The 57,671-nt window shown below is 51.1% G+C and carries 58 protein-coding genes (1 of these 58 running past the window's edge); 51 read left to right on the top strand and 7 right to left on the bottom strand.

Annotation, left to right across the window (positions count from 1 at the left end; all coding sequences use genetic code 11):
• Positions 1 to 169: helix-turn-helix domain-containing protein (locus AC2JF6_RS00005; RefSeq protein WP_500729086.1), on the bottom strand; the 169-nt coding region annotated here is incomplete at its 3' end.
• 199 nt (positions 170 to 368) lie between these two features.
• Between AC2JF6_RS00005 and mraZ the strand changes: the two genes are divergently transcribed.
• The 30 genes from mraZ (at position 369) to AC2JF6_RS00155 (ending at position 27,856) form a co-directional block, all read left to right on the top strand.
• Complete coding sequence (gene mraZ, locus AC2JF6_RS00010) at positions 369 to 800, top strand: division/cell wall cluster transcriptional repressor MraZ (protein ID WP_500728691.1); 432 nt, start codon at positions 369 to 371, stop codon at positions 798 to 800.
• Positions 801 to 804: 4 nt separating this feature from the next.
• Entirely contained in the window at positions 805 to 1,752 is a 948-nt protein-coding gene (gene rsmH / locus AC2JF6_RS00015) for a 16S rRNA (cytosine(1402)-N(4))-methyltransferase RsmH (protein WP_500728692.1), read from the top strand.
• A gap of 13 nt (positions 1,753 to 1,765) precedes the next feature.
• Positions 1,766 to 2,128 carry a cell division protein FtsL gene (ftsL, locus tag AC2JF6_RS00020; RefSeq protein WP_500728693.1) on the top strand — a complete coding sequence of 121 codons (363 nt, stop codon included), beginning with the start codon at positions 1,766 to 1,768 and terminating at the stop codon, positions 2,126 to 2,128.
• Positions 2,128 to 4,302 carry a penicillin-binding protein gene (locus tag AC2JF6_RS00025; protein ID WP_500728694.1) on the top strand — a complete coding sequence of 725 codons (2,175 nt, stop codon included), beginning with the start codon at positions 2,128 to 2,130 and terminating at the stop codon, positions 4,300 to 4,302. Before ftsL ends, AC2JF6_RS00025 begins: the two co-directional genes overlap by 1 nt.
• 7 nt (positions 4,303 to 4,309) lie before the next feature.
• A complete protein-coding gene (gene mraY, locus AC2JF6_RS00030) occupies positions 4,310 to 5,272 on the top strand; it encodes a phospho-N-acetylmuramoyl-pentapeptide-transferase (RefSeq protein ID WP_500728695.1) in 963 nt (320 codons plus the stop codon).
• A 9-nt stretch (positions 5,273 to 5,281) separates the two neighbouring features.
• Positions 5,282 to 6,661 carry a UDP-N-acetylmuramoyl-L-alanine--D-glutamate ligase gene (murD, locus tag AC2JF6_RS00035; RefSeq protein WP_500728696.1) on the top strand — a complete coding sequence of 460 codons (1,380 nt, stop codon included), beginning with the start codon at positions 5,282 to 5,284 and terminating at the stop codon, positions 6,659 to 6,661.
• A 1-nt stretch (position 6,662) separates the two neighbouring features.
• The gene (gene murG / locus AC2JF6_RS00040) at positions 6,663 to 7,769 is read left to right on the top strand and encodes an undecaprenyldiphospho-muramoylpentapeptide beta-N-acetylglucosaminyltransferase (RefSeq protein ID WP_500728697.1); all 1,107 of its coding nucleotides are present in this window, start codon (positions 6,663 to 6,665) and stop codon (positions 7,767 to 7,769) included.
• Between the two features lie 21 nt (positions 7,770 to 7,790).
• Positions 7,791 to 8,642 carry a cell division protein FtsQ/DivIB gene (locus AC2JF6_RS00045; protein ID WP_500728698.1) on the top strand — a complete coding sequence of 284 codons (852 nt, stop codon included), beginning with the start codon at positions 7,791 to 7,793 and terminating at the stop codon, positions 8,640 to 8,642.
• A 63-nt stretch (positions 8,643 to 8,705) separates the two neighbouring features.
• Positions 8,706 to 10,064 carry a cell division protein FtsA gene (gene ftsA, locus AC2JF6_RS00050; RefSeq protein ID WP_500728699.1) on the top strand — a complete coding sequence of 453 codons (1,359 nt, stop codon included), beginning with the start codon at positions 8,706 to 8,708 and terminating at the stop codon, positions 10,062 to 10,064.
• A gap of 14 nt (positions 10,065 to 10,078) precedes the next feature.
• On the top strand, positions 10,079 to 11,419 hold the full coding sequence (gene ftsZ, locus AC2JF6_RS00055) for a cell division protein FtsZ (protein WP_500728700.1): 1,341 nt from the start codon (positions 10,079 to 10,081) through the stop codon (positions 11,417 to 11,419).
• 66 nt (positions 11,420 to 11,485) lie between these two features.
• On the top strand, positions 11,486 to 11,875 hold the full coding sequence (locus AC2JF6_RS00060) for a cell division protein SepF (RefSeq protein ID WP_500729087.1): 390 nt from the start codon (positions 11,486 to 11,488) through the stop codon (positions 11,873 to 11,875).
• The gene (locus AC2JF6_RS00065; protein ID WP_500728701.1) at positions 11,875 to 12,180 is read left to right on the top strand and encodes a YggT family protein; all 306 of its coding nucleotides are present in this window, start codon (positions 11,875 to 11,877) and stop codon (positions 12,178 to 12,180) included. The genes AC2JF6_RS00060 and AC2JF6_RS00065 overlap by 1 nt, the downstream gene beginning before the upstream one ends.
• Positions 12,180 to 12,989, top strand: coding sequence for a YlmH family RNA-binding protein (locus AC2JF6_RS00070; protein ID WP_500728702.1), 810 nt, complete (start codon positions 12,180 to 12,182; stop codon positions 12,987 to 12,989). Before AC2JF6_RS00065 ends, AC2JF6_RS00070 begins: the two co-directional genes overlap by 1 nt.
• 5 nt (positions 12,990 to 12,994) lie before the next feature.
• Positions 12,995 to 13,684, top strand: coding sequence for a DivIVA domain-containing protein (locus AC2JF6_RS00075; protein WP_500728703.1), 690 nt, complete (start codon positions 12,995 to 12,997; stop codon positions 13,682 to 13,684).
• A 220-nt stretch (positions 13,685 to 13,904) separates the two neighbouring features.
• Positions 13,905 to 16,694 carry an isoleucine--tRNA ligase gene (gene ileS / locus AC2JF6_RS00080; RefSeq protein ID WP_500728704.1) on the top strand — a complete coding sequence of 930 codons (2,790 nt, stop codon included), beginning with the start codon at positions 13,905 to 13,907 and terminating at the stop codon, positions 16,692 to 16,694.
• Entirely contained in the window at positions 16,694 to 16,915 is a 222-nt protein-coding gene (locus tag AC2JF6_RS00085; protein ID WP_500728705.1) for a cold-shock protein, read from the top strand. Before ileS ends, AC2JF6_RS00085 begins: the two co-directional genes overlap by 1 nt.
• A complete protein-coding gene (locus AC2JF6_RS00090; RefSeq protein ID WP_500728706.1) occupies positions 16,916 to 17,479 on the top strand; it encodes an NUDIX hydrolase in 564 nt (187 codons plus the stop codon).
• Positions 17,480 to 17,485: 6 nt separating this feature from the next.
• On the top strand, positions 17,486 to 17,800 hold the full coding sequence (locus AC2JF6_RS00095) for a hypothetical protein (RefSeq protein ID WP_500728707.1): 315 nt from the start codon (positions 17,486 to 17,488) through the stop codon (positions 17,798 to 17,800).
• 18 nt (positions 17,801 to 17,818) lie between these two features.
• Entirely contained in the window at positions 17,819 to 18,514 is a 696-nt protein-coding gene (locus AC2JF6_RS00100; RefSeq protein WP_500728708.1) for a 5'-methylthioadenosine/adenosylhomocysteine nucleosidase, read from the top strand.
• Positions 18,515 to 18,517: 3 nt separating this feature from the next.
• A complete protein-coding gene (locus AC2JF6_RS00105; RefSeq protein WP_500728709.1) occupies positions 18,518 to 19,675 on the top strand; it encodes a cysteine desulfurase family protein in 1,158 nt (385 codons plus the stop codon).
• 48 nt (positions 19,676 to 19,723) lie between these two features.
• Entirely contained in the window at positions 19,724 to 20,065 is a 342-nt protein-coding gene (locus AC2JF6_RS00110) for a DUF1831 domain-containing protein (RefSeq protein WP_500728710.1), read from the top strand.
• Positions 20,066 to 20,070: 5 nt separating this feature from the next.
• Positions 20,071 to 21,192 carry a tRNA 2-thiouridine(34) synthase MnmA gene (gene mnmA / locus AC2JF6_RS00115; protein ID WP_500728711.1) on the top strand — a complete coding sequence of 374 codons (1,122 nt, stop codon included), beginning with the start codon at positions 20,071 to 20,073 and terminating at the stop codon, positions 21,190 to 21,192.
• 149 nt (positions 21,193 to 21,341) lie between these two features.
• Entirely contained in the window at positions 21,342 to 22,001 is a 660-nt protein-coding gene (locus tag AC2JF6_RS00120) for a histidine phosphatase family protein (RefSeq protein ID WP_500728712.1), read from the top strand.
• Positions 21,998 to 22,651, top strand: a complete 654-nt coding sequence (locus AC2JF6_RS00125; protein WP_500728713.1) for a tetratricopeptide repeat protein — start codon at positions 21,998 to 22,000, stop codon at positions 22,649 to 22,651. Before AC2JF6_RS00120 ends, AC2JF6_RS00125 begins: the two co-directional genes overlap by 4 nt.
• Complete coding sequence (gene recD2, locus AC2JF6_RS00130; RefSeq protein WP_500729088.1) at positions 22,644 to 25,061, top strand: SF1B family DNA helicase RecD2; 2,418 nt, start codon at positions 22,644 to 22,646, stop codon at positions 25,059 to 25,061. The genes AC2JF6_RS00125 and recD2 overlap by 8 nt, the downstream gene beginning before the upstream one ends.
• Before the next feature lie 10 nt (positions 25,062 to 25,071).
• A complete protein-coding gene (locus AC2JF6_RS00135) occupies positions 25,072 to 25,458 on the top strand; it encodes a DUF1828 domain-containing protein (protein WP_500728714.1) in 387 nt (128 codons plus the stop codon).
• 115 nt (positions 25,459 to 25,573) lie between these two features.
• Positions 25,574 to 26,287 carry an ATP-binding cassette domain-containing protein gene (locus AC2JF6_RS00140; protein ID WP_500728715.1) on the top strand — a complete coding sequence of 238 codons (714 nt, stop codon included), beginning with the start codon at positions 25,574 to 25,576 and terminating at the stop codon, positions 26,285 to 26,287.
• A 10-nt stretch (positions 26,288 to 26,297) separates the two neighbouring features.
• Complete coding sequence (locus AC2JF6_RS00145; RefSeq protein WP_500728716.1) at positions 26,298 to 27,089, top strand: ABC transporter permease; 792 nt, start codon at positions 26,298 to 26,300, stop codon at positions 27,087 to 27,089.
• A 132-nt stretch (positions 27,090 to 27,221) separates the two neighbouring features.
• Complete coding sequence (locus tag AC2JF6_RS00150) at positions 27,222 to 27,695, top strand: GNAT family N-acetyltransferase (RefSeq protein ID WP_500729089.1); 474 nt, start codon at positions 27,222 to 27,224, stop codon at positions 27,693 to 27,695.
• A 32-nt stretch (positions 27,696 to 27,727) separates the two neighbouring features.
• Positions 27,728 to 27,856, top strand: coding sequence for a hypothetical protein (locus AC2JF6_RS00155; protein ID WP_500728717.1), 129 nt, complete (start codon positions 27,728 to 27,730; stop codon positions 27,854 to 27,856).
• 83 nt (positions 27,857 to 27,939) lie between these two features.
• On the opposite strand, the gene AC2JF6_RS00160 is transcribed toward AC2JF6_RS00155, so the two are convergent.
• From AC2JF6_RS00160 to def, 4 genes are all read right to left on the bottom strand, one after another.
• Positions 27,940 to 28,887, bottom strand: coding sequence for a diacylglycerol/lipid kinase family protein (locus tag AC2JF6_RS00160; protein WP_500728718.1), 948 nt, complete (start codon positions 28,885 to 28,887; stop codon positions 27,940 to 27,942).
• A gap of 43 nt (positions 28,888 to 28,930) precedes the next feature.
• A complete protein-coding gene (gene rnjA / locus AC2JF6_RS00165; RefSeq protein ID WP_500728719.1) occupies positions 28,931 to 30,610 on the bottom strand; it encodes a ribonuclease J1 in 1,680 nt (559 codons plus the stop codon).
• Positions 30,611 to 30,841 (bottom strand): DNA-dependent RNA polymerase subunit epsilon, encoded by a 231-nt coding sequence (locus tag AC2JF6_RS00170; RefSeq protein ID WP_500728720.1) that lies wholly within the window; start codon positions 30,839 to 30,841, stop codon positions 30,611 to 30,613.
• A gap of 164 nt (positions 30,842 to 31,005) precedes the next feature.
• A complete protein-coding gene (gene def / locus AC2JF6_RS00175; protein WP_500728721.1) occupies positions 31,006 to 31,560 on the bottom strand; it encodes a peptide deformylase in 555 nt (184 codons plus the stop codon).
• A 255-nt stretch (positions 31,561 to 31,815) separates the two neighbouring features.
• Here def and typA point away from each other — a divergent pair, with 255 nt between their 5' ends.
• From typA to holA, 10 genes are all read left to right on the top strand, one after another.
• Positions 31,816 to 33,657 carry a translational GTPase TypA gene (typA, locus tag AC2JF6_RS00180; RefSeq protein ID WP_500728722.1) on the top strand — a complete coding sequence of 614 codons (1,842 nt, stop codon included), beginning with the start codon at positions 31,816 to 31,818 and terminating at the stop codon, positions 33,655 to 33,657.
• A 91-nt stretch (positions 33,658 to 33,748) separates the two neighbouring features.
• Complete coding sequence (locus AC2JF6_RS00185) at positions 33,749 to 34,924, top strand: FtsW/RodA/SpoVE family cell cycle protein (RefSeq protein ID WP_500728723.1); 1,176 nt, start codon at positions 33,749 to 33,751, stop codon at positions 34,922 to 34,924.
• The gene (locus tag AC2JF6_RS00190; RefSeq protein ID WP_500728724.1) at positions 34,925 to 35,266 is read left to right on the top strand and encodes a YlbG family protein; all 342 of its coding nucleotides are present in this window, start codon (positions 34,925 to 34,927) and stop codon (positions 35,264 to 35,266) included. It begins immediately after the preceding gene.
• Entirely contained in the window at positions 35,263 to 35,814 is a 552-nt protein-coding gene (gene rsmD / locus AC2JF6_RS00195) for a 16S rRNA (guanine(966)-N(2))-methyltransferase RsmD (protein ID WP_500728725.1), read from the top strand. Before AC2JF6_RS00190 ends, rsmD begins: the two co-directional genes overlap by 4 nt.
• Complete coding sequence (coaD, locus tag AC2JF6_RS00200) at positions 35,814 to 36,305, top strand: pantetheine-phosphate adenylyltransferase (RefSeq protein WP_500728726.1); 492 nt, start codon at positions 35,814 to 35,816, stop codon at positions 36,303 to 36,305. Before rsmD ends, coaD begins: the two co-directional genes overlap by 1 nt.
• The gene (locus AC2JF6_RS00205; protein ID WP_500728727.1) at positions 36,298 to 37,347 is read left to right on the top strand and encodes a SepM family pheromone-processing serine protease; all 1,050 of its coding nucleotides are present in this window, start codon (positions 36,298 to 36,300) and stop codon (positions 37,345 to 37,347) included. The genes coaD and AC2JF6_RS00205 overlap by 8 nt, the downstream gene beginning before the upstream one ends.
• 73 nt (positions 37,348 to 37,420) lie before the next feature.
• Positions 37,421 to 38,122: a helix-hairpin-helix domain-containing protein gene (locus tag AC2JF6_RS00210; protein ID WP_500728728.1), complete on the top strand. Its 702-nt coding sequence runs from the start codon at positions 37,421 to 37,423 to the stop codon at positions 38,120 to 38,122.
• Positions 38,091 to 40,379 carry a DNA internalization-related competence protein ComEC/Rec2 gene (locus AC2JF6_RS00215; protein ID WP_500728729.1) on the top strand — a complete coding sequence of 763 codons (2,289 nt, stop codon included), beginning with the start codon at positions 38,091 to 38,093 and terminating at the stop codon, positions 40,377 to 40,379. Before AC2JF6_RS00210 ends, AC2JF6_RS00215 begins: the two co-directional genes overlap by 32 nt.
• A gap of 155 nt (positions 40,380 to 40,534) precedes the next feature.
• Positions 40,535 to 42,517 carry a S53 family peptidase gene (locus AC2JF6_RS00220; RefSeq protein WP_500728730.1) on the top strand — a complete coding sequence of 661 codons (1,983 nt, stop codon included), beginning with the start codon at positions 40,535 to 40,537 and terminating at the stop codon, positions 42,515 to 42,517.
• Between the two features lie 208 nt (positions 42,518 to 42,725).
• A complete protein-coding gene (holA, locus tag AC2JF6_RS00225) occupies positions 42,726 to 43,712 on the top strand; it encodes a DNA polymerase III subunit delta (protein ID WP_500728731.1) in 987 nt (328 codons plus the stop codon).
• 45 nt (positions 43,713 to 43,757) lie between these two features.
• Here holA and rpsT read toward each other — a convergent pair whose 3' ends face one another.
• A complete protein-coding gene (rpsT, locus tag AC2JF6_RS00230; protein ID WP_500728732.1) occupies positions 43,758 to 44,009 on the bottom strand; it encodes a 30S ribosomal protein S20 in 252 nt (83 codons plus the stop codon).
• A gap of 201 nt (positions 44,010 to 44,210) precedes the next feature.
• Between rpsT and rpsO the strand changes: the two genes are divergently transcribed.
• The 7 genes from rpsO (at position 44,211) to yihA (ending at position 52,073) form a co-directional block, all read left to right on the top strand.
• On the top strand, positions 44,211 to 44,480 hold the full coding sequence (rpsO, locus tag AC2JF6_RS00235) for a 30S ribosomal protein S15 (RefSeq protein ID WP_500727019.1): 270 nt from the start codon (positions 44,211 to 44,213) through the stop codon (positions 44,478 to 44,480).
• A gap of 163 nt (positions 44,481 to 44,643) precedes the next feature.
• Positions 44,644 to 46,419, top strand: a complete 1,776-nt coding sequence (locus AC2JF6_RS00240; RefSeq protein ID WP_500728733.1) for a ribonuclease J — start codon at positions 44,644 to 44,646, stop codon at positions 46,417 to 46,419.
• On the top strand, positions 46,416 to 47,249 hold the full coding sequence (locus tag AC2JF6_RS00245; RefSeq protein WP_500728734.1) for a tetratricopeptide repeat protein: 834 nt from the start codon (positions 46,416 to 46,418) through the stop codon (positions 47,247 to 47,249). The genes AC2JF6_RS00240 and AC2JF6_RS00245 overlap by 4 nt, the downstream gene beginning before the upstream one ends.
• A 184-nt stretch (positions 47,250 to 47,433) precedes the next feature.
• Positions 47,434 to 48,624, top strand: coding sequence for an elongation factor Tu (gene tuf / locus AC2JF6_RS00250; RefSeq protein ID WP_500728735.1), 1,191 nt, complete (start codon positions 47,434 to 47,436; stop codon positions 48,622 to 48,624).
• Between the two features lie 143 nt (positions 48,625 to 48,767).
• The gene (tig, locus tag AC2JF6_RS00255; protein ID WP_500728736.1) at positions 48,768 to 50,099 is read left to right on the top strand and encodes a trigger factor; all 1,332 of its coding nucleotides are present in this window, start codon (positions 48,768 to 48,770) and stop codon (positions 50,097 to 50,099) included.
• 122 nt (positions 50,100 to 50,221) lie between these two features.
• Positions 50,222 to 51,499 (top strand): ATP-dependent Clp protease ATP-binding subunit ClpX, encoded by a 1,278-nt coding sequence (clpX, locus tag AC2JF6_RS00260; protein WP_500728737.1) that lies wholly within the window; start codon positions 50,222 to 50,224, stop codon positions 51,497 to 51,499.
• The gene (yihA, locus tag AC2JF6_RS00265; protein ID WP_500728738.1) at positions 51,489 to 52,073 is read left to right on the top strand and encodes a ribosome biogenesis GTP-binding protein YihA/YsxC; all 585 of its coding nucleotides are present in this window, start codon (positions 51,489 to 51,491) and stop codon (positions 52,071 to 52,073) included. Before clpX ends, yihA begins: the two co-directional genes overlap by 11 nt.
• Before the next feature lie 31 nt (positions 52,074 to 52,104).
• On the opposite strand, the gene AC2JF6_RS00270 is transcribed toward yihA, so the two are convergent.
• Positions 52,105 to 52,233, bottom strand: a complete 129-nt coding sequence (locus AC2JF6_RS00270) for an SPJ_0845 family protein (RefSeq protein WP_500728739.1) — start codon at positions 52,231 to 52,233, stop codon at positions 52,105 to 52,107.
• 199 nt (positions 52,234 to 52,432) lie between these two features.
• On the opposite strand from AC2JF6_RS00270, the gene uvrC reads away from it, so the two are divergent.
• The 4 genes from uvrC to rnz form a co-directional block, all read left to right on the top strand.
• Complete coding sequence (uvrC, locus tag AC2JF6_RS00275) at positions 52,433 to 54,235, top strand: excinuclease ABC subunit UvrC (RefSeq protein WP_500728740.1); 1,803 nt, start codon at positions 52,433 to 52,435, stop codon at positions 54,233 to 54,235.
• Between the two features lie 75 nt (positions 54,236 to 54,310).
• Complete coding sequence (obgE, locus tag AC2JF6_RS00280; RefSeq protein ID WP_500728741.1) at positions 54,311 to 55,615, top strand: GTPase ObgE; 1,305 nt, start codon at positions 54,311 to 54,313, stop codon at positions 55,613 to 55,615.
• Between the two features lie 16 nt (positions 55,616 to 55,631).
• A complete protein-coding gene (locus AC2JF6_RS00285) occupies positions 55,632 to 57,551 on the top strand; it encodes an acyltransferase family protein (protein WP_500728742.1) in 1,920 nt (639 codons plus the stop codon).
• Positions 57,552 to 57,563: 12 nt separating this feature from the next.
• On the top strand, positions 57,564 to 57,671 hold the 5' portion of the coding sequence (gene rnz, locus AC2JF6_RS00290; protein WP_500728743.1) for a ribonuclease Z. 834 nt of this gene lie beyond the right edge of the window; 108 of the gene's 942 nt are visible here — the first part of the coding sequence; it begins with the start codon at positions 57,564 to 57,566; its stop codon lies off the right edge, out of view.

The following is a 57,671-nucleotide window of genomic DNA, read 5'->3' on the forward strand; positions in this document are numbered from 1 at the left end:
GGCCGCGTTCAAGCTCGTACTTGACCGTGGTGGGCGAACAGTTGAGGGCACGGGCGATTTGGCGCAAGGACTGGCCCTGCTGGCGCAAAACTTGGATAATTACGCGGTCTTGCACAGCAAGATGTTGGCCCTTTAGGTGATTAGATATGGTAAAATTAAGCGAGTTCATTGGAAACTTCTTTCTAGAATTGATTGGGTTAATTACATTCTATCAGAGAAGTCCAATGGACTTTTTTCATTTTCTAATCAGGGCAAGTGTTCAACTTCATTTTACAATTTACCGCTTAAATAATTTCCTAATTTATTCCGAAATTAGTGGTAGAAAGTGGTGAATTGTGGTAAATTAATTGTGGAAGGGGGGCTAGGCCATGTTCATGGGTGAATATCATCACAATCTTGACAGCAAGGGGCGACTGATTATTCCAGCACGCTTGCGCAGTCAGATTGGTGACAAGATGATTTTTACCCGCGGAATGGAGGGCTGTATTTTCGGCTATACTATAGAAGCATGGGAGAAAATTGAAGCCAAGTTAGCGCAACTTCCGTTGACTAAGAGGAATGCACGTAGTTTTACGCGTTTGTTCTACTCTGGTGCGATGGAATGTGAATTCGATAAGCAGGGGCGTGTTAATCTGACCACAACACTAAAGAAGCACGCGGCCCTGGTTAAAGAATGCGTCATAGTTGGCGTTTCCGATCGGATTGAAATTTGGTCGAAGGAAAGTTGGGAAGATTTTAGCAGTCAAGCCAATGAAAACTATGACGACATCGCGGAAGATTTAGATGATATAGAACTGTAAAATTATGAAATTCAAACACACCAGTGTACTCTTACACGAAACAATTAAAAATTTAGAGCCCCAAAATGGTGGCCTGTACGTTGACGCGACTTTCGGTGGTGGCGGGCACGCACGGTATTTGCTAAGTCTGATTGACCGTGGAACACTAGTTGGTTTTGATCAGGACAAGTATGCAATAAAATCGGCGGAGTTAAACTTTGCCGCTTTACTAAAGGAGGACAGTGACCCCCGGTTGCAGCTGGTACACGACAACTTTAGTCATTTAAAGGTTGACCTGGTTAAGCTGGGTCACGCGGATGGCATTGACGGTATCTACTACGACCTGGGTGTCTCGTCCCCACAATTTGATCAGGCGCAACGCGGTTTTTCATACCGCTTCGACGCCAGACTCGACATGAGGATGGACCAAAGGCAAAGTCTTGATGCATACCAGCTGGTCAATTCGGCGAGTCAAAGAGAGCTAGCGGATATCCTGTATAAATTTGGTGGTGAAAAATTTTCACGTCAAATTGCCCGCAAAATCGTTGTAAGAAGGCAAAACAAGCCAATTGAAACAACTTTTGAATTGGTGGAAGTTGTCAAGGAGGCGATTCCTGCGTTTGCGCGACGCACGGGAGGACACCCTGCAAAGAAGACCTTCCAGGCGCTCAGAGTGGCTGTTAACCACGAACTTGACGTTTTACGTGAATCACTTGAGGAGGCAATTGCACTGCTTAGGCCTGGTGGCAGAATCAGCGTGATTACCTTTCAATCTGATGAAGATAAAATTGTTAAGGATATTTTTAAAAAATATTCTGAGGTTGAAGTTCCCCGCGGTATGCCGATGGTTCCAGACAGCATGAAGCCAACGCTTCGCCTGGTCAATCGCAAGCCAATCGTGGCCTCAAGTGAAGAACTTAAGAACAATAACCGCTCACACAGTGCAAAATTGCGCGTTGCGGAAAAATTGTGAAGAGGAAAAGATAATGGCTGATAGTTTAGCAAGAAAAATAGCATTTAATCCTGGAGAACAACCAGAGCACCAAGAGCGCCAACGTCAAGTTCTTGATCCTCGTCATATTGCCTGGTCCGGCTTTGAAAAAGCAATGCTGGCGGTGGGGGTGATGATCACGATTGGCTTAATGACGCTCCTAGTTTCTTCTAGTATTTCAGCTACTTCAGCTCAGCACGAACTTACCAGCGTGCAGCGCTCAGTTGTAAAGACGCATAATCAAGTTAGTGACTTGCATCAAGAACTAGGCGAATTGACTTCAAGTGCGCGAATGAATAAAATCGCACGCAGCAAGGGGTTAAAGTTAATCGAAAAAAACATCAGGACCATTCACTAATGAGAAAATACCAAAAATACATTAGTAATTTAAATTCACAAAAATCCAAAGCTCACAGGTACCGTTTCACAGTGGGGAGATTCCTCCAGGTAGCTGTAGCTTTGGTTTTTCTTGTATTTACGGGCAGAATTCTGTATATTGGCATTTCGAAGACGGTAAACGGGCAGGACTTGCAAAAAAGGACGGAGCAGCTCTACATGCGCAACCAGGTGCTGAAGGCAGCACGGGGCACCATTTACGACCGCAATGGTCTGGCGGTGGCACAGGACACGCACCAGTACACCGTCTATGCGATCCTGGACAAGTCTTCCATTAATTATAAGAGCAAGCCCGAATACGTGGTTGATAAGGAAAAGACTGCGCAGCAGCTGGCCCGGGTCCTGCCGCTTTCAGCCAAACAAATCCTGGCCTACCTGAGTCCTAAGCACCCTGCCTTCCAAGTTCAGTTTGGGGCTGCTGGCAACGGCCTTTCCAAGTGGCAAAAGGACAAGATTGTCAAAATGAAGCTGCCGGGCATCAAGTTTTTTGAAACTCAGGCCCGCCTGTACCCAGACGGCAATTTTGCGTCCCACGTGATTGGTCTTGCCTTGCCTAAATACAATAAAAAAACACGGACGCAGGATTTGGAGGGTACGATGGGGCTTGAAGCATGGTATGACGATGTGCTTGCTGGCAAGGATGGCTACCAGGTTTCTTCTGTTGATGCCTCCAATTACCAGACGCCTAATAGTGTTCAGACTTACAAGGCACCAACAGACGGCAACAACCTTTATTTAACCATCGATTCCCAATTGCAGGAGTACCTTGAGTCTCGTATGACATACGTCCAAAGAACCTACAACCCCGTTTCAATGACCGCAATTGTGGAGGATATGAAAACAGGCAAGGTGATGGCAGCTTCGCAGCGGCCTACCTTTAACCCGCAAACCAAGAAGGGCTTGGAAAATTCTTACCGTGATATTTTGGTTCAGGACACCTTCGAGCCGGGTTCGGTCTTCAAGGTTCTGACCCTCGCTGCTGCGGTCAACAGTGGCAACTACCACCCCAACCAATATTATAATTCTGGATCCGTGGCAGTCAGAGGTTCCGTTATCCACGACTGGCAGCCGCAGGGCTGGGGCAGTATTCCATTTTCACAGGCCTTTCCGCGCTCGTCCAATACCGGATTCGTTCACATTGAGCAGCAGATGGGGGCTAAGACGTGGCGCAGGTACCTCAGGCGCTTCCGCATCGGTCAAAAAACAGGTGTATCCCTGCCGGGTGAGCAAGCGGGCCTTTTGGCCTTCCAGTCGTCGGTCGACCAGGCGGTTACGAGCTTCGGTCAGGGCGTTAACGTTAACGTGATGCAGATGATGCAGGCCTTCAGCAGCCTGGCCAATAACGGGCAAATGGTAAAGCCCCAGTTTGTTGATAAAGTCACAAGCCCGACCGGCAAGACGATTAGCGGCTACCAGATTAAGAACGTGGGGCGGCCCGTCTATTCAAAGGCAACGGCCCAAGTCGTTTTAGCGAATATGAGGCAAGTCCTCAATAAGCGTATTGGAACAGGGTCGGCTTACCAGATTAGCCAAAAGAACATTGCCATAAAAACAGGAACGGCCCAAATAGCCAACCTGAAACACGGTGGCTACCTTAAGGGCAATAACAATTACATTTTTTCGGTGGTTGGTGTAACGCCGGCAAAACACCCGCGCTACTGCATTTACATCACGGTCAAACAGCCGCGACAAATGAATAAACCGGCTGAGGTGATTCTGTCTTCCATTTTTAAGCCAATCATGTCACGCATCATTCTAATGTCTAAGAATGACCGGGCTGATGCGACAACGGTCAAAACGCCTAAACTCAAGGGACTGACCTACGATGAGGCCAAGAAGGAGGCCCGCCGGGTCGGATTGAAGCTCATAAAGATTGGCAGCGGTGCTAAGGTAACGGCGCAATCACGCGCTGAGGGCCAAAGGCAGCGCTCGGGCAGGCACATGTTTGTTTTGACGTCTGGAAAGGTCAAGTGCCCCCAAATGAAGGGCTGGACGCTGGCCGACCTGCATCATTTTGCCGACCTGACCGGGATTAAGCTAAAGGTAACCGGCAGCGGCACCGTGCAAAGGCAAGACGTTTCGCCGGGCGCAACGCTCAAGTCGGGAACAAAAGTAAAAGTAAAATTAAAGGAGTAGCATTTTCATGCTTATTGTCAGCATTATTGCATTAGTTAGTTCGCTCGCATTGACGGGAATATTTCTGCCCTGGATGATTATTTTTATGCGGATGCACCATGAAGGTCAGGAAATCCGCGAAGAAGGCCCCAAGTGGCACCAGAAGAAGTCGGGCACGCCGACGATGGGGGGAACGATTTTTGTCCTTTCCGCCACTGTTTCTACTATCTGGGTGGCAGTTTGGCAACACGCAATGAGCAGGTTGGTCTGGATACTGCTCATCAGCTTATTGGGCTACGGCCTTATCGGCTTTTTGGATGATGGAATCAAGCTCTTTTTTAAGCGCAATTTGGGCCTGAAGGCCTGGCAGAAACTAGCGCTGCAGATTCTGATAGCGGTAGTCATCGTCGGTATTGCGGGTGCAAGCAGCTTCAAGTTTAGCCTATTTGTTCCCTTTTTTGGCCTGGTTAACAGCACAGTCTTGTTTACGGCTTTCGTTATTATCTGGTTGGTCGGCTTTTCCAATGCCGTCAACTTGTCGGACGGGCTGGACGGACTTGCGACCGGTTTAACCATTATTGCGTACGGCACATACGCATACCTTGCGTTCAAGCAAAAGAACTTGGCGATTTTGCTCTTTTGCATGAGCGTAATCGGCGGCCTGATTTCCTTTTTCATTTTTAACCATAAACCCGCTAAAATCTTCATGGGTGATGCCGGATCGCTTGCTCTTGGCGGCGGCCTGGCGGCCGTCAGCATCTTTTTGAACAGACCGTGGTCGCTCCTGCTAGTCGGAATCGTCTTCGTATGCGAGACCGCAAGCGTTATTCTGCAGGTAATCTCCTTTCAGACAACGGGCAAGCGGATTTTTAAGATGACGCCGATTCACCACCACTTCGAAATGTTGGGTTATTCCGAGTGGAAGGTTGATTTCATCTTCTGGTTTGTTGGCCTGGTTGGCAGTATTCTGTATTTAATGATTTGGGGATAAAAATTAACGATGAAGCAGATTGATACGTATCAGAATAAGAATATCTTGGTGTTGGGCCTAGGCAAGAGCGGTTTTGCGGTAAGCAAGCTGCTTCTTCAACTCGGTGCGAAGGTGACCCTGAACGACAAGAACGACTTGGATAAGGATAACCGGGCCGCCGCGTTGGCCGCAAAGGGCGTGCACGTGATTGGGGGCAGCCACCCGCTCGACCTGTTCACAAGGGTGCACTTCGACTATCTGGTCAAGAATCCGGGCATCCCATATGAGAACCCAATGGTGCAACGGGCCCAGGAACTTCAAATACCGGTTATCACGGAACCCGAAATTGCATTGAGCGCAAGCAGTGCACCCTACGTCTGTGTGACCGGTTCGAACGGGAAAACGACAACGGTGATGCTGACCCAGCGGATCTTAGAGCGTCATTTGGCGCCTAGCGGCCACCACGCTTATGCGGTTGGCAATATTGGCGTTCCGATTTCGGAAGTGGTGCCAAAGGCAACCAAGGACGACATTCTGGTCGTCGAAATGTCCAGCTTTCAGCTGCTCGGCGTGACCGACATCGATCCGGTCGTTGCAGCTATTGTCGACATTTACGATAATGTCCACCTGGACTACCACAAGACCTTTGCCAATTACGTAAACGCCAAGCTGAACGTCACACGGACGCAGTCTCCGCGGTCCTACTTTTTGGCCAACTTTGACCAAAAAGAGATTTTGGCAAGGGAAGAGGAAGCAACAAAGGCCCAAATTCTCACTTTCTCCGAGAAAGACCGCGCCGCAGACTACTTTATTGCGGACGGATTCTTGCAAAGACAGGGGGAAAAGATTATTGCGACCAGCGAAATGAAGCTTCCCGGGCTGCATAACCAGCAAAATGCCCTGGTTGCAAGCGCAATTGCTTTCCTGATGGGGGCAAATAGCGATGACGTGCGTGCGGTTTTGACCACCTTTGCTGGTGCCAAGCACCGCCTGCAGTACGTCATGACGCTCGCCGGACGCAGGGTCTACAATGATTCCAAATCGACCAACATTGAGGCGGCTTCGGTTGCCATCCCGTCTTTTACGGAACCGGAGGTCCTGATTGCCGGCGGTTTGGACCGGGGCTTTAGCTTTGATGCGCTTGTGCCCTTATTAAAAAAGCACGTCAAGGCGGTCGTTCTTTACGGTGAAACACGCTACCTGCTGGCGGATGCTGCGCGCAAGGCTGGCATCGCACAGATTGTGATTGAAAAAACTTTGCAGGAAGCCGTGCCCAAGGCGTACGAGCTGACTGCACCCGGCGACATACTGCTGTTTTCGCCCGCCTGTGCATCATGGGACCAATTTAGGACCTTTGAGGACCGCGGCGATTACTTTATAAATTTTGTTAAGGAATTGAAAACGAAATAAAATGAGAGTTATTTTTACCGGTGGCGGAACTGGCGGCCACATATATCCGATTATGGCAATCATCGAGCAGCTCAAAAGACGTAAGCTTGCAACTGCCGACGAAATTCTGTTTGTGGGAACGGAAAAGGGCCTGGAGGCCAAGATTGTTCCCGCGGCTGGTGTTGACTTTAAGACCATCGAGGTCCAGGGCTTCACCCGCAAGCACCCTTTGAACAACTTCACCACCATCAGCATGTTCATCAAGGCGGTTAAAAGCGCAAAAAAAATCATTAGCACCTTCAAGCCCGACGTCGTGGTTGGTACCGGTGGCTACGTCAGCGGTGCAATCGTCTACGCGGCGGCCAAGGCGGGGATTCCCACGATGATCCACGAATCAAATTCGGTGGTGGGCGTTGCCAACAAGTTTTTGGGCCACTACGTTGACAAGATTTGCTACACGTTTGATGACGCCGCAAAGCAGTTTACGGAAAAGAAAAAATTGGTTAAGACGGGCAATCCGCGCTCGCAGCAGGTTTTGAATCTCTCCTCTGCTTCGCTTGACATGCAGAGCAAGTGGAATTTGAACCCCAAGGTTCCGACCGTGCTCGTCTTTGGCGGCTCCCGCGGCGCGTTGGCCATCAACCGGATAATGCTCAAGTCTTTGACAAAGCTCAAAAAGAAGCCGTATCAGATCATTTGGGTGACGGGAACGTACTATTACAAGGAAATTGCCCAGAAACTGACCGGCGTTGATTACGGCGAAAATATTAAGGTTTTGCCCTACGTCAAGGACATGCCCGCACTATTGCCCCAGGTCACGTGTGTTGTAGCCCGCTCGGGGGCAACCAGCATTGCCGAATTTACGGCGCTAGGCGTTCCAGCAATTTTGATTCCGAGTCCGAACGTGACCCACAACCACCAGATGAAAAATGCACTCGACCTCGAGAAGGCAGGTGCAGCCACGGTAATTGCGGAAGCAGATCTGAACACCAATAATTTTATTTCTTCGATTGACCATATTTTGCTTGACTGCAAGTACGCCGATGAAATGAGTGCTGCGTCCAAGCGCTTAGGCGTTCCCGACGCGGCGGACCAGGTGATCAGGATGATGGAAGAAATCGCTAAGTAAAAGCAGGAAGGAGGCGTGGCAGTGCCTAAAAAGCGTGTAACTAAAATTGATCCAAACGAAAAGTTGGCGCGTTACCTAAATTACCAATCTAACCAGGGTAAAAAAAGAACTCAAACTAAGGTTTCTGCCTCGCTTTCACGGCTGCATGGCGAACGAAAAAAGTCCCTGGCTAAGCGGCTGGGGCTTATCCTGTCAATCTCACTATTTTTTCTTGCCTGTCTGGGCTATTATATTTCCCCCCTTGCCAACGTTTCCAGCATTAGGATTGAAGGCGAGAATGATCTGCCTATGAAGGAAGTAGTCCAATATTCCGGTATCAAGGCCAGCGACAAGGTTGTCGACTACTTAATAAGTTCACGTGCCGTTAATCAAAGATTAACCAGCAAGTATAACGAAATCAAGACAGTAGAGGTTAAGGTCAAGCACTTTAACCAGCTAGTGTTGAAGGTCAACGAGTACCCCACGATTGGCTACATCAAGCAGGAAGATGGCTATTGCAAGATTTTGGCTCAAGACAAGCTGGGCACGCAGCTATTGCCCTGGAATAAGGTGGATGCGGACAAGCCCGTGTTTGTGGGCTATAGCCACGTGGCGTCGTTGCAGAAGAGCCTGCAGCTGTTTGAAAGTCTGCCGAGCAGCTTTCAAAGTCAAATCAAGTTGTTGAGCGGAAACGCCCGACGCAAGTCACAGGTCATTTTTTTGATGAAGGACGGCAACGTTGTTATCGGCAACTTCTCCACGGTGAAGAGCAGGGTAAAGTATTATGATCAGATAAAGACAAAGGCCAAAGGTAAGTGCTTAATAGACTTAGAAGTTGGAGCTTATAGCAGGCCGCTGACTTCTGCTGAAAAGCGTACTTATGGCTTAAAGTAAGCTGAAATTATGCATCTGTTATGTTAAAATTTTTAAGAGAAGAGTATTGACGGGGGGTTAATTTTGGACAATAAAAATCTTTTGGTGGGACTGGATCTCGGTTCTACCAGTGTTAAGGCGGTAGTTGCGGATAGTGGCAAGGTGATCGGGGCTGTTGCGGTTCCCAACCAGGGAATGCGGCACGGCAACATCGTTGATATCGATGAGACGGCTGATGCAATCAGCCGGGCGTTAAAGGAAATCGCGCGGAAGATTAACGCCAAAATATATCGTGTTGTGACCGGCATTCCGGTGGGAATGCTGCAATTGGAAACAGCAAGCGATTTGATTAACATTGACGATAACGGCCAGGAGGTTGGCAATAAGGACGTCAGGCGGGTTACGCGTGCCGCTATCAAGTCCGCGGTCAAAAAGGAGCGTGAACCAATCGCCTTTCTGCCTAGTCGCTTCTTAATTGATGGCAAGACCGAAGTTGATGATCCCCGTAAGATGATTGCCCATTCTTTGGCCGTGCAGGGCATTATGCTGACCGCCCCGACCAGCTCCCTGCACAACATTAAAAAAGCAATCGAGCGCGCCGGCTACCAAAACAATTTCTTTGTTCCTACCCCGTTAGCCATCGCCAGCGTTGCCCTTACCGAGGGCGAACGCACCTTTGGCTCGATCATTGTCGACTCTGGTGGCGGCGTTACCACTGCGACCGTAATTCATAACGGCCAGATTAAGTATGCCAACATCGACTTCGAAGGTGGCGGCGATATCAGCAGGGACGTCTCCGTTGTACTCAGCACGTCCAAGAAAGATGCGGAACAAATTAAGCTTGATTACGGTTATGCCGACCCGGCGCTAGCGTCTAGCAAAAACAAGTTTGCGGTCAATAGCGTTGGCACGAATGGTCAGCAAATGGTGGACGAAGTCTACCTGAGCAAAATCATTAACGCCCGGATTACGCAGACAATTAGCAGGATTGAGAAGGGGCTAGTCAAGCACGATGCCCTGAAACTGCCCGGCGGCATTATCATCACGGGGGGCAACAGCCTGCTGCAGGGCTTCGACAATCTTGTTGCCAACACCCTGCACGTGAAGACCCGCGTATATCAGCCCGACCAAATAGGGATGCGCAACCCGGTTTACTCGGCGGCATACGGCATAGTCAACTACGCGTATAAAATGTCTGATATTGATTTTTTGGTGATCAGTGCAATTTACGGTAATAACAAATTGAACCTGGCTGGCGAACCCACCCAAAAAGTTGCCAAAAACGCAAAAAGACCGGTTAGTCTTGATGAAACAAAAGCAAAAGAAGAATATAATAGACGTGAGTTGCTAAAGCGAGAAAAAAGTTCGCAGGGTAAATCAACAAGTAAAACGCAAAACAACAAGAAGGGCATAAAGAGTTTTTTTAAAAAGTTCTTTGATTAAAGGTGGTTAATTAGATGGATTTCACATTCGATTCGGATGAAAACAAGAATGCTGTCATCAAGGTGATTGGTGTCGGCGGCGCGGGCGGCAATGCTGTTAACAGGATGATTGATGACGGCGTGCAGGGCGTGTCCTTTGTTGCCGCCAACACCGACGTGCAGGCGCTCAACAGCAACAAGGCGGAAACCAAGATTCAGCTGGGGCCTAAACTGACCAGGGGTCTTGGCGCCGGCTCACATCCGGAGGTTGGTCAAAAGGCCGCTGAGGAAAGCGAGCAGACGATTGAAGATGCGCTTAAAGGCGCGGACATGATTTTTATCACCGCCGGAATGGGCGGTGGCACCGGTACGGGTGCGGCACCAATCGTGGCAAAGATTGCGCGTGAAACAGGCGCTCTAACGGTTGGCGTGGTTACCCGTCCGTTCACGTTTGAGGGGCCTAAGCGCTCTAAGAACGCGGCCGAAGGAATTGCGCAACTCAAGCAGTACGTGGATACGCTGGTTATAATTGCCAACAACCGCCTGCTTGAGATGGTCGACAAGAAGACGCCGATGATGGATGCGTTTAAGGAAGCAGACAACGTGTTGAAGCAGGGGGTTCAGGGCATCTCGGACCTGATCACCTCGACCGACTACGTCAACCTGGACTTTGCCGACGTCAAAACGGTCATGGCCAACCAGGGCGCTGCCCTGATGGGAATTGGCCGTGCCAGCGGTGAAAACAGAACGGTTGAAGCCACCAAGCTGGCCATCTCTTCACCCCTGCTTGAAGTTTCAATCGACGGCGCCCGGCAGGTGCTGCTCAACATCACGGGCGGTCCCGACCTGACCCTGTTTGAAGCACAGGATGCCTCCGAAATTGTCTCCAAGGCGGCCGGCGATGACGTCAACATTATCTTCGGTACCTCAATCAACCCTAACCTGGGCGATGAGGTCGTTGTGACGGTAATTGCAACCGGGATTAGCTCACAGGCTGAAGAAGAAGCCTCAAAGCAGCTTCCTGGCCGCAGTCACCAGGTCAAGGCCCAACCAAGCAGCAAGGTCCAGGAAGGCATGCATGCTGTTAGTCAGCAGGCGGCACCTGCACCAAAAGAGGAGCCTAGCCAACAAGTGACGGCCCAGGCTGCGCCTAAGCACAAGACAATGGTTGATCCTACCACCGTGTGGGGGTTAAACAATGATGACGATGAAGCAAGACGTCCAAACCAGCTCAATTTTGACCAGGATGACGAACCCCATAGTCTGTTTGACGAAGACGACCAGGGCAGTATTTCGCAAATTGAAACTAGCGCGTTGGACGATGACGATGATGATACGGAGGACATTCCCTTTTTTAGACACCGTGGTGAGAACTGATAGGAGGTAAAAGCAATGGCTTTTAGTAAATTAGGCAAATTTTTCGGCGTTTCTGATGATGATGAAATGTTAGACGGCGATGATTACCTAGACGATCAAAGAATGGAAGATGAGGACAGCGTGCCCACCAACAGCGTTGATCGTGACAAGGTAGTCTCTATTAAGTCCGGAATGAACTCTGCTAAAAGCAAGATTGTTCTCTACGAGCCCCGTGTCTATTCCGATGCTAAGGATGTTGCGCAAAACCTGCTGAACAACAAGGCAGTGATCATTAATTTTAGCAGGATGGAAGATGCCTCGGCGAGAAGGATTGTTGACTTCATTACCGGTACCGTTTACGCACTTAACGGTGAAATTCAGCGTATTGGCGACCGAATTTTCCTGGCGACGCCACCGAAGTTCGTCACCAACGGCAAAATCAGCGACTTGGTTGATAAAAAGGATAATTTGAGTTAATGACAATGATGATTTATACCATAATAAGCGTTATTAGCTGGGTTATCTGGCTTTACAGCATCATCATGGTTATTGATGCCATCATGAGTTGGGTTCCCTTCCTGCGGGATTCAGCCGTGGGCCGGCTGTTTGATCGTATAATTGATCCCTACCTGAATATTTTTCGCAGGGGGCCGATTGAGCGGCTGTCAAATTCGATTGGTTTAGATTTGTCCTTTATCATTGGTCTGCTGTTGCTATATTTTGTGCAGGACTATGTACTTGTATGGATAGCCAATATCCTGACGAGGCTGTTTGTATTATAATGAATAAAAAACAGGCAAGCATGTTTTATCCGTATTTTGACTCAGAAGAAAAATCGACTGTTGACAAAATGGTCGGTTTTTTAAATGAGGCTATTTACCGGCACGAAGCGGTTTTGACCGATTTTTTGGATCCGCGGCAACGCACTATCCTCAAGACCGTTGCGGGCAAGGACGCTTCTGTAGAGGAATTTGGCGGCTATGCGGGTGCTGAGAAAAAACGCGTTTGCATTGCAGCTGATAGCAGCAACATCGAGCCGACCGACTTTGGGGTTACCGCCTGCATCATCGCGTACCCAAGCAAGTTTGCCCGCTTGACGCACAGCTCAATTCTGGGCAGTTTAGCGAATTCAGGCGTTGAAGTGAGCGCCTTTGGCGATATTATCACCGACGGAAAGGGACAGTGGCAATTTTTTGCAAAGAGTGAGCTGGTTTCCTTTTTTCAGCAGGAAATCACGCGGATCGGCCGCACCCGTGTGCACGTCAATCCGGTTGCCCAAAAAGATGTCCTCAAGCCCGAAGATGATAGTTCGAACATTGTGATTGTCGCTGCATCGCTTCGATTGGATGCAATTTTGGCGAAAGCGGGCAGGCTCAGTCGGCAAAAATGCAAAGACGCAATCACAAATAATGCGGTAAAATTAAATTGGCACATTGTGCGCGATTCTAATATAATAGTAAAAGAGAAGGATGTCCTCAGTCTGAGGTATTTTGGTCGGTGCCAGATTACGAACATTGAGACAACAAGGAAAAATAAGTTTAAGGTGGTGCTGAGACTTTGGCAGACAAAGAAAAACGGACAAAGTGGTTAACTCCCATGGATATCCATAACAAAAAGTTTAGGATGAGGTACTTTAACGGCTATGACCGCTACGAAGTTGATAATTTTCTAGATCAAATTGGTAATGATTATGGGGATGCTTTAGACGAAACAGCAGATTTAAAAAATGAGAATTTGACCCTTAACGAGCAGCTAAAGGACTTGCAAGCGCAACTAAATGAATACCACAGGAATGAGCAATCAGTGAAGAACATCGTTTCTCTTGCTCAGGAAAAAGCTAAGCAGATTGTTGACAACGCCACTGCCGAAGCAAACAAGGTGACCGCGCAGGCAAAGGTTGACACAGACTACCAGCGCCAGCAGCTTGAAACGATTAAATCGGATTATGATCGCGTGAAGCGTGAGGTTGCGGGCTACCGGAGCTACATTCAGGAACTTTTGCAGCGGGTTATTGACAAGCTGAATGATGAGAAGTGGCAGAAGGCACTTGATAAGTACTTTGGAACGGAGCGCTTTTATCCGCCCGATGGAACCGAGCCCATTACCTTAGGCGATGAAGATGACGACCTGGATGTTGACATTGACGAAGATGATGAAGTAAAATCTAATGGTATTGAGGTTGAAAATCTTCAATCGCCAATGGAAGACAGCAATCCGGATGTTAACATCTCGAATGATGCGGGAGCAACAGTCGTTTTTCCGGATGATTACAAAAATCATAATTAATAAACCGACAGTAAAACTGACGGGCAATTTAGCGAACTAGTGCTGGTGGAAGACTAGTATAAGAGCCCCACGGTTGATCGGCTGCCCGATTGGTTTATTGCGTTCATTGCACGATACGCAATCTATAAGTGGAGCTTAACAGCTCAATTTAGGTGGTACCACGATTATTAAACCTCGCCCTAAGATTAGGACGAGGTTTTTTAACAGAAAGGAAATAACAATGAGAGTAAAAGACACGCTGAATTTGGGGAAGACCAAGTTCAAGATGCGGGGGAACCTGCCCGTTAGAGAAGCCCAATGGGAAAAAGAATGGGCGGATAACAAGTTGTATGAACAGCGACTGAAGCTTAACGAGGGCAAGCCGCGCTTTGACCTCCATGACGGCCCGCCCTTTGCCAACGGCAACATTCACATGGGTCATGCACTGAATAAGATCTCGAAGGATATTATCGTTCGTTTCAAAAACATGAGCGGCAAATATGCACCATTTGTACCGGGATGGGATACGCACGGCCTCCCCATTGAGCAGCAGCTTGCCAAGCAGGGGATTGACCGCAAGAAGATGGACCGGGCCGAGTACCGCAAGTTTTGTGCCGATTTTGCTAAAAAAGAGATTAGCAAGCAGATGGCGGACTTTAAGCGGCTTGGCGTTATGGCAGACTGGGACCACCCGTATGTTACCCTGCAGCCCGAGTATGAAGCCGCGGAAATCCGGGTGTTTGGCAAGATGTACGAACAAGGCTACATCTACAAGGGCAAGAAACCGGTTTACTGGTCGCCATCTAGTGAGTCAACCCTGGCTGAAGCTGAAGTTGAATATCATGATGTGAAGTCGCCGTCAATCTACGTTGCCTTTCCCGTCAAGGATGGCAAGGGCAAGCTGGACGCTCAAAATACGTACTTCTTAATCTGGACGACCACGCCGTGGACCATTCCCGCCAACCAGGGAATCACCGTTAACCCGGCCTTCGATTATTCAGTCGTGCAGGTAGGTGCTAAGCGCTATGTCGTGGGCACGGACCGCCTGGCCGCTGTGGCCAAAGACCTGGATTGGGAAGATTACACGGTTGTGCAGCACCTTGCGGGCAGCGACATGGACCGGATGATTGCCCGCCACCCGCTTTATGACCAAGACGCCTTGCTTATGAATGCGATGCATGTCACCGCAAGCGATGGTACGGGGCTGGTTCATACGGCTTCTGGCTTCGGTGAGGACGACTATAACGTGGCCCAAAAGTACGGACTGCCCGTCTTTAGTCCGATGGACAACAAGGGCTGCTTCACAGCCGAAGTGCCGGATCCCGACCTAGTAGGTTTGTACTATGACGACGCCAATAAGATTGTGAGCGCAAAGCTGAAGAAGTCGGGCAATTTGCTCAAGTTAAGCTTCTTTACCCACTCGTATCCGCATGATTGGCGCACCAAAAAGCCCGTGATCTACCGGGCGACTACGCAGTGGTTTGCTTCGATCGCTAAGTGCCGTGAGCAAATTCTGGACCAAATCGATCACGTCGACTTTATTCCGGAATGGGGCAAACTGCGTCTGCACAACATGATCAAGGACCGCGGCGACTGGGTCATTTCCCGTCAGCGTGCCTGGGGCGTGCCGCTGCCAATCTTTTATGCCGAAGATGGCACCCCAATTGTTACTTCTGAAACGATTGAGCACATTGCGCAGATTTTTGCCAAAGAGGGTTCCAATGCATGGTATGAGCATACCGCGCAGGAATTATTGCCAGAGGGCTTTTCTTCTGAGCACTCGCCAAACGGCAAATTTACCAAGGAAACCGATATTTTGGACGTTTGGTTTGATTCGGGGTCTTCCCACCAGGCCGTCATGGCCCAGAGACCCGACCTGCGGTTCCCGGCCGACCTGTACCTTGAGGGCAGCGACCAGTACCGGGGCTGGTTCAACTCAAGTCTGATTACTGCGGTTGCGACTACCGGCAAGGCACCGTACCGGGGCATTCTGTCCCAGGGTTTTGTTTTGGATGCCAAGGGGCACAAGATGTCCAAGTCGCTGGGCAATGTGATCGCACCAAACGATATTATCAAACAGATGGGTGCCGAAATTATCCGTCTGTGGGTCGCTTCGGTTGATGCTACGTCGGATGTGGCCGTATCCGAAGACATTTTGCGCCAGACGTCCGAAAGCTACCGCAAGATCAGAAACACTTTCCGGTATATGCTTGCCAACACCAGCGACTTTGACCCAAGCGCAAACAAAGTGGCGTATAATGAACTCAATTCAATCGACCAGTATATGGAAGTGCGGCTCAACGACCTGGTAAAGGACTGCCTGGCAAGCTACGAGCACTATGACTTCAACCTGGTCTACAAGAAGGTATTTGCTTTCATTTCCAACGACTTGTCGGCCTTTTACCTCGACTTTGCCAAGGATGTTTTGTATATTGAAGGCAAGGAAAGCCACGCACGGCGTTCCATGCAAACCGTCATCTACGATGCAGCGGTCAAAATCGCCAAGGTCCTGACCCCAATCTTGCCGCACACGATGGAAGAAGTATGGTCATTCTTGAAGGAAAAGGAAGACTACGTCCAGCTTGCCGACATGCCTGCGGTTGAGTCATACGCTAATCGCACGGAGCTATTGCAAAACTGGGAACAGTTCATGAAGCTGCGCGATGATGTCCTCAAGGTTTTAGAAACGGCGCGTGATCAAAAGCTGATTGGCAAGTCCTTTGAAGCCGCAGTGACCATCTATCCGTCTGCGGAGCTGAAGCCGGTTTTGGAACACCTGGATGCTGATTTTAGGCAGATTCTGATTGTTTCTAAGTTGAATATTGAAAACGGCGCGGCTCCCGCTAATGCTAAACAATTGGCCACCGGCGCGTTTGTTGTTGAACGGGCTGAAGGCGAGGTTTGTCCGCGGTGTCGGATGATTAGGACGGACGTGGGCGCAGACCAAGAATTGCCGCTAATTTGCGGGCGCTGTGCTGCGATCGTTAAGAAAAACTACCCTGAGGTAGTGCAAGAAGGTTTGGAAGAATAATGCGGTTAGGAACAGTAAAACAATTTGATCAAAATAGCAGTTTTGGTTTTATCGAGGACGAGCAGAACCATAAATCATATTTCGTTTTTTATACAGCGATTAAAGAGGAGGGCTACCGCCGTCTTCGAGTTGGTCAAAAAGTTGAGTACCAGTTGGCACAGGGCAAGAACGGCTTGCAGTGCGTGAACGTCTACTTGGCTGATTTACAGGAAAGTGAATAAATGGATTTAAGAGAAACTGAAATTTCTTCAAAGCAGATTTTTACGGGCAGGATAGTTGACCTTGCAGTAAGGACAATTAAGCTGCCCAACGGCGAGACTGCCGCTAGGGAGGTGGTCAAGCACCAGCCTGCGGCGGCCGCAATTGCAGTAAACGACCGGCAGGAAATGCTGCTGGTCGAGCAGTGGCGCGAGCCGATTAAGAAGTTGACACTGGAAATTCCAGCTGGCTTAATTGATGAAACCGATGCCAGCCCCCTGGATGCGATGAAGCGCGAGCTGAATGAAGAGGGCGGCTACCATGCAGACTATTGGGAAAAGATTACTGAATTCTACTCTTCGCCGGGGTTCACGGATGAAAAATTGTACTTGTTTTATTGTGATACGCTGGAAAAACTGACCGAAAAGCGTCCACTTGATTCCGATGAGTTTCTTGTCAGCCACTGGTACAACCTGGAGGATCTAAAGAAGCTGTCCGCACAGGGGAAAATTGTGGACGCCAAAACGCTCTACGCCATGAGTGTGTGGGAAAATATGCTTTTGACGGGTGCAAACGCAGAGGAATAATACTATATGACTGAAAAACGATCAGACTACCGCAAGAAAATCAAACAGAAGAAGGGCAAGAACTTTTTGGACACGATCAAGTCCGCCTTTGATGATGACGGGGTTGACGTTAACCCCGAATTCACCCGGGACGAAACGGATAATGCCGCGGCAAAAGACGACGAGCGCAGGACGAAGCGGCACCACCCGCATTCACAGGACCAGCCTGCTCAGTCAGCGGGCGCCGAGAAGGCAAGCAGGCTGAAGAAAAAGCTCAACCGGGCGATTTTATTAGTGTCTATTTTGATTGTTGTGGTACTGGTAGCGTTATTTCACTTATAAAATTGATGGGGAGAAAAGATGAAGATTGCAATTATTGTCCCTATGGCAATTGAGGCAGAATATTACCGCAAGTATTTTCGCTCAGGCAAGAAGGAAATGTTCGGATCGACGGTATTCGAGCATTTTTGCGTTAAAAATAATGATGTTTACCTGGGCCTTAGCGGAATTGGCAAGGTGCAGGCAGCAATGAACCTGGCCAGCCTGCTCAGTCAAATCGACGTTGACCTGATCTTTATGACCGGGACCGCCGGCGCGCTGAAGCCGGATGTGCACAGGGGCGACCTGGTTTTGGCAAGCGCGTTTGCCTACCATGATGCGCACAATACCCTGGCTGGTGACTACGTGGAAGGGCAGATTCCGGGTGAACCGGCCGCTTTTGGCCTCAATTCACCAGCGCGGACCAAGTTTGCGCGCTTTCTCAGGGAGCAAAACGTTGAGTATCGTGAAGGGCTGGTTGTTACGGGCGATTCCTTTATCGGGTCGACGGACCAAAAGCTGGTTATTAAAGGCAATTTCCCCAGTGCCCTGGGAGTTGAGATGGAGGGTGCAGCCTTTGCCCAGGTTGCGGGTCACTTTGGCAAGCAGCTCGTTGCAATGCGGGCCATTTCCGACAACGGCGATCAGGATGCCAATGAAGATTTCGACCTCTTTGCCCAAAAAGTGGGTGCCAAGGCTGCTAAATTGATTTGTACTTATTTAGAGAAGATGAATTAGTCGATGAAGGAAGTATATTTAGACAATGCGGCGACGACCCCGCTGGCGCCAAAAGTTATCGACGTGATTACGGCCGAAATGAAGAGCGATTTTGGCAATGCTTCCAGCACTTATGAGCTGGGTCGTACGGCCCGGCATACGATTGACGTGGCCCGAGGTCAAATTGCTAGCGCGATTGGCGCCAAGGCAGGCGAAATAATTTTTACGTCGGGGGGCTCCGAAAGCAACAACACGGCCATCCTGGGTACGGCCCGCAGCAGACGAAAGTGCGGACGCAAAATCATTACGACCAAGATTGAACACCCGTCGGTTTTGCAGCCGATGAAGCAGCTGGAGCGTGAGGGCTACGAGGTGGTCTACCTGGATGTGGACGAAAACGGCATGATAGCGCTCTCCGACTTGAAACAGGCCTTAACGCCGGATACGATCCTGGTATCGGTGATGGCCGTCAATAATGAATTGGGCACCATCAACCCGCTGGCGGCCATTGGCGACATTGTTGCCGCCAGCAACGCCTACTTTCACGTGGATGCGGTCCAGGGGCTGGGCAACATTGACCTGGACGTTAAGCAGATGAAGATCGACCTCTTGTCCACGTCGGCCCACAAAATCAATGGGCCCAAGTTCTTGGGCTTCTTATATGAAAATGCGGCAATTAAGCTGCCCCCGTTGATTTTAGGCGGGGAACAAGAAACCAAGCGTCGCGCCGGTACCGAAAATGTGCCGGGCATTGCCGGCTTTGGCGAAGCCGTGCGCGAGATTGCCGCGGTTGACAAGCAAGGGCTGCAAGCTGAATACCAGCACTTTCAGGATATTATCAGGAGTGAGCTTGCCGCAGGCGAGGTGCGCTACGAGGTTAATGGGGGCACGGGCACGCACTGTTCGCACCACATCCTAAATCTGCATATAAAGGGGGTATCCACCACCCTTATGCAGGCTAACCTTGACCTGGCGGGCTTTGCGGTTTCAGGCGGGTCGGCCTGCACGGCTGGGTCCCTTGAGCCCTCGCACGTGCTCGTGGCGTGTTATGGCAAAAACTCGCCCCGGGTGGACGAATCGATCCGCGTCTCCTTTGGGCGCTTCACCACTAGCGCAGAAGTGCGTCTTTTTGCTAGGCAGTTGGTCAAGATTGCCGGTAAAATTCAGCCCAAAGAAAATTAGTTGCTTTTTTAGACAAAAACACTTATCATTTGTAAGCGAGGTAAAATTATGGCAAATACAATTGTAATTAATGGGGATAACCGCAAGTTCACGCTTAGTCCGGAGTTAAAGCTCTATGCGCTCATTGATGCCGGCTTCGTTAAGACGGCCAGGGGGAATTATAATTATGAGCATCCGCTCTATAATGATTCGCCCTACAATGCGCCCACCAAGTTAAAGCTAACGATTGACCAGGCGCTGACGCGTTTGACGATGGTTGTGACCGATCGCAACGGACTGAAAAAGGTGAACATTTTTAAAAACAAGCAGTTGGCGCCAACCGTTGAACTCTTAGACTACATCTTGAAGGACCTCGAAGAGCGTAAAATTATTGTTGCTGTAAAGGATTGATTAAATTGGCAAAGAAGACCAGGGTAGTTGTCGGGATGAGCGGCGGGGTTGATTCCTCCGTGTCGGCTCTGCTGCTCAAGGAGCAGGGCTACGATGTCATCGGCGTCTTCATGAAGAATTGGGATGATACCGATGACGCGGGCGTTTGCACCGCAACCGAGGATTACGAAGACGTTAAGCGCGTAGCGGATCAGATTGGTATTCCGTACTATTCGATCAACTTTGAAAAGGAGTACTGGCACCGCGTCTTTGAGTATTTTTTAAATGAATACAAGAAGGGGCGGACGCCCAATCCAGACGTGATGTGCAACAGCCAGATTAAGTTCAAGTCCTTCCTGGAGTTTGCACTTAATCTGGATGCCGATTACATTGCGATGGGGCACTATGCTAAGACGACAACAGACGCGGATGGCATCACGCATATGATGCGGCCCAAAGATGGCAACAAGGATCAGACCTACTTTTTGAGTCAATTGAGTCAGGAGCAGATTAGCCGGGTTATTTTTCCGCTGGCCAACTTAACCAAGCCGCAGGTGCGCGAGATTGCCATCAAGAATGGCTTGGCAACGGCTAAGAAGAAGGATTCGACCGGTATTTGCTTTATCGGCGAACGCAACTTCCGCAAGTTTCTGAGTGAATTTCTCCCGGCTAAGTCCGGTCAGATGGTAACGCCTGACGGCACGGTGGTCGGCAAGCACGCGGGGCTCATGTACTATACAATAGGTCAGCGCTCTGGTTTGGGCTTGGGCTCAACCAAGGAATCTACGGCGCCATGGTTTGTCGTGGGCAAGGACCTTAAGAAGAACGAATTGATTGTTGAGCAGGGCTATGACAGTGAGCTGCTCTACGCAACGAGTCTTGAGGCCAGCGACATATCCTTCTTTACGGGCAAGCCGCAGCGTGACTTCAAGGCGCATTGTAGTGCGAAGTTCCGCTATCGTCAGGCTGACGTAGGCGTAACCGTGCATTACCACGCCCAGACGAATACAGCTACGGTTTACTTCGATGAGCCCGCTAGGGCAGTAACGCCCGGACAGGCCCTCGTATTATACAATGGTGAAGAGTGTCTGGGCGGCGGCAACATTGATAGTGCTGCCCAGAATGAGCGTAAGCTGCAATTAGTATAGGGCAAGGTCCAAAACCCGGCTGCAGCTAGCAAGGCTAATTAAAAGTTTTAATATTGAAGAATTTGCACCAAGATCTCTTGATGCTTTTTTCTTTTAGTGAAATTAAATGATAAACTAGAAGGAAACAATGGAAAAGGGACAGTTGATCAATGCAATTTTATTTTGTCAGGCACGGCAAGACCGAATGGAATTTGGCCCGGCGCTTTCAGGGTGCACACGGAGATTCACCGCTGCTGCCCCAGAGCCTGGTCGATATTGCAAAGTTGGGCGTGCACTTGAAGAACACAGACTTTAGGACAATCTATTCCAGTCCCCTAAGGCGCGCACGGGAAACGGCGCAGGGACTCAAGAGAAGCATGGGGGTGAATTTGCCGGTCCAGCTTGATGGCCAGCTGCGCGAATTCGACCTGGGCAAGATGGAGGGACTCACTTTTGCGGAGGCCTTTGCCCGCTTTCCGCATCATGTGCACAATATGTGGCACCAACCTGCCCTGTATGACGGGCACGGTATTGGCGGGGAAGACTACGCCGACGTAATTGCACGCGGGCGCAGGTTTGCCCGGATGGCAGCCCGAAAATATCCCGGCAGCAGGGACCGGGTCCTGGTTGTGAGCCATGGTGCTGCCCTGAGCGCGATAATGGGTGGACTTTTAGGCTATCCGCTTAGGAATATCAGACAAAATGGTGGCCTGAGCAATACAAGCCTAACTATTTTAGAAACAACTGACCAGGGGCGGACTTTTCAGCTCGTGGCCTGGAATGAGACGGACTTTTTGGGGAGAAAGATGGAAGGAACGGATTCGCTGTGAGTGACAAGCAAAATAAAAGAGGCGGCAGAGGCGACGACCAAGTTAGCCGCGAGGTGCATGAATTAGTTAAGCAAATCGATGCTGATCCGCGTGCTGCGGACAACTACTTGAAGCTGGCCACGCTGCTCACTGAAGAGGGCAGTTTCGACCAGGCAGCGCAGCTTTTGGAAAAAGCAAAACGCTTAGTGCCTAAGCCCCAGGACTTGGATTATGACCTGGCGGTGTGCTACTACATGCAGGGCGATTTTGCCAAGTCCATGGACCTATTGAACCAGATTCCTAATGACGATCTGGTTTTATTTCAAAAAGCGCTGGTTTTGCTTAAAACGGGGCAAAAGCAAAAGGCCCTGGCCTACGCGCTCACCATCAAGCATGCTGATGCCAAGGTCGCGGAATTGCGTGGTGACATTTGGCTGGCTTTGGGCGACTTAAAAGAGGCACAGGCGAGCTTTGAGCAGATTGAACCGACTCACAGAAGCGCCAAGGTCAACTTCATGCTGGGCGTTGCCACGCTATCAAGCGACCGGGCGCAGGCCCTGGACTATTTTCACCGCGCACAGGCCCAGGACAATGACTATTATCAAAATGCCCGCAAGCAATACGAGGCGGTTCTAAAGTTGGTTAGGGATGCAGGCAGCAATAATGATTGAATTTACCGGAAGAATAAATCACGTCGTTTTTGAAAACGACCAGGACTTGTACAAGATCATTGACGTGACGATTATTGGACAGCTAGCTGACTATAACCGTGAGGACATCAAGGTAACGGGCAATTTTGGCGACATTCAGGTGGGCGGAACCTACAAGTTCACGGGCCAGCTGGTGGTTCACAATAAATTTGGCCTCCAATTCAAGTGCGAGAGCTACAAGCAGGCCCTGCCGCATGAAAAAGGCAGCTTGACCCGCTATTTGAGCTCCAGCCAGTTTCCCGGAATTGGGCAGAAGGCCGCTGGTACCATCATTTCCGTCTTGGGAGTCGATGCGCTCTCAATTCTCAAGGAGAAGCCGGACAAGGTAGCGACGCTGCCACTAACGAAAAAGCAAAAAGACAGCCTCCTGAACGGGGTAAATACGATGGACTCCTATTCGGAAATCGTCCTGCGCCTGGCTCAGTTTGGTTTGAATAAAAAGGTTGCGGGGCGGCTCTACCAGATTTACCATGGTGAGACACTGGCCAAGCTGCAGAAGGACCCGTACTCTGCGATTGCCGATGTTACCGGCTATGCTTTCAAGAGTGCGGACCAGATCGGCAGCAGGCTGGGGGTAAGCCGGGATGACCCCAGGAGAATCAACGGTGCAATTTTTCAGGTCCTGCTCGATGAATTAAGCAAAAACGGCAACACTTACGTTAAACTAGCCCAGCTGCTCACCGCCGTGGGGACGCTCCTGCAGCTTAACGAGTTTGATCCGATTGCCACCTGCGTCAACCACCTCCAGCATGCGGGCAAGGTCGTGGTTGACGGTGAAAATGCGGCCCTGCAGAGTATTTTTCAAACCGAAAACGATATTGCGCTGACCATGAAAAACTTAGTCGACCGGCAGGATGAAGCCGCTTATGCTGGGGAGGCGGTTAAAAAGGCAATCAAAAAGGCTGAGCGGCAGCTGCACATCACTTACGATGAGATGCAAAGGGCCGCCATTAAGAACGCCCTGACCAACCCGATTTCGATTTTAACCGGTGGCCCCGGCACGGGTAAGACAACGATTATTAACGGGATTCTGCTGGCACTGCGGGACCTGGCGGAGATCCCGGCTTCAGCGCTCTATAGCACCGATCCGCCGTTTTTGCTGGCGGCACCGACGGGGCGCGCAGCCAAGCGGATGGAGGAAATAACCGGCATTACGGCCAAAACAATTCACCGGTTGCTGGGGCTTGGTATTGGAGAGACGGCTGACAGTGATCTGAATGAGCTGAACGGTGAGATCTTAATCATCGATGAGATGTCGATGGTTGACATGAACCTGTTTAAGCAGCTTGTTTCAAGCATTAACGAAACTAAGCACGTTGTTTTTGTGGGCGATAAGGACCAGCTGCCATCGGTAGGACCGGGCAATGTGTTTAGCGACTTGATTTCAGCGGGGGCCTTTCCGACCACGGTGCTCAAGCAGATTCACCGGCAGGGCGATGACTCCAGTATTATCACCTTGGCCCACTGCATTAATGAGGGGCAGGATCAAGCGGCCCTCTTTAAAAAGACCAAGAATTACTCTTTTATCACTTGTCCGCCCCGTGAAGTCGCCCACGTTGTCAGCCAAATTGTGGAACGGGCCTTGGCGCGCGGCTTTAATCCCGATGACGTGCAGGTGCTGGGGGCGATGTACCAGGGTGAGGGCGGCGTAACCAACCTGAACAACGTTATCCAGGAAATTATCAACCCGCTAAAACCTAACAGCAAGGTGCTTGAAGCGCACGATGAAACCTTTCGGATTGGCGATCGCATCTTGCAGCTGCAGAACAACCCCGAAAAAGACATCTATAATGGTCAGATTGGTAAAATTGTGGCGATTGACGAGCGTATTCCCCAGAAGTGCATGACTGCAGACTTTGATGGGCGCGAGGTTACCTTTAGCAAGAAGGATCTTTTTGATCTGACAAGGGCCTATGCGATTACGATCCATAAGGCCCAGGGCTCTGAATTTCCCCTGGTTATTCTCAGCTTGACCATGCAAAATTACGTCATGCTTAAGCGCAATCTGCTCTACACGGCCGTTACGCGCGCCGAGAAAAATTTGGTGCTGATCGGAGATCCGCGGGCCTACGAAATGGCCTTGAGCACATCGGGCAACGACCGGCAGACAGACCTCAGTGCTAAATTGCAGAAGCAGCTGAGCATGAATGATGAGGAAAAGGCGCCCAGCACTGCGGCTGCCCCAGCCGCTGTTTCCGCAAGCCCCACAGGCACCAGCGCTGCCCGTAATAACGCGGAAACTACGCTTGACCTTGGGGTTAACGAGGATGTGGCCCCCCAAGACTACATTTTGACGCCCGAACTAATTTATTCCGGCCAGATTGACCCGATGATCGGGATGCAGGACGTACGGCTAGCGGCCCGTTCCTAAGGAGAAGAAAATGACAAAAGAAACAGCAGAAATTCAGGCTTTGAAAAAGGCAATCGGCAACTGGATGGCCACTAATACGCACGTGATTCCGTTTGGCCCCAATACTCTGGAAGTGGCAACGCCCGTGCGCGACGCCCTGGGCGAAGCGGTTTATTGCTTCATTGAAAAAGACGAGGAAGGTTACCTGGTCAGTGATGACGGGCGCACCCTCTTTAAACTCGACCCCAGCGCAAGTGATGGTGAGCTGGCAGAAATGGCCGCCAGGCTGGCGCGTGTTGCGGATTGCGAATTCAACCAGGAAAATGGCGTGCTTGCCGCTAGGACGAAGCGGGGCGGTTTGGTCGACAGGGTAATGACGCTTACGCAGCTCCAAGTGGCGGTCTCCTACCTGGCCTAGACTGAAAAAAGTGGTAAGTATTTACCACTTTTTTATTGTTTATCGGGGGGGTAATGGTATAATTTAATGAGTTAATTTAATTATTTGTTAATCATAATGTAAGGCAGTGGTGAATTTGGCAATCGTTTTTAAAGATTTAAGCAAGAATTACAAAAAGAACCCGGTGCTGCGCAATATCAACCTGACCATTCCCCTGAAGCCCGCAGTTATCGGCCTGGTTGGCCCTAATGGCGTTGGGAAGTCAACCATGCTCCGGCTCCTGGCCGGTGTTTTGGAACCGACCACCGGCAGGCTGATCAATGACCAGGCAGACGCAGGCTACACCAAGTGGGCCAGCCTGCACACCGACTTTGTTGCCTCGGGTGAACGCGGACTGCGCAACAAGCTGAACACGCTGGAGAACGGCATGTACTTTTCGTCGCTAAAGGGCATCAGCCTCAAAAAAACTGCGCGGAACATCGAAGAGATGGCGGCCACGCTGGATTTTGCACCTAGGCTGAACACGCTTTTCCAGGAACTGTCAACGGGGCTCAAGAAAAAGGCGGCGGTCCTGGTCGGTGCGGCCATGGAAACCGACGTCTTGCTGCTGGATGAGCCGTCCAACGGACTAGACATAGCCGCCCAGGAAGAACTGGCGCAGTTCATTCTGACCTTGAAAAACGACTACCACAAGGTGATTGTTCTCTCCTCGCACGATACGCAGATGCTGTCCGGCGTGGTCGACCGCTACCTGTTTCTTAAGGACGGTCAGATTGCGCGGGAAACCGGCCACAAGCTGGGCGAAGAGGAGTTAATCGCTGACTACCACGCGCTCTACGCTAATAACTAGGAGGTCCACCATGCCAAAAATCAAAAAACTCTGGACGATGCTCTTCGTGCAGCTATACCTGGAACTAAAAATCAAGCTGAGGTACCTCAACGCAACAATCAGTGAGCTCGTTCTCTATGCGGGTGCGCTCTTCGTCGTGCTGTTTGCGACTGATTCCGGCCAACTGGGCCGCTCGTACGGTACAAAAGAGGGCGTTTTGATCACGCTCATCGGCTTTCTCTTCTGGAGCATCGGCATTTCCGCCATGGGTGCCTGCAGTAACAAGGTAGAAGTAGACGAGCGGACGGGCCTGCTTGAAAGCGAGGCCCAGTCGGTCTTTCCGCTGTGGCTGCTGTACTTTATCCAGACGCTGGCCACGGAAATCTTCGTCTGGGTCTACCTCATCATTCTTGGCGTTGGCGTGTCCTTTTTTTCGCAGTTCACCGTGGGCGAGCTGCTGTGGGCCATCGTCTTGACGATGCTCTTTGCGCTTGTTTCCAATCTCGGCATGTTCGGCATCGGCATGATCTTTGCCGCCGGCTCGATCCGCTTCAAGCAGATGGGGCAGTGGGCAACCGTCCTGCAGGCACTCCTACTCATGTTTTCCAACGTCGCCTTGCCGGTTTACAACAACTTCCAGGAGCTGATTCCGTACGTGGGCGGGGTGGAGATTGTCCGTCAATTATACCTGGGCCGCAGCGTTTCCGCCGGCAAGGTCCTGCTCTTCCTGCTGGTCAACGTGGTCTGGATGCTGGTTGGCATCCTCTTCTTCACGTACAGCATCAGGAAGGAACGCAGGAACGGCTCGTTTGAGGCATTTTAAAATCAGCACAAATTTTGTTATACTGGTGTTAACAAACGGAATTATTGATGATTTAACAAGAAAGTTAGGATATTTATTTTACGATTTAATAATGTTAAGTGGGGAACGGCCGACTACCGCGCAGTCAAAAGGCTGTACAAGTCCGCATTCCCCAAGGAAGAACGCTTCTTACTCCCGCAGCTGCTATTCATGGCGCTGCGCAAGAACGTAGCCCTGCAGGCCGTGCATGACGGTAACCACTTTGTGGGCATGGTCTTCATGGCCGAGGATGAGGATGCGGTGTATCTGGGCTACATTGCGATTGTGCCGGGCAAGCGCGGTCACGGCTATGGCAGCCGGGTCTTGGACCAATTGAAGGAGCAGTTTCAGGGCAAGCCGATTATCCTGGATATTGAACCGGTGACCACTAAGGCCCGGAATTATCAGCAGCGCGTCAGCCGCCTCGAATTTTATGAGCACAACGGCTTCAGGACGACCAAGAAAAAACTGGTTGACGACGGCGGCCGGTACGCCATCCTCACGACCGGGAAGAACTTTCGGCCCACGTCCCTGGATAGCCTGCTGCACTACATGGACTTTGGCCTGTACAAGTTCAAGATCGAATAGCAATTTCTGGGGCCGGTGAGGCTTTAAGCCACGTGCCGGCGAAATTCAGCCCGGTGATTGACCTGGTCGAGCGGGCCTACGACGGGCAAAGTGTTCCTTCCTGGCCCGCTGCCGCCAGCAAATTTGCGGATTGCATGCTGCAAAGAATGGCCTTTAATTAGGGAGATAGCTATATTAGTTGCCAGGTTCATTGCATAACAAAAAACCCATTCTTTAAGGAATGGGGTTTTTTGGTCGTTTAATTTTACCTTAGCAGGTTAAACTGGTCCACGGTGAACTCAACGTCAAAGCGGCTGCGCTTGATCTCTTCGCCGTCAACCTGGGCAAATTCCTTCTTGGTGGTCTTGACCCTGATTTGTTCGGCCTCGACGTAGTGAAATTCGGGGCAGCCAACGTGTGAACCATCCCTTAGCAGTTTGACAAACAGCTTGATTAAGCCCCTCAAGGTGAATTTTTCCACGATAACGGTATCGAGCTTATGGCTGTTGATGCTGGCAACCGGCAGCAGGGGGATGCCACCGCCAAGATACGGATGATTAGTAGTTGTCACCAAAAAAGCATCCTGGTAAATCTTGGTCTTGCCCCTGCTCTCAATCTCGACTTTGAAGGTGTCCTGCTTGCGCAGGCAGGTAAGGATATGGAGACCATAAATAAAGTTGCCCTCATTTATTTTATTGAGCACCTTTTTTAGCTGGGAGATATTGCTCAGGTGGTTGACGTAGGCGTCGAAGCCCATGCCAAAGCTATTAGCAAAGTAGAATGTGTTTTGGCTGAAGCCGGGCAGCCTAAAGGTTCCGCAGTCTACTTCAACAGGTTCTAAATTTGCCTTGAGGTGACCGAGCAAGACCCTGGGATCGGTGGTCAATCCGGCGGCGCGCCCAAAGTCGTTGCCCGTTCCGGCGGGCAGGTAGGCAAAGGGCGTTAGCGGGTTGCGCGACCGCTTGATCCCGTTCAAAACTTCATTGAGCGAGCCGTCGCCGCCAATCACAATAAGGACTTCGCTTGCGGCGTGTCTTTTATCGCCATAGTGCTCGGCCAGCGCAATGGCCTCACCGGGGTAGGTGCTCTTCATGATGTCGAACGTGATGTCCTCACTGACAAGGAGCAAGACGGTCTGATCCAATATTTTCTGACTCCGGCCGTTTCCGGCCGTTTCGTTTACGAGGAGGTGTATGTGCAACTTATCGTTCATCTTTCTTAACGTCTAAAATAAAAAGCCCGTTAAGGGGCTTTTTTTATTTCTTTTCAACTAACATCGGCAAAACCATCGGTCGCCTCTTAGTTTTAGAATATAAAAAGTCGGAGAGGTTCTCAACGATTGCCTTGCGAATAACGCTGTCTTTGGGATTGGCGGTTTTATCCATCTCGGTTTTAATGACGTGGTAAATGTGCTTTTGTGCTTGGTTAATCAGCTCAGTCGACTCACGCATATAGACGAAGCCGCGGCTGAGCACATCCGGTCCGGCCAAAACGCGCTTGTGCTTGTAATCAACCGTGGCAACGATGACCACAAGTCCGTCTTCCGACAGCACCTGCCGGTCGTGAACGACCACGTTGCCCACGTCGGCGGTGCCAGAAGTGTCAACGTAAACATCATCGGCCGGCACGTGACCCGCAATCCGTGCGCCTTCAGGACCAAAGCAGATCACCTCGCCGTTTTCCAAAACAAAGGTGTGGTCGGCCGGAACGCCGGCGGCCTGCGCGAGTTCGGTGTGGATGACCTGCATGCGGTACTCGCCGTGCACGGGAATCATGTACTTCGGCTTGGTCAGCCGGACCATCATCTTCAGCTCTTCCTGGCCGCCGTGTCCGGAGGTGTGGACGTTGTTGACGCGTCCGTGGATGACATGGGCACCACCCTCCATTAATTTGTTGATGACGTGGTTGACGCTCAGGGTGTTGCCCGGAATCGGGTTCGACGAGAAGATTACCGTGTCGTTGGGCTGCAAGCTGATCTGTCGGTGCGTGCCGTTCGCAATCCGGGAGAGGGCGGCCAGCGGCTCGCCCTGTGAACCGGTACACAGGATCATGACTTGGTCAGGTGGGGTGTGGTTGATCTCGTTAGCATCAACAATCAGACCCTCAGGGACATTGAGGTAGCCCAGGTCGATGCCGTTCTGAACGCCGTTTTCCATGCTCCGTCCGAAGATGGCTACCTTCCTGCCGGTATCGATTGCGGCCTGAATCGCCGTTGACACCCGGTAGAGGTTGGAGGCAAAAGTCGCAAAGATAATCCGGCCGTGAATGCCCGTAATGATGTCGTGCAGCGACTTGGCGACAAAGCGCTCGGACTTGGTGAACTGGGGCACCTCGGCATTCGTTGAATCGGATAGCAGCGCGAGGACGCCCTCATCGCCCAGCCTGGCAATGCGCTGAAAGTTGGGTGACGGCTGATTCATGACCGGGGTCAGGTCAAACTTGAAGTCGCCCGTGAAAACAACGGCGCCAAGCGGCGTGTGGACGGCGATTCCCAGCGTGTCGGGAATCGAGTGGGTCGTTCTGAAGAAGGTAACTGTCAGCTTCTTAAATTTCAAAATCGTGTCTTCGTGTTCTTCGTGCAGTTCACTCGTCCGCAGGATGCCGTGCTCGTCGAGCTTGCCTTTGATCAGTGCCAGGGCAAAGGGCGTGGCGTAAACGGGAATTTCCGGAATCTTTTCCAGCAAGAAGGGGATGCCGCCGATGTGGTCTTCGTGCCCGTGGCTAACCACCAGGGCCTTAATTTTGCTCCGATTCTTGATCAGGTATGAATAGTCGGAAATCACGTAATTGATGCCGAGCAGGTCATCCTCGGGGAACTTGATTCCACAATCCATGATGATGATTTCGTCTTGGTATTGGACACAGTACATATTTCTGCCGATCTCGTGCAACCCCCCGATTGCAACAACGGCTACTTCGTTATTTTTAATTCGCACTTAATTTACTTCTTTACTGTTAAAAGTTGTTAATTTAAAATCGCCGTGGTCTTTTTCATATTGCAATGAATTTCCGACCAGTTCCTGGATGAGTTCAATATTATAGGGGGTATTGTTCTCAACCAAAGTTCTGGCATCGACCATGTTTTCTGCCTCTAGGTACAGAGTCTGGGTTGTTTCCCGCCGGGGATTGACAACCTTGTCTTTTTGATACAAAACTTTGTAGATCATATTTGTATTCTCCTTATTCAGTTATAAAAACGTTCTTTGTGGACACCAAAAAATGTCCAACAGTTATTTTCATTCTACCATATTTGTTATTTCAAGTATAGAAACACGTTGATCGCCCAACAAAAGAGCCGTCAAACGGGGCTGGCGGCTCTTTTGTTGGGGGGTTAGTAAATGATGACGGTATCGTCATCTAGCTTGAAGGGATCATCCTTATTGATGCGGTCGTAGAAGAGGTGACCGCGCAGGTGTTCGATTTCGTGTGAGGCAACGATGGCCGGGTAGTCCTTCAGCCGGATGGTTTTTTCTTCCCCTGCAGTTGTGAAGTAGTGGATCTTCAGCTTGTCCGGGCGCAAAACGTAGCCGTCAATCACTTTGTCAACGCTCAGGCAGCCCTCGCCCTCGCTCAAGCAGGCCTGGCGGACCGATTCCGACAAGATTTCCGGGTTGACGAAGGTTTCCTTGAAGATGATTTCCCCCTTGTCGTTGGGCACAAGCAGGGAAGCCATCTGCACGCTTTCACCCACCTGGGGTGCAGCGAGACCGACGCCGGCCCGCAACTGGTGTTTTTCCGCAATCTTGGGGTCCTGGGAATTAATCAGGTACTCCATCATGGCGCGTGCCAGCTCTTGGTAGTGCGCGCTTAACGGGAAGGTCAGGGGCTGGGCCACCTGGCGCAGTACTGGATTGCCGTCGCGGGTAATGTCTTTCATTAATATCACTTAAAATCACTCTTTCATTAAAAGGTACACCTATATTTTTACCATAAGCAAGGCTTGCTTGTCTGCTTTTTATTCTATACTAAATTTTTAATTTGAAAAAGAGGGATAAACGTTGACCAGTAGATGCTCATGGTGGTAAAATCAATGAGCGTAAATATACAGATATGAAACACTTCGATTAGCATGTTTTTGACGTGCCGCCGAAACTGTGACAACGTCACAGTTTTTTTATTGAGGAGTGGAGGAGGAATACTTTTGTCAGAAAAAAGAAGAGACGATATTAGGAATATAGCTATCATAGCACACGTTGACCACGGTAAAACCACCCTGGTTAACCAGCTGTTGAAGCAATCCGACACTCTGCCTGAGCACATGGCTTTGGAAGACCGGGCGATGGACTCAAACGATATCGAACGTGAACGTGGTATCACTATTCTTTCTAAGAACACTGCGGTTAAGTACGGCGATACGACCATCAACATCCTGGATACACCGGGCCACGCCGACTTCGGTGGTGAGGTTGAGCGCATCATGCACATGGTTGACGGCGCCCTGCTTTTGGTCGATGCATACGAAGGCACAATGCCACAGACTCGTTTCGTTCTGAAAAAAGCGTTAGAAGCCGGGGTTAAACCGATCGTTGTGATCAACAAGATTGACCGTCCCGGTGCCCGCCCGAAGGAAGTTCTTGATGAAGTATTGGAATTATTCATCGAGCTGGGTGCAAATGACGAACAGCTGGACTTCCCCGTTGTCTATGCGTCCGCTTTAAACGGTACCTCTTCCTATGATGCGGATCCCGCCAAGCAGGAAGAGACGATGGCGCCAATCTTTGACACAATCATCAAGGCGATTCCTGCCCCAATCGATAACATCGACCAGCCGCTGCAGTTCCAGATTACGATGCTGGACTGGGATGACTACGTTGGCCGGATCGGTGTCGGCCGGGTCTACCGGGGCCAGGTCAAGGTCGGTGACAACATCACCGTCATGAAGCAGAACGGCTCCACCCAAAACTTCCGCGTGACCAAGCTGTTTGGCTTCTTCGGACTGAAGCGCAATGAGATCACCGTTGCCAAGGCCGGCGACATTATCGCAATCAGCGGAATCAACGACATTTTTGTCGGTGACACCATCGCTTCTGCCGAAAATCCGGAAGCCCTGCCGCTGCTCAAGATTGATCCACCGACGCTGCAAATGGACTTCGTGGCTAATGACTCGCCGTTTGCCGGTCGTGAAGGGGACAAGGTGACCCCTAAGAAGCTGGAAGATCGCTTGATCAAGCAAACGCGGACCGACGTTTCGCTCAAGGTTGAGCCAACGGACCAGTTGAACGCATGGACCGTTTCTGGCCGTGGCGAATTGCACCTGTCAATCTTGGTTGAAGAGATGCGCCGCGAGGGCTTTGAGATTCAACTGTCCCGCCCTAAGGTTATCTACCGCGAAATCGACGGCAAGATGTGCGAGCCCTTTGAAGCGGTGCAGGTTGATACGCCGGACCAGTATGTTGGTTCCGTCATCGATGCGTTGTCGCAGCGCAAGGGCGAGATGAAGAACATGGCGTCAACGGGCAACAACCAGACACGTTTGGACTTTATTGTCCCGTCCCGTGGCCTTATTGGCTACAACAACGAATTCATGTCCCAAACCGGGGGCTACGGCATTATGAACCACAGCTTCGACTCCTACAAGCCGGTTGTCAAGAATTGGGAACCCGGTCGCCAAAACGGTGCTCTGGTTTCAATCAGTCAGGGCAAGTCGACCACGTACTCGCTGCAGACGGTTGAACAGCGGGGCGAGTTATTTATCGGTGCCGGCGTTGAGGTTTACGAAGGAATGATCGTTGGACAGTCCTCACGTGACCGTGATATTGCTGTCAACGTTATTAAGGGTAAGAACCTGACCAACACGCGTGCTGCCGGCAAGGACCACGCCGCTGCAATCAGGACGCCGAAGAACATGACGCTTGAAGAAGCAATTGAGTTCCTGAACGATGACGAATATTGTGAGGTAACGCCCGAATCTATTCGACTGCGCAAGAAGATTCTGAATACTTCAGAGCGGCAGAAGGCAGACAAGAAGCGCAACCGTAAATAGGCAATTATTACTAAAAAGGCTCTCACTAATGAAGTGGGGTCTTTTTTGTTTTATAATAGGAGTATGTTTTACTCAAAAGGGAGAGCTACGCGTGCGACAGAAATTACACCATCTGAATTATAAAATCCTTGTTCCGTACCTGCTGCTGGTCGTTTTTGGGGTAATCATGGTCTACTCGGCAAGTTCGGATATTCTGCTGGTCAACGGCTTCAAGCCCGGGACCTACGGGATTAGACAGGCAGTTTACGTCCTGGCTGCACTCTTGTTTGTCTTTTTGACCTTCGCTTTGAAACTGAAAGTTTACCAAAACACCAGGTTTGTTGCCTGGTTTTTGGGTGTCAGCATGGCCATGCTGTTTTACCTAATTATCCTCAAGGCCTTTAAGGGCTCAGACGCTGCCGTTAACGGCTCGGTCGGCTGGATCGACCTTAAGGTCATCAATATTCAACCGCTCGAAATCGCCAAACTTGCACTGGTTATTTACCTGGCCTACTTTCTCGACCGGCACGCTGCGTCCCTGCGGCCGGGCAATATCGTGAGCATCTTGGCGAGACCCGCAATGCTTGCAGCGGTCATGATGTTTTTGGTTATCATTGAACCCGATTTGGGCGGAACGGCCATCTTGGCGATGATCGTGGTCGTGATGTTTTCGGTTTCCGGCGTTCCCGCCAAAAACGCGCTGCTTTGTCTGATTGGGATCGGGCTGGCCCTGTTTTTCATGATTTATCTGCTTATTCAGTGGAACCCTAAGTTCTTGCAGGATAGCTACCAGTACCGGCGGCTGTTGTCCTTCATGCACCCCTTTGAGCTTGAGCAAAAGGAGGGCGCACAACTGGTCAATTCTTACTACGCCATCCATAACGGCGGCCTGTTCGGCGTTGGACTGGGCAACAGCATGCAGAAGAGGGGCTACTTGCCCGAGCCATACACCGACTTTATTCTGGCGGTCGCCGCCGAAGAGATTGGGGTGATCGGTGCCGCCCTGGTTCTCGGCCTGCTGTTTTACCTGATGTGGAGCATCATGGACGTTGGGGTTCATGCCAGTTCGCAGTTCAATGCCCTGGCCTGCTTTGGCGTTGCAACCATCATTTTTACGGAAACGCTCTTCAATGTTGGCGCGGTCCTGGGACTGCTGCCGATTACGGGCGTGACGCTGCCTTTCATCTCATACGGTGGGTCGTCACTGATTGTTCTGTCCGCAGCGGTGGGGCTGGTACTAAATATTTCTGCAAACGAACGCATAACAATTGAACGGGAGCGTGATTAGATGAGCGTAAACATAGACATAGACGACACGCCGTTAACCAAAAGGCAGGGGCTCATTGTCTACCTCGATTCGGCTAGCAGCCAGTACAAGTTGCGTCGCTACGGCGACATCGTCTATTTTTCCAAAAAAATGGGCTACTGCGTCTTGTACGTTGACCAGGATCAGGCCGAGCAGACGGTCACGCGACTCAGCGGGCTTGACTTTGTCAAGGGCGTTGAGCAGTCTAGCGGAGACCAGATAGACTTGTCCAGCGGCCACATCGAGCAGCAGATAGCTGACATGGCCCAGGAAGCCGAAGAAAAACTACTGGAAAATCAGGAAAAGAACACGGACATATCATGAGAATTATTTCAGGCAAGTACGCCAAGCGCAATTTGTTTACGCTGAAGAGCCAGAAGACGAGGCCAACGAGCGACAAGGTTAAGGAATCACTCTTTAATAGTCTGGGCCAGTTTTTTGCGGGCGGCGCGGTTTTGGATTTATACGGTGGCAGCGGTGCCCTGGCGATTGAGGCCGTTTCGCGCGGCTGTGATTGCGCGGCGATTGTCGACGTTAATTACCAGGCGGTCGAGGTTATCCGCAAGAACGTTGCCTTGACTAAAGAAGAGGAGCGCTTTGCTGTATACAAGATGCCGGCTGCCGCCGCACTAAAAAAGTTTGCCCAAGGTACCCAGAAGTTTGACTTGGTATTTTTGGATCCGCCGTATGCCAAGCAGCAGATTGCTAAGGACATGGAAAAACTGCGCGCAATGGACCTGCTTAATGCGGGGGCAACTATTGTTGCCGAGACCGACGACCAAACGGATCTGGGCGCAATCGCCGGCTTTATTCTGACCAGCGAGCACCACTTGGGCAAGACAATTGTCCGCTTTTACCGAAAGGAAAATTAATGAGTATTGCACTTTTCCCGGGTAGTTTTGACCCGATTACAAACGGCCACGTTGACGTGGCCAAGCAGGCCGTCAGGCTTTTTGACCAGGTTTACGTGGTTGTCATGACCAATACGTCCAAAAAATACCTGTTTGGCGTTGACGAACGGGTTGAGTTCGTGCGTGATGCGCTGAAGGGCATCCCCCGCATTGAGGTTTTGAAGCGGCCCGATGAACTGACGGTTAGGGCAGCACGCGAATTAAACGCAGCCGCAATTGTCCGCGGGGTCCGCAATAATGCGGATTTCCTGTACGAACAGCAGATTGCTGCCATGAATAAGGTGATGGCCGGCGACGTGGCAACGGTTCTACTCTTCACGCAGCCGCAAAACAGCTTTGTCGCCTCGAGCATTATTAAGGAAGTGGCGCGGTTTGGGGGCAACGTGCGGAAATTTCTGCCGGAAAAAGCGGCGGCCGCACTAGAAGAAAAGCTGGGCAGTATTAATGGCTAAAAAACTAAAACCGCAAGAAAAAGGGAAACACCGGGCCCGCAACTGGCTGCTTGTCATTTTGACAATCGTCCTGGTAGCGGTCGGGTTAAGCTGGCCGACCAACTACTACATTGAGATGCCGGGCGCGGCCGTTCCCACTGACCAGTTCGTCAAGACCAAGAATTCGGTTCCGAATAACCTTTACCTGGTAACCGTCAGCCAGACGAGTGAGCCCGCGGCCGTCCTGCAGCTGCTTTGGAGCTACACGCAAAAATTTGCGACCCGGGTGCCCAAGTCCCAGCTGCTGGGCGGTGCAACGAGCAGCCAATACGAGGAGCTGCAAAACTGGTATATGGAAACCAGCCAGCAGAATGCCATCTACCATGCTGCTAAGAAGGCGGGGCTGAAGCCTAAATTGAACTACGAGGGCGTGTACGTGATGCAGGTCCAAAAGCATTCGAGTTTTAGGGGAAAGCTGCAGATTGGCGACACCGTCCTGGGGGCTGACGGACACAGGTTCCACTCGACCCGGGAAATGATGGACTACTTCCAAAAAAAGCAGATCGGCGCACGGGTCAGGATTGCGGTCCTACGGGACAAAAAGCAGCGCACCTTCGCCGGCCGCATCGTCAAGGTGGCCGGGACAAACAAACCCGGCATCGGTATTCAACTCGTTGAGCACGTCAAAGTCAGCACGCGGCCCAAATTGACGATTGACGCGGGTGCAATCGGCGGGCCTTCCGCCGGCCTCATGTTTACGTTAACCAGCTATGAAGCTTTTACCCACCAAAAGCTCGCCCGTGGGCATAAGATTGCCGGCACCGGGACCATCACGGCGGACGGCAAGGTTGGCGTTATCGGTGGCGTTGACAAGAAGGTGGTGGCGGCCGATAAGGCGGGCGCCGAGGTTTTCTTTGCCCCGACGGACGCGACGGTCGTGAAGAAGTCGGACAATAACTACGTGGTGGCCAAAAAGACGGCCAAGCAGATCGGCAGCAAGATGAAGGTTGTGCCCGTTGGCACCTTCGGGGATGCCCTCAGCTACCTCAAGCGGCATTATTAAAATTAACCACCAGCAAACATAAGCCCAGAAGTTTTTCTGGGCTTTTTTGCGTACTTAATAGTGGGTGATAAAAATGAATTGGGAAAAGGTTAAGCGGTTTATCGCAGACCATAAGCAGTATGTGCTTGCCGGCCTGCTTATCGGCGGTATTTTTCTGTGGTTCGGTTTTGACAACAAGGAAGATAACGGCGGCAGTTTGGTTGCTGAAACGCAGCAAGACGCAGAGACCAAGAAGTCAGCCGCTGCAAAACCACAGGAAAAAGGGGCGGCAGCGGATAAAACAGCGCGCCCAAAGGCGGAGGACGTGACCTGCGACGTCGCGGGCGCCGTCAAGCACCAGGGTGTTTACACGCTAAAAAGCGGTGCCCGGCTCCAGCAGCTGATCGACGCCGCCGGGGGCACCACAAGCAGGGCGAACCTCAAGAACGTCAACCGGGCGCTGATTCTTAGGGACCAGGACAAAGTCCACATTCCCAACGCCGGTGAGAAGGTAAAGGCGAGCGAGGTGGTTATTTCCGTTGGCGGACCAAGCGCAAGCGGTGAAACGACGGCGTCTGGGGGCGAAACGGAGGAGCCGGCTGGCGGCAAGGTGAACATCAATACTGCCAGCACGCAGGAACTGCAAAAGCTAAACGGCATCGGCGAAAAAAAGGCGGCCCAAATTGTGGCTTACCGGCAAAAGAACGGAGAGTTCAAGAATATTGCGGACCTAAAGCAGGTTTCCGGGATCGGGGACAAGACCTTTGCGGCGCTTAAAGACCAGTTGGACGTCTGACGTCCTCAGTCCCGGCTTCTTTCTCTTGGTGGCGCTTTTGCTGGTTGACCTGAGTCTACTGACTTACCGCTGCGAAAAACCGGCAGAAGGGCTCACGTGTATTTTGCTCGGGCTTTATCTGTTCTGCCTGCTGGTGCACAAGTACGCCCGCCTGCGCTGGCTTGTTGGACTTTTTCTGCTGCTTGCACTGGTGACTGCCGGCATGCACAAAAAAAGCGCTGACCGCACCGACGCCATGCCTGCAACCATCAGGCTCTATCCCGACCAGGTCAAGGTTGACGGCGACTGGCTAGCAGGAGAGGGCGCCACTTCAAGGGGCAAGGTCTTGGTCTCGGGCACGGTGACCAAAAAGCAGCTCCACCAGGTCGACCGCGGGCACCAGCTTATCCTGACGGAGCCCAGCGGACGGGTGGAAGCGATTGCTCCGGCCTCTAATTACGGTCAGTTTGACTCAAAGCAGTATTACGCGAGCAAGAATATTTGGCGCCAGGTTAAACTAAGCAGCTGCCGGCTGCTGGTTAAAGGGGGCGGAATTGCAGACTTCTTTCACCACCTCCGCTTTAACGTGCAAAAATACTTCGAGCGGATGCCGCGCATCCTGCGTTTTTTTAGCAGCGAGCTAATTCTGGGGGAAAATCCGGACCGTGACAACCAAGAGCTTTTAGACAACTACCGCGACCTGGGCGTCATCCACATCCTCAGCATCTCCGGGCTGCACGTGGGCATTTACACCCTGGTCATCAGCACCATCTGCTTCTGCCTGAAGCGCACGGAAGAAGAGACGTTTGTTTGCTGCCTGGCTTTTTTGCTGCTGGGCGTCTTTTTGAGTGCGGGGCAGGCCGGGTTCGTCCGCGCCAGTCTGACCTATATTCTGGGGCAATTATTCAAATTCAAAAAGGTCAAAATTGCCAGGTACGATTTGTTGGGGCTGACCTGCCTGTTCCACTTATTGCTTGAGCCCCGCCTCATGACGGGGACCGGCGCCGTGTTAAGCTACCTGCTCGCACTGGGACTAGAAATGACTAGCAAAATGTCCGCAATTAAGCGCTCGCTTGCGCTCAATTGCCTCTTGACGCCGCTTCTGCTGTTCTACTTTTTTCAGTTTAACTTTCTGACGGTTGTCTTCAACATGGTGGTGGTGCCGTACTTCAACGGGGTTGTTTTGCCGCTGACGTTTGCCAACCTGGTTCTCTTTGCATTTATACCCGGCGTTAGCACCGTCTTTGAGCGCTTTTTGCAAACGTGTGAGGCCCTGATTGGCAAATTGGCGCTAACCAAGGCGGGCCTACTGACCTTTGGCAAGATCAACTGGTGGCAGTGCCTGCTGCTAATGCTCCTCACTTCTGCCGTGCTGCTGTGCATCAACGACCACGTGCTGCGCCCCCGCGCGCGGCACCGCTTTGTGCTCGGCGTAACGTTTTTGTACGGCCTGCTGTTTTCCGTGATCCACTTTCCACTGCGGGGCCAGGTGACGATTATCGACGTGGGCCAGGGCGACAGCATACTGGTGACGACGCCATTTCCGCGGCGCGTTTACATGATCGACGTGGGCGGGCGGCTCAACTTTGGCGGCAAAAAAATCACGCCGCAGGTCAACAAGATCACGGTCCCGCTGTTAAAGGCCCAGGGCATAAGTCGCATTGACGGTCTTTTTGTCACGCACCAGGACGCGGACCACGTGGGTGACCTTGCCCCGCTGCTCGAGCAGGTCCCGGTGGGCAAGCTTTATACGGCAAAAGGACTGCTCGCCAACCCCTCTTTTCGGCGCCGCGTAGCCGGCCGGCTGCACGATAAGCAGGTGGTCGAATTGCTGGCGGGCCAGCAAGTGCGTGAGCCGCAGATCAGGTTCAATGTGCTTTATCCGTTTGTGCCGGGCTTAGGCAAAAACGAGGACTCGCTGACGCTGGCGTTTAAAGTAGCCGGCAAAAGCTGGCTCTTCACCGGCGACCTCGGGCAGGACCAGGAAGAAGAAATTGCCACGCACTACAACCTGGCTGTTGACTACTTTAAGCTTGGCCACCACGGAAGTCGGACGGCATCAAGCCCGCACTTCTTGCAGACGCTGCACCCCAAATTGGTGTTTGTTTCGGCCGGGCGCAACAACCGCTTCAACCACCCGCACCCGGAAACCGTTGCTACGCTGAAAAGGCAGCACATCCCGTGGGCGTCAACGCAGGACTGCGGGATGATCACCTGGTCTTACGGCGGCTTTGCCAGACCGCGGTTCGGCCGCTACTTGCCCAAGAAGCGAAAGTGATGCCGCTTTTTGGGGTTGTTAGCGACCGGGGCATTTTTGAGTATAAAAGAGGCAGTGACGGAAGCGACTGAATAATTTATTAAAAAGTTATTTTCAAGACAATGTTATACATGATATAATACTAAAAACATCATTAATATTGTGGAGGAAAAATTTTGAAGAAAAAAAGTTATTGGGCGCTGGCCACGCTGGGCGCGCTTATCTTAATGCTGAGCGCGCCAACCGCCGCCTTGGCCAGCAGGCAAAGTTTGCCCGTCAAGGCGCAGCGCGTGCGGCTGATGCGGCCCTTGAAGGTACGACGTAGCGATCAAATCACGTTCATGATTTTTTTGAAGCCGCGCAAGCAAGAAGACTATTTTAAGGAGGCCAGGGCCGTTAATGAACCGGGGAATACTGATTTTAAGCACTTCATGACTCCAGACCAAATCCGCCAAGAATACGGTCAGCCCCAGAGTCTTACCGCACGTTGGCAAAAACTGCTGCAGGACCACCACCTAACGGCCGAGTCAGCGCCAAGCGGCTTGAGCATCACGGCATCAGGTAAAGCTGCAGACGTTAACAAGCTGTTTAACGTCAAGGTTGACCGGGCACGATACCACCACGAGCCGCTGCAATTTGGCAAGACCGCACCAAGTTTTCCGCAGGATCTGGCCCGGTCGGTACTAGCCGTTGTTGGTCTGACGGAACATAATTCTGCCTATCTTTGCAACATGGGCGATGAAAGCGGCCGGCAGCACGCAGCGGCTGAAGAATCAAATGCGGCCAGCAAAAACAACATGAAGTCCGGCTTTACTAGCAAGTTTACCGACCACTACCATGTCGATGACCTCTACCAGCAGGGCTTGAGCGGACAGGGGCAAACGATCGGCATTATCTCCTTTGGCGGCGTTAGGAAGTCCGATGCGCTCACTTTCTGGCACCACGAACGGGCCGCAACCGCTCCAAGCCGCCTGCAGTCAACGAAGACACCGATCAACCGGTGGTATGAGCTTAAAAAGCTGTACAGCGACCATGACCGCGAGACGACGATGGACGTTGAGTATGCCGGTTCGGTTGCGCCCCAAGCGGATATCCACGTCTATAACGGCGAGGTTTCTTCATTAACCAACGTTCTGTCAACATATACCCGGGCGATTAACTACAATCGCAGCTCTGTCTTGTCCTGCAGCTGGGGGCTTGCAGAACAGGGCACGCTGGCGTACCTGCTGAAGCACAAGCTGGTTGCGCCGAACTATGGCCTAGTGCTCAATACGGTGATGGCCCAGGCTGCTCTGCAGGGCATTACTAATTTGGTTATTTCGGGTGACCACGCTGCCTTCTGGCCGAAGATTAGCCGAATCAGGGGCCAATACGGCACACTGAACTACACGCATAAGACGAGCGATCCATTGGCCACCAATCCCTGGATGACCTGTGTCGGTGGCACGTCGCTGCCGGCGGACATGGACTTTCCCAAGCTGGTTAAGGACAGGGCCAAGGGGATTCCCACTTGGGCCAAGAACCTGGGCCACCTTCAGCTGCCGGAAACGGCCTGGTGGCAGGGCAACACGTTAAGCAACTTGAAGTCGCTTAAAAAAGCACGTGCTGCGGCCCTGCTTAAAAAGTATCCTGCTTTGCTAACAAGCTTTCTGACGGGCACGAGCGGCGGCTTTAGCAGCCACTATGAGACGCCGTACTACCAAGCCGGTATTCCGGGTGTCAACACCTTCAAGGCGCGCAATTATTTAAAGGAATACAGCAAATATAACTTTAATCCACCACTGCTAACGGGCACCGGCATGGGGCGCAACTATCCCGATCTCTCCGCTAACTCTTCGGGTTCAACGGGTTATACCGTCTACCAGTATGAGAAGGGGCATTCACCGTGGCAGCCCAATAACGGTGGCGTCAGCATCGTTGCCCCACAGTTTGCCGGGGTGGCGGCACTGATCAATAGTCAAGTGGGCCGGCAGCGGATGGGCTTTTGGAACCCGCAGCTGTACCAGCTGGCAGGACAAAAAAACAGCCCGCTATCGCCGCTGAATTCTACCGTGAACAACACCAACGGCTATTACACGGGCCAGCCGGGCACAATTTACAACCAGGCAACGGGGCTGGGCATACCGAACTTCGGTCTGCTGTCCAAGCTCTATAAATGATTAGCTAGTTAATGAAATAAATACCCCGTTTCTGGAAGTGAAAATCCAGTGAGACGGGGTGTTTGACGTAGGTTTTAAACTTTTTCTTGCGGCTTTCATGCTTGCCTTTTGGGCCGTGGGCATCAAGGGGGCAATGTGGTATGATTATTGGGACTTATGGCAAGACGATTGAGATCTTTTTAGACCCGATATTCATAGGAGAAGCGAAATGACGCTACTTTCTTTATTTAAAAATTCTAACAGCAATAATCCGCAAACCTTGATCACGGGCGGCGACGACTTTCTTAATGATTATCTCGCCCGCTCCTACACCCATGAGGCAACTTTTGCGGATAAAGAACGGGTGACGGTGGATTGCGCAAGCGACAGCCTGGACGAGCTAATCGCCGAATTGACTGAGTCGAGTCTGTTTAGCCAGCAAAAGGTCATCACGGTCAAAAATCCCTTCTTTCTGACGTCCAAGGTTCCCAAAAAGTTCCAGAAGCAAGTGCAGCAGCTGCAGGGCATCTTTGAGCACATTGACCAGCTTGACGACGTCGTTGTCCTGGTGGCATCGTATGATAAGCTGGACCGGCGCAAGAAGCTGACCAAAACCGCATTGAAGCAGTTCAACGTGGTCGACGCCCACGTCAAGGCGTATGAAGCGGGCAAGGTGGTTCGGGGGATAATCGCGGCAGAGGGCTACCAGATTGCTAATGCGGACTTGCAGCTGCTTCTGGAGCGCAGCGACCAGGTGCTCGACCAGGCGCTTGCCAACTACAAAAAGCTGAAGGTGGTGGCCGCCGACGGCAAGATCAGCACGGAAGCAATCAAGAGAAACATCGACCTCTCCCTGGCACAGAACGTCTTCGCGATTCTTGAGGCTGCCCTGAATTACAGGTACCGCGAGGCGATAAAGCGGCTCAAAAACCAGCTGCGTGAGGGCAATAGTCCCATCCAGCTGCTGGCTGTCTTCGAGAACCAGCTGGAACTGCTGCTTGTGGTCAAAGTCCTCAAAAGCCGGGGCAGGAGCGAGGCGCAAATCGTCAAGGAGTTAGGCGTGCACCCGTACCGGGTGAAGCTAAGCCTCAAAAATGGCCTGGCCGTTCCTAAATTGGCCCAGCTGCTGGAGCAAGCAATTGAGTTGGACTTTAACTATAAGAGGGGCTGCTACCACGACGATAATTTTCTGGTGCTCTTTATTTTGGGCATATAAAAAGACAGGAACCTGAATTCCTGTCTTTTTCGTTTTTAGTCAATTTTATTTAACTAACTTAGCTAAGCGGCTCTTGTCACGGCTGGCCTTGTTCTTGTGGATCAGGCCCTTAGAAGCGGCCTTGTCCAGTGCACGAGCAGCAGCAACATGTAATTCGGAGGCGTTTTCAGCACCAGCAGCCTGAGCCGTCTTGAACTTCTTAATTGTAGTCCGTAACTGGTTCATTTGAGCAGCATTGCGCTTTCTAGCAGCATCTTGAGTCTTAACACGCTTAATCGCTGATTTGATTTGTGGCATAAAATTCACCTCCAATGATTGTAAATTCACTTAATTGATTATACTGAAGAATAATTGGAGATGCAAGGTAATTTGCGCTTGCTTTTTAAAAAAATAATCTGTATCATACTATTGTTGTGAACCGTTAACGCTGTTTGCGCGCTCACACCTGACGGTTAACGTTGTTAACGGCAATTATTTTAGCGAAAGGTGAAAAACATTATGGCAATTTCAAAAGCAGAAAAAGATGAGATCATCAAGAATTTTGCGACCCACGAGGGTGACACTGGTTCAACCGAGGTTCAGGTTGCAATCCTGACCACGGACATCAACAACTTGACTGAGCACATGCGGAATCATTCCCATGACCACCACTCATACGTTGGTTTATTAAAGAAGATTGGTCACCGTCGTAACTTGCTTCGTTATTTACAGGACAACGACATCAATCGTTACCGTGAACTAATCAAGAAGCTCGGTCTGCGTCGTTAAGCGCAAGCCGCAATTATTTCAAGCCGGCCCCAGTTAAGGGGTTGGCTTTTTTTGTTTTTACCACCGTGCTTTTTATGCTAAAATAATAAAAGATACTTTTTTGCGTTGTGATCGTAATGATCCTAAATAACAATTGAATAGCAAATATAGAAAAGGAAATATTATGACTGATCAAGTTAAAGTAATGATTTTGAGCGGCGTCCGTGAACAAGGAAAGAACATGTATGCCGTTCAGGTTAATGATGAAATTTTTGTCTTGGACGCGGGCCTCAAGTATCCCGACAGCTCTTTGTACGGCATCGACCTGGTGATTCCGGACCTCGACTTCTTCGAGCAGTACGGCGACCAGGTTGTCGGCATCTTTTTGACCCACGGACACGCCGATTCGCTGGGTGCGCTGCCGTATATCCTGCGGCAGTACGATATTCCGATCTTCGGTTCGCGTTTGACCGTTGAACTGGCCAAGATAATGGTCAAGCGTGAGAACAAGCGCCTGCAGAGTAGCCTGTTCCACGTCATTGACGCGGATACTGAGATTGATTTTAAGAATGCAAGCATATCATTCTTCTGTACCACGCACTCGATTCCTGATTCACTGGGTATTGATGTTCATACGCCGGCAGGCGAGGTGGTCTACACGGGGGACTTCAAGTTCGACCCGTCGGCTGCACCGGGCTACCAAACGGATATAGACCGTTTGGCCAAGATTGCGCCCAAGGGCGTTTTAGCCCTTTTGAGCGATTCGTCAAACGCTGAGGCCGCCTTGCCTAATGTTTCCGAACAGGAGATTGGTGAATATGTTACCAACGTTTTTCGCAATGCGGAGGGCCGGGTAATTGTTGCGTCCAAGGCCTCTAATCTGATCAGAATCCAGGAAGTCCTCAATGCAGCCTATAACACGGGCCGGCGGGTGCTGCTGACGGGCCGCGATGTTGCCAAAATCGTGCGTACGGCAATGGAATTAGGCTACCTTAAGGTACCCAAGGGCCTGCTAATGCGGGTTAAGGATCAAAAGGAAACACCTGATAATAAGACGGTTATCCTCGAAACGGGCCAGATGGGCGAGCCGCTGAATTCACTGCAGAAGATGGCCAAAAATCGCCACAGCATGATCACCATCCACAAGGGCGATCTCGTCTTCATTGCGACGACACCATCGCATGCGGTTGAAACGATGGTGGCGCAGACCAGTGATGCAGTCTATAGCGCGGACGGCACGGTCATTCAGCTCGGTAAGGCCAAGCACACGAGTGGACACGCAACGGGGCGCGATTTGCAGATGCTCATCGACATTTTGAAACCCCAGTTCCTGATTCCGGTGATTGGGGAATACCGTTTGCTCGAGGTTCACAGGGACCTGGCGGTTCGTGCCGGAATCAAGCCGGACCACATTTTTATTTCCAAAAATGGGGACTGCCTGAGTTACGACTTCAAGCAGAAGCGTTTCCACCTGAGCGACCCGGTTCCGGGTGAGGACACGATGATTGATGGATCGGGCATCGGGGATGTTGGCAACATCGTGCTGCGCGATCGTGAAGTCTTGTCCGACGACGGCATCTTTATTGCCGTGGTCACGATTGACCGGCGCAAGAAGAAGATCATTGCCCAACCGCAGGTTACCAGTCGCGGCTTTGTCTACATCAAGGCCAATCGGCAATTAATGGCGGACAGCGTTGAGCTCATCAAGAAGACGATCATGAACAACTTTGAGCACAAGAAGTTTGACTGGTCCGAAATCAAGCAGGACGTGCGCAACGACTTGGAGCGCTTTTTATACAAAAAAACCAACCGGCGTCCGGTGGTCCTGCCGGTCGTTATGGAGGTTAACCAGAACCGCCACCGTGCGATGCAGAAGCGTAGCGACAAGGCTGAGGAGGGCAAGCAGCTTAGAACCATGAACAAGTCCAGGCAGCAAATCGTCGAGAAGAACCAGCGATGACGACCCTGAGTCAACAAAACCTGCTTGCACTGGCACGTCAAAATGCGGCGCGCGGCGACCTTGACCGGGCAATTGAAAACGCGGAGGAGGCTTTGCAGGGCGGTGCAAGTTCCGAGGTCGTCACGCAGCTTTGCGCATTGTACCTCAAGAACGATGAGGCTTACGCCGCGTATGCGCTGATTAAGGAAGAAAGGGACCTGTTTTCTAACCAGGAAATTTTGGCTGTGTATAAAAAAGTTCTGCAGGCCAACCACTTTGTCATTGAAGCGTTGGAGGTGGCAAACCTCAGCAGGCAAGAAATCGCAATTGCGGTAGCGCCGCTTGCAAAAGAGCGCCAGCAGGCAATCATGAGTGCGTTTAGGCAAAAAGTCCAGCCCACGCAGCAAGACTACCAGCAGCTGTTAAAGCTTGATTTAACAACCTTTGAGAATTTTGCGCAGAGCCTGCTGTTGGATCCAAGCCTTAACTTTGCCGTGCGGATTGCGCTGTGCGAGGACCTCACGCGCCTGGGCATCAGCGACAGGATCAAGGTGATGGTGCTGGGCGTGCAGGAAGAGTTTATCCCCGCGCAAAGTAGCCTCCTGAAACAAAATCCGGTCTACCGCGAAGTGGTGTCGGGCATCGGGTCGCGCTATTACCACCGTCCCAGTCAGTTGCCCGCTGTTTTGGGCGAGGTCAACCTGATTTTGGGTAGCCTCTACCCTAAAATCGGCCGCTACGTCGACGAACCGGACAGCTTCGCCCGCGACATTGCTTCCTACGTTGAAAAAGGCGACGGGCGGGGCAATCATGCACTGTTTAAGGCGATTGACGCGCATCTGCCCAAATAATTTGGGCAAAGGGGCTTTACTTTTTAATGGTATTTAGTATAATAGCAAAGGACGTTTTCATTGGGCATGGCTCTATGCATTAAAATACTAGGCATTTGCCCGTGAAAGTAGTACAATATTCAACAGAGAACTATCCGTTACTTACTCAACGGACTTCTTGCAAATTCACAGGAGGGTCATTTTAATGGCAGAAAAAGAACATTACGTTAGAACGAAGCCACACGTAAACATTGGTACTATCGGTCACGTTGACCACGGTAAGACCACTTTAACTGCGGCTATTACTAAAGTTTTATCAGAAAAAGGCTTGGCTAAGGCTGAAGACTATTCAGAAATCGATGCTGCGCCTGAAGAAAAGGAACGTGGTATTACTATCAATACCGCCCACGTGGAGTACGAAACTGAAAAGCGTCACTACGCCCACATGGATGCTCCAGGTCACGCCGACTACATCAAGAACATGATCACCGGTGCTGCCCAGATGGATGGTGCGATTTTGGTTGTTGCTGCAACTGATGGTCCGATGCCACAAACGCGTGAGCACATCTTGCTTGCTCGCCAAGTTGGGGTTGACTACATCGTTGTCTTCTTGAACAAGACAGACCTAGTTGACGACCCAGAGTTGATTGATTTGGTTGAAATGGAAGTTCGCGACCTGTTGACTGAATACGATTACCCTGGTGATGATATTCCAGTTATCCGCGGTTCAGCCCTGAAGGCACTGCAAGGCGACAAGGAACAACAGGACGTTATCATGAAGTTGATGGATACGGTTGACGAATACATCCCAACTCCAGAACGTGAAACTGACAAGCCATTCTTAATGCCAGTTGAAGACGTCTTCACTATTACCGGTCGTGGTACCGTTGCTTCTGGTCGTATCGACCGTGGTACGATCAAGGTCGGTGACGAAGTTGAAATCGTTGGTCTTGTAGACAAGGTTCTTAAGTCAGTTGTTACTGGTTTGGAAATGTTCCACAAGACTCTGGACTTGGGTGAAGCCGGCGACAACGTTGGTGTCTTGCTTCGTGGTATCGACCGCGACCAAGTTACGCGTGGACAAGTTTTGGCCGCACCGGGCTCAATTCAAACCCACAACAAGTTCAAGGGTCAAGTTTATATCCTGAAGAAGGAAGAAGGCGGACGTCACACCCCATTCTTCTCAGATTACCGTCCACAATTCTATTTCCACACTACTGATATCACTGGTGAAATTGAATTGCCAGAAGGTACTGAAATGGTTATGCCTGGCGATAATACAGAATTTACTGTTGACTTGATTAAACCAGCCGCCATTGAAAAGGGTACTAAGTTCACTATCCGTGAAGGTGGTCGTACTGTTGGTGCTGGTCAGGTTACTGAAATCCTCGACTAGTTCACGTTAGACAGTTGAAAAAGATGTACTTCTTCATAGAAGTACATCTTTTTTTGCCTAAATTTGTTTTTTGCGCGTGTTTAATGTAAGATAATTTAGTATGCAAAGATGCAGTCAAACTTGACATTGGAGGTATTTAATTAATGTCTGTAAAATGGAATAAAACGGCTAAAACAACCGGTGAACTCACTTTTGATATTTCCCAGGCGGAAGTTAAGCGTGGGTTAGACCAAGCTTTTAAGCGGGTAAAAAATAGTCTGCGGGTTCCTGGCTTTAGAAAGGGTCACGTATCACGCATTATCTTTGACCAGTACTACGGTGAAGAGTCGTTATACGAGGATGCTCTGAACATTGCCTTGCCCGGCGCATATTCTGCAGCACTCAAGGAATCTGGAATTGCCGCTGTTGGTCAGCCCCAGATTATGCCCGTATCAATGGAAAAGGGCAAGGACTGGACCATGAAGGCCACCGTCAGTGTTGAACCAGAAGTTAAATTGGGCGACTACAAGGGAATTGAAGTGCCTAAGCAGAACACCCGTGTTTACGCTAAGGACGTTGATGCGGAAGTAGAAAAAGAGCGCGAAAAAAACGCTGAACTTGTGCTGAAGAAGGATGCCGCCGTTAAGGGCGACACCGTTACGATCGACTACAAGGGTACCGTAGACGGTGAGGCGTTCGACGGTGGCTCTGCCGACGACTATGCGCTCGAACTGGGCTCTAACACGTTCATTCCCGGCTTTGAAGACCAGTTGATTGGTCACAAGGCGGGCGATGACGTTGACGTCACCGTAACTTTCCCGGAAGACTACGGCGCAAAAGACCTGGCCGGCAAGGAAGCCCACTTTGCAACCAAGGTCCACGAAGTTAAGTCAAAGCAGCTGCCTGAACTTGATGATGAGTTTGCCAAGGACGTTGACGATTCAGTCGAGACCCTTGACGAATTAAAGGAAAAGATCAAGAAGGACCTGAAGACCAAGAAGGAAGACGCCGCCAAGGAAGCTATCGAGCAGGCCGCAATCGAGGGTGCCGTAGCCAACGCGACGATCGACGAAATCCCTGACGCAATGATTCAGGAGGATGTTACAACCCAAATGAACCAGTACCTGGGCAACATGCAGCGTCAAGGCATCAGCCCTGAAACCTACTACAAGTTGACCAACACGACGGAAGACCAACTGCGTGCTCAGTTCAGTCAGGACGCAGCCGAGCGGGTTAAGACCAACCTGGTGCTTGAAGCAATCGTCAAGAAGGAAGACATCAAGGCTTCCAAGGAAGAAATTGACGACGAGATCAAGAATTTGGCAAGTGAATACAACATGGATGAGAAGACCGTCCGCAGCACCCTGACCGATGACATGCTGTCGCATGACATCAACGTGCGCAAGGCGATTGAACTTGTAGCAGATAGTGCAAAGCAAGTTGCTAAAGCCAAGATTAAAGACGACGACAAAGAAGCTGAAAAAACTGACAAGTAAAAGCTGAAAATTTGAGTAAAAAGGCGGCTCTTTTAGCCGCTTTTTTATTTTATAAGCAAATAATGTAGGTGTGGCTTGCGATTTATGATAATCTTAGACTTGTAAATACGAGGAGGAATAGAATGGCATCACAGTTTACTGATCAAGAGGAGATTAAGTGTTCCTTTTGTGACAAAACGCAAGATCAAGTTAAAAAAATGATCGCTGGCAATGGCGTCTATATTTGCAATGAATGTGTCGCTTTATCCAAAAAGATCATAGATGACGAACTGCGCTCTGACTCATTAAAGAAGGCGCAGGACTTGCCCAAGCCAATGGAAATCAAGCAGGAGCTTGACCAGTACGTGATTGGCCAGGAACGTGCAAAAAAGATCCTGGCGGTTGCGGTATACAACCACTATAAGCGCATCAGCCAGATGGACGTGGATTCTTCGACGGAACTGCAGAAGTCCAACATCGCGCTGATTGGGCCCACCGGTTCGGGCAAGACGTACCTGGCCCAGACGCTGGCGCGCATCCTTGACGTCCCGTTTGCAATCGCGGATGCAACGACGCTGACCGAAGCGGGCTACGTTGGTGAAGACGTTGAGAACATTTTGCTGAAACTGCTGCAGAACGCCGACTACGACATCGAGCGGGCCGAGCGGGGCATCGTCTACATTGACGAGATTGATAAAATTTCCAAGAAGGCTGAGAACGTTTCGATTACCCGTGATGTCTCCGGCGAAGGCGTCCAGCAGTCGCTTCTGAAGATTCTGGAAGGCACGGTTGCTTCGGTTCCGCCCCAGGGCGGCCGCAAGCACCCGCAGCAGGAGCTGATCCAGATAGACACCACCAATATTTTGTTTATTGTTGGCGGTGCGTTTGACGGCATTGAGCAGATTGTCAAGACCCGCCTGGGCAAGAAGGTAATCGGCTTTAGTGCCGCGCACGAATTAAGCAAGGTGCAGTCCGATGACTGGATGAAGCACCTGACGACCGGCGACCTGGTCAAGTTCGGCCTCATCCCGGAATTCATCGGTCGTATTCCGATTATCGCCACGCTGAACAAGCTGAGCCGCAATGACCTGGTCAGGATACTGACCGAGCCCAAGAACGCACTGGTCAAGCAGTACAAAAAGCTGCTGGCACTTGATCAGGTCAAGCTCAACTTTTCGCCGGACGCACTCAATGCGATTGCTGATCTGGCCATTGACCGGGACATGGGTGCCCGCGGACTGCGGACGATTATTGAAAACGCAATGATGGGCATCATGTACAAAACGCCGAGCGACCCAGACATCGAGGAGGTCGAGGTTACCAAGGACGTAATTGACGACCTGGCAGAACCCAAGGTAACTTACCGCGAACCGACCGAAGACGAGCTAGGAGAAGAAGTAAAAACCGCAAATGATCATTAAAAACAGCGATTACGCAATCAGTGCCGTTAAAGAGGAGCAGTACCCCAAGGACAACCTGCCGGAGATTGCCCTGGCGGGCCGCTCCAACGTGGGCAAGTCGAGCCTAATCAACTCACTGCTGGGTCGCAAGAACCTGGCCCGAACGTCCTCCCAGCCCGGAAAGACGCAAACGCTCAACTTCTACATCATCAACCAGGACTTCTACCTGGTTGACGTTCCGGGCTACGGCTACGCAAAGGTCTCACAGGTGCAGCGGCAGCGGTTTGGCGAAATGATTCAGGACTACCTGGAATCACGGCCAGACCTGCAGGGCCTGATAATCCTGATGGATGCCCGGCACGAACCGACTAAGGACGACGTGACGATGTACAACTACGCACTCAGCCTGAACCTGCCCATTCTGGTCGTTTGCACGAAGATAGACAAGGTGAAGAAGAACCAGGTCAACAAGGTCCTGGCCAACTTAAAGAAGCACCTCGACCTGTCTTACGACAACGTTGAGGTGCTCACTTACAGCGCAGTCAAAAAGACACACGTCGCTGAAGTGTGGCAGTGGATTGAACAGTACCTATAATCAACAAAAATGACTCCCAACGGGAGCCATTTTACTTATCCTTATCTTTTTTGGTGCTGTTTTCCTTCTTGCCCAGCTTCTTTTTCTTGTCTTCCGGAACCGTGGCAAATTTGTCAAACAGCTTTTCCAGTTCGTCTTGTTTTTTAAAAGTTAAGCCCATAGTCAAATTCCTTTCTTTTTGTTAATTATAGCAAATTTGCGCCCGTTCACCAGGGAATAGTTAATTATTTCCCGGACAAGTTTAAATAATAAAAATTATGTTAATTAAATTCGGGAAGGGCGCGCAAAACGAGCACGGCTGCAATTACGCGCACGCATTTATGGTAAAATTGATAAAGCAAAAATGGGGGAGTGATTTTTTGGCAACCGAATTAATCGAAAACAAGTTGAAGCTTCTGCCCGCGAAGCCGGGCTGCTACCTGATGAAGGACGTTAACGGCAAGGTTATATACGTGGGCAAGTCCAAGAACCTCAAGAGTCGGGTTCGGTCTTACTTTAAGAGCAAGCAGGTCGGCCGACGGGCTGAACTGGTTAAAGAAATCCGCGATTATGACATCATCACGGTTTCAACGGATAAAGAGTCCTTCCTGCTTGAAGTCACGCTGATTAAGAAGTACCAGCCTTATTACAACGTGCAGCTCAAGCAGGGAACCGGCTACCCCTACATCGAGATTACAAACGAGCGCGATCCCCAGACTAAGCTGACCAGCATCGTCCGCAAGGACGGGGGATACTACTTCGGCCCGTACCCCAATGTTTACGCAGCCCAGGCAACTTTAAAGTTTATCCAGAAGATTTTTCCGCTGCGGCGCTGCAACGGCAGGCAGGGGCGACCGTGCCTGTACTACCACATGGGGCAGTGCCTGGGTGCCTGCTTTCGCTCCGTGCCCAAATCGGAATACGCGGCGCAGATTAAGCGGATTAAGGGCTTTTTAAACGGGGACATTGCAGAGGTCAAGCAGGACCTGACCGCACGGATGACGGCTGCCGCCCAGGCGATGGAGTTTGAGCGGGCAGCAGAAATTCGGGACCAGCTCAAGTACATTGAGGAAACGGTCGAAAAACAAAAGATCATTTCTAACGACAATACCCAGCGCGATATTTTTAACTTTTACGTGGACAAGTCATGGCTTTCCGTACAGATTTTCTTTCTGCGGCAGGCCAAGCTGCTGCGGCGGGAGACAAGAATGTACCCGCTGACTGATACTAGCGAGCCGGAGGATGCCTTTGCTTCTTTTATCGTCCAGTTTTACGGACAAAAAAACCGGGTACTGCCCAAGGAAGTACTCGTGCCCGCGGGGATCGACAACGAGGCGCTGAGCGAGGTGCTGAAGGTGCCGGTCAGGACGCCGCAGCGGGGGCAGAAGCGGTCCCTTTTGGAAATGGCCCGGGAAAACGCTAAGCTCAAGCTGGATGACAAGTTCCGCCTCCTCGAACTGGACAACCGCAAGACCACGGGGGCACAACAGGAAATCTTTGCTGCACTGGGTCTTCCGTACGGACACGTCATCGAAAGTTTTGACCATTCGCACATTCAGGGGGCAGACCCCGTTTCGGCACTAGTGGTTTTTAAGGATGGCAAACCGGATAAGAATTCCTACCGCAAGTACAAGCTGAAGGGCGAGGTCGAACACCAAAACGGCGGCGATGAGGTCAAAAACACGCGGGAGGTTGTCCGACGGCGCTACAGTCGCCTCTTGCGCGAACACCAGAAGATGCCCGACCTGATATTGATGGACGGGGGCCAGATTCAGGTGGATGCGTGCGAGGACATACTGCGCAATGAACTGAACCTCAACATTCCCGTGGCTGGAATGGTTAAGGATGACAAGCACCGGACCAACCACCTGCTATACGGCGACCCGATCAACGGCGTTCCAATGAAACTGATTCCGCTTGACCCGAAGTCACAGGGCTTCTACCTCATGACGCGGATCCAGGATGAGGTCCACCGCTTTGCCATCACCTTTCACAGGCGCACGCACGCCAAGAATGCACTGTCAAGCAAGCTTGATTCGATCAAGGGGATTGGCCCCAAGAGCAGAAACAAGCTGCTGCGGCAGTTTGGTTCGCTCAAAAAAATCAAGGAAGCATCTGTCGATGAATTGTGCGCGGTCGGATTGACCCTGCCGCAGGCCCAGACCGTCAAGTTGATGCTGTAAAGTTATCTTTACTGCGATTATCAGACCCGTTTGTGGTATAGTATTATGGTTAGAGAAGACGGAAGGAGATTGCATATGCCGACATTTGTCGATCAAACGAAGATTGAGGTCCAAGCCGGAAAGGGTGGCGACGGCATAGTTGCTTTCCGCCATGAAAAGTACGTTCCAAATGGCGGTCCCGCCGGCGGTGACGGCGGCCGTGGCGGCAGCATTATTTTTGTTGCGGATAGTGGGCTCAGAACCCTGATGGACTTCCGCTACCGGCGCAAGTTTAAGGCTGCTAACGGTGAAAATGGCCGGATTAAGTCGCAGTATGGCCGCGGGGCCAAGGACCTATACTTGCGCGTGCCCGTTGGCACTACGGTCTATGATTTCGATACTAATGAAGAAATAGGCGACCTTACTGAAAACAAGCAGGAATTAGTTGTTGCCCGCGGTGGTCGTGGCGGTCGCGGCAACATTCACTTTGCAACGAGCGTCAACACCGCCCCCGAGATTGCCGAAAACGGCGAACCGGGAGAAGATCGGGTCTTGCGCCTTGAATTGAAGGTTATTGCGGACGTCGGACTGGTTGGTTTTCCCTCGGTAGGCAAATCGACGCTTCTGTCCGTTGTGACCAAGGCCAAGCCGAAGATTGCGGCATACTCCTTCACCACGTTGACGCCCAACCTGGGGATGGTTATCCTGCCCGATGGCCGCGACTTTTCGATGGCCGACCTGCCGGGTCTGATTGAGGGTGCGAGCCAGGGCGTTGGGTTGGGCATCCAATTTTTGCGCCACATTGAACGGACCAAGGTCATCCTGCACTTGGTGTCAATGGATCCCGCAAACGGGCGAGAGGCACTCAGCGACTACCAGACCATCCGCAAGGAACTGCTTGAGTACGATCAGAACTTGAAAAACAGGCGGGAGCTGATTGTGGCAACGCAGGTGGATCTGCCCGGTTCCGCGGAAAAATTGGCTGGCTTTAAGGATGACCTGCAGCAGGCGGGGATAGACCGGCCGGTATACGCGATTTCCAGCGTGACCCACGAGGGCGTCGACCAGTTGATGCGGGATACGGCCACCGTTGTCGAGCAGGTTGAAAAAGAGCAGGTGGTCAAGGAAACCGCGACTAGTCAAACGGTTAAAGAATACAAGTACGCAGGACCGAAGAAAAACGAGTTCACGATTACGAAACTTGAGGATCACGTCTTTGAAATCAAGGGTGCAAGCCTCGAACGGCTGGTGCAGCGCACCAACCTGGACTACCATGATGGTGTTATCCGCCTTGCCCGCAAGCTTAAGAACCTGGGCGTAGACGAGGTGCTGCGTGAAAAGGGCGCTGTCGATGGCGATGACGTTATAATTGGCACATTCAACTTTGAATTCGTGCAGTAAAAAGAAAAGTTTAAAAATGGCAAAAAATCGGTTTATTACAGGATATTCTGGACTCAGAGCATTGGCAGTTATCGGGGTGATTTTATACCACCTTGACCCCAATACTTTTGTTGGCGGTTATCTGGGTGTCCCGATTTTTTTTGTCTTATCGGGCTACCTGGTGACGGGCCAGATGCTGCGCGCGTACCGGAACAATGGCTTCTTTGATTATAAAAAATTCTACTGGGGGCGGCTAAAGAAACTGTACCCGCAGATGATTGCTGTTCTCTGGCTGGCAGCGGCCTATATCCTGCTATTCCAGCGCAATTTGCTGGTTAAGCTGGACCAGATAGTCTGCACCAACCTGCTTAGTGTTTATAATTTCTGGCAGATTGCGAACGGGCAGAGCTACTTTGAACGCTTTGCCACTAACGAGTCGCCCTTCACCCACCTGTGGACGATGGCAATCAACGGACAGTTCTACCTGCTGTGGCCGTTAGTGGTCTTCTTGCTGGTGAAGTACGTCAAGAAGAGGGAAAACATTGCGCGGGTCCTGCTGGGCCTATCACTTGTTTCGGCGGCTGAAATGGCGCTGATGTACCTGTGCAAGGTTGATATTAACCGGATATACTACGGCAGCGATACGCGCTTCTTTTCTTTGGGCTTTGGCGCCGTGCTTGCCGTTTTGTGGCCGCTTGATAAGCTGCGGACGCACATCACGCAGCACGATGCGCGTTTGTTGGACGCAGGCGGATTGTTGGCCCTAGGCGGGATGCTCGTGCTGTTTTTCAGTTCGAGCATGAATCCAGAAGGGGCGTTTCCATACTACGGCGGGATGCTGCTTTTTACCCTGCTGACGGCGATCCTGGTGGGCGTGATTGCCCACCCCTGCAGCCACTGGAACGGGTGGCTGACCAACCCCGTGTTCAACTGGATTGGTTCACGGAGCTACGGGATCTACCTCTACCAGTTTCCCGTGATGATTTTCTTTGAGGATAAGGTGGCTGACCTGGCCGACCATGTGCTTTTGTACCGGACAATCGAGGTTGTCCTGATTCTCGGGCTCAGTGAACTGGCTTACCGTTTTGTTGAAAGGCCACTGAGCAGAATCACGTGGGCCAAGACCAAGAAGTATGTGGCCAGAGTTTTCGACGGCAAAACCAAAAACTACTTTCTTAAGGGGCAGGCCGTCCTTGCCGTATTGGTCATTGCAACCGGGAGCTGTGCGATACTGGCATCGCCGGCGGCCAAGGCGGAAGACTTTAACAAGTCGCAGCTGGCCCGCAGAATCAGCTCTAACAGCAGGCAGCAGGAGAAAAAGAACCGGAAATTAATTTTAAAGTTAAAAAAAGACAAGATAAAAGCGCAAAAAAAGGCTAAACTAGTTAAAGAGGCAAAACGCACCGCCAAAACGCACGCCGTTAACAAGGAGTTTTTGAGGTATGGGATCTCGCAGGTTGACCTGCAGCTGGCCCACAAAATCAGGCTCACAGCCATCGGTGATTCCGTTTTGGCCGGGTCGAGCAGCGATTTGACCCGCCTGATGCCCAAGGCGATTATCGACGCGGCCATTTCACGACAGGTGACTGCTGCCCTTGCCTCAATTACGGGGTATAAAAAGCAGCATGCGCTGGCACAGAATGTTTTGGTTGAACTGGGCACCAACGGGCCGTTTCCACTTTCCGATTTGGAGCACGTGATGGCCCAACTCGGGCCGAAAAGACGCGTGTTTTGGATTAATACGCGCGTGCCCACCCGGTCATGGCAGAACCAGGTTAACGCCCTCTTAGAGCAAGCGGCCAAGAAGTACCCTAACCTGGTTATCATTGATTGGTATGATTATTCCCAAAACCACCCCGAGTGGTTTTATAAGGATCAGACGCACCCGACGCCGGTCGGATCGAAGTATTACAGTGCATTGATCGTAAGAACGATTGTTGCGCACGCTAAGTATTAGAACAGGAGTCATATGGAGTTACAGTTTTTAGGCACAGGAGCAGGCCAACCATCAAAAAAGCGCAACGTTTCAAGCATTGCACTAAAGATGCTCGATGAGATCAATGAAATCTGGCTGTTC

Source organism: Lactobacillus sp. XV13L (assembly GCF_059900875.1).

Coding starts and splice junctions, on each gene's coding strand:
- mraY (WP_500728695.1), top strand. CDS start 4,310: ATGCTTATTGTCAGCATTATTGCATTAGTTAGTTCGCTCGCATTGACG.
- AC2JF6_RS00090 (WP_500728706.1), top strand. CDS start 16,916: ATGGATTTAAGAGAAACTGAAATTTCTTCAAAGCAGATTTTTACGGGC.
- AC2JF6_RS00085 (WP_500728705.1), top strand. CDS start 16,694: ATGCGGTTAGGAACAGTAAAACAATTTGATCAAAATAGCAGTTTTGGT.
- ileS (WP_500728704.1), top strand. CDS start 13,905: ATGAGAGTAAAAGACACGCTGAATTTGGGGAAGACCAAGTTCAAGATG.
- tig (WP_500728736.1), top strand. CDS start 48,768: ATGTCTGTAAAATGGAATAAAACGGCTAAAACAACCGGTGAACTCACT.
- AC2JF6_RS00060 (WP_500729087.1), top strand. CDS start 11,486: ATGTTAGACGGCGATGATTACCTAGACGATCAAAGAATGGAAGATGAG.
- rpsO (WP_500727019.1), top strand. CDS start 44,211: ATGGCAATTTCAAAAGCAGAAAAAGATGAGATCATCAAGAATTTTGCG.
- AC2JF6_RS00240 (WP_500728733.1), top strand. CDS start 44,644: ATGACTGATCAAGTTAAAGTAATGATTTTGAGCGGCGTCCGTGAACAA.
- rpsT (WP_500728732.1), bottom strand. CDS start 44,009: ATGCCACAAATCAAATCAGCGATTAAGCGTGTTAAGACTCAAGATGCT.
- obgE (WP_500728741.1), top strand. CDS start 54,311: ATGCCGACATTTGTCGATCAAACGAAGATTGAGGTCCAAGCCGGAAAG.
- AC2JF6_RS00190 (WP_500728724.1), top strand. CDS start 34,925: ATGAGCGTAAACATAGACATAGACGACACGCCGTTAACCAAAAGGCAG.
- AC2JF6_RS00095 (WP_500728707.1), top strand. CDS start 17,486: ATGACTGAAAAACGATCAGACTACCGCAAGAAAATCAAACAGAAGAAG.
- AC2JF6_RS00100 (WP_500728708.1), top strand. CDS start 17,819: ATGAAGATTGCAATTATTGTCCCTATGGCAATTGAGGCAGAATATTAC.
- AC2JF6_RS00285 (WP_500728742.1), top strand. CDS start 55,632: ATGGCAAAAAATCGGTTTATTACAGGATATTCTGGACTCAGAGCATTG.
- coaD (WP_500728726.1), top strand. CDS start 35,814: ATGAGTATTGCACTTTTCCCGGGTAGTTTTGACCCGATTACAAACGGC.
- ftsL (WP_500728693.1), top strand. CDS start 1,766: ATGGCTGATAGTTTAGCAAGAAAAATAGCATTTAATCCTGGAGAACAA.
- AC2JF6_RS00145 (WP_500728716.1), top strand. CDS start 26,298: ATGCCAAAAATCAAAAAACTCTGGACGATGCTCTTCGTGCAGCTATAC.
- rsmD (WP_500728725.1), top strand. CDS start 35,263: ATGAGAATTATTTCAGGCAAGTACGCCAAGCGCAATTTGTTTACGCTG.
- yihA (WP_500728738.1), top strand. CDS start 51,489: ATGATCATTAAAAACAGCGATTACGCAATCAGTGCCGTTAAAGAGGAG.
- AC2JF6_RS00120 (WP_500728712.1), top strand. CDS start 21,342: ATGCAATTTTATTTTGTCAGGCACGGCAAGACCGAATGGAATTTGGCC.
- AC2JF6_RS00070 (WP_500728702.1), top strand. CDS start 12,180: ATGAATAAAAAACAGGCAAGCATGTTTTATCCGTATTTTGACTCAGAA.
- AC2JF6_RS00170 (WP_500728720.1), bottom strand. CDS start 30,841: ATGATCTACAAAGTTTTGTATCAAAAAGACAAGGTTGTCAATCCCCGG.
- AC2JF6_RS00110 (WP_500728710.1), top strand. CDS start 19,724: ATGGCAAATACAATTGTAATTAATGGGGATAACCGCAAGTTCACGCTT.
- AC2JF6_RS00105 (WP_500728709.1), top strand. CDS start 18,518: ATGAAGGAAGTATATTTAGACAATGCGGCGACGACCCCGCTGGCGCCA.
- murG (WP_500728697.1), top strand. CDS start 6,663: ATGAGAGTTATTTTTACCGGTGGCGGAACTGGCGGCCACATATATCCG.
- AC2JF6_RS00135 (WP_500728714.1), top strand. CDS start 25,072: ATGACAAAAGAAACAGCAGAAATTCAGGCTTTGAAAAAGGCAATCGGC.
- holA (WP_500728731.1), top strand. CDS start 42,726: ATGACGCTACTTTCTTTATTTAAAAATTCTAACAGCAATAATCCGCAA.
- AC2JF6_RS00075 (WP_500728703.1), top strand. CDS start 12,995: ATGGATATCCATAACAAAAAGTTTAGGATGAGGTACTTTAACGGCTAT.
- murD (WP_500728696.1), top strand. CDS start 5,282: ATGAAGCAGATTGATACGTATCAGAATAAGAATATCTTGGTGTTGGGC.
- AC2JF6_RS00160 (WP_500728718.1), bottom strand. CDS start 28,887: ATGAACGATAAGTTGCACATACACCTCCTCGTAAACGAAACGGCCGGA.
- AC2JF6_RS00210 (WP_500728728.1), top strand. CDS start 37,421: ATGAATTGGGAAAAGGTTAAGCGGTTTATCGCAGACCATAAGCAGTAT.
- AC2JF6_RS00270 (WP_500728739.1), bottom strand. CDS start 52,233: ATGGGCTTAACTTTTAAAAAACAAGACGAACTGGAAAAGCTGTTTGAC.
- rsmH (WP_500728692.1), top strand. CDS start 805: ATGAAATTCAAACACACCAGTGTACTCTTACACGAAACAATTAAAAAT.
- tuf (WP_500728735.1), top strand. CDS start 47,434: ATGGCAGAAAAAGAACATTACGTTAGAACGAAGCCACACGTAAACATT.
- mraZ (WP_500728691.1), top strand. CDS start 369: ATGTTCATGGGTGAATATCATCACAATCTTGACAGCAAGGGGCGACTG.
- AC2JF6_RS00025 (WP_500728694.1), top strand. CDS start 2,128: ATGAGAAAATACCAAAAATACATTAGTAATTTAAATTCACAAAAATCC.
- AC2JF6_RS00065 (WP_500728701.1), top strand. CDS start 11,875: ATGACAATGATGATTTATACCATAATAAGCGTTATTAGCTGGGTTATC.
- AC2JF6_RS00205 (WP_500728727.1), top strand. CDS start 36,298: ATGGCTAAAAAACTAAAACCGCAAGAAAAAGGGAAACACCGGGCCCGC.
- clpX (WP_500728737.1), top strand. CDS start 50,222: ATGGCATCACAGTTTACTGATCAAGAGGAGATTAAGTGTTCCTTTTGT.
- recD2 (WP_500729088.1), top strand. CDS start 22,644: ATGATTGAATTTACCGGAAGAATAAATCACGTCGTTTTTGAAAACGAC.
- AC2JF6_RS00245 (WP_500728734.1), top strand. CDS start 46,416: ATGACGACCCTGAGTCAACAAAACCTGCTTGCACTGGCACGTCAAAAT.
- ftsZ (WP_500728700.1), top strand. CDS start 10,079: ATGGATTTCACATTCGATTCGGATGAAAACAAGAATGCTGTCATCAAG.